Origin of the sequence: Sphingobium trunci, assembly GCF_022664535.1 — a bacterium.
Taxonomy (GTDB): domain Bacteria; phylum Pseudomonadota; class Alphaproteobacteria; order Sphingomonadales; family Sphingomonadaceae; genus Sphingobium.
Map to the genome: position 1 here is coordinate 1 of NZ_JAKUJY010000014.1, position 57,671 is coordinate 57,671.

General features: G+C 65.3%; 46 protein-coding genes (1 of these 46 running past the window's edge). 7 read left to right on the forward strand and 39 right to left on the reverse strand.

What is annotated here, in order from left to right:
* The 3 genes from MJ601_RS13120 to MJ601_RS13130 all read right to left on the reverse strand — a co-directional run.
* Positions 1-711 (reverse strand): sulfotransferase family protein (locus MJ601_RS13120; protein ID WP_242127112.1); only part of this gene is annotated, 711 nt, incomplete at its 3' end.
* Positions 712-791: 80 nt separating this feature from the next.
* The gene (locus tag MJ601_RS13125; protein WP_242127115.1) at positions 792-1,388 is read right to left on the reverse strand and encodes a TetR/AcrR family transcriptional regulator; all 597 of its coding nucleotides are present in this window, start codon (positions 1,386-1,388) and stop codon (positions 792-794) included.
* A gap of 90 nt (positions 1,389-1,478) precedes the next feature.
* Positions 1,479-2,747, reverse strand: coding sequence for a family 16 glycosylhydrolase (locus MJ601_RS13130; RefSeq protein WP_491572920.1), 1,269 nt, complete (start codon positions 2,745-2,747; stop codon positions 1,479-1,481).
* 583 nt (positions 2,748-3,330) lie between these two features.
* Between MJ601_RS13130 and MJ601_RS13135 the strand changes: the two genes are divergently transcribed.
* Together MJ601_RS13135 and MJ601_RS13140 are read left to right on the forward strand one after the other, a co-directional pair.
* Positions 3,331-4,644, forward strand: coding sequence for an MFS transporter (locus MJ601_RS13135; protein ID WP_242127118.1), 1,314 nt, complete (start codon positions 3,331-3,333; stop codon positions 4,642-4,644).
* Between the two features lie 58 nt (positions 4,645-4,702).
* Positions 4,703-5,716 (forward strand): LacI family DNA-binding transcriptional regulator, encoded by a 1,014-nt coding sequence (locus MJ601_RS13140; RefSeq protein WP_242127120.1) that lies wholly within the window; start codon positions 4,703-4,705, stop codon positions 5,714-5,716.
* Between the two features lie 110 nt (positions 5,717-5,826).
* Here the strand turns inward: MJ601_RS13140 and MJ601_RS13145 are convergent, their stop codons facing one another.
* The 11 genes from MJ601_RS13145 to MJ601_RS13195 form a co-directional block, all read right to left on the reverse strand.
* Positions 5,827-6,837, reverse strand: coding sequence for a family 8 glycosyl hydrolase (locus tag MJ601_RS13145; protein WP_242127122.1), 1,011 nt, complete (start codon positions 6,835-6,837; stop codon positions 5,827-5,829).
* Positions 6,827-7,306 carry a cellulose biosynthesis protein BcsD gene (gene bcsD, locus MJ601_RS13150; RefSeq protein ID WP_242127124.1) on the reverse strand — a complete coding sequence of 160 codons (480 nt, stop codon included), beginning with the start codon at positions 7,304-7,306 and terminating at the stop codon, positions 6,827-6,829. Before bcsD ends, MJ601_RS13145 begins: the two co-directional genes overlap by 11 nt.
* Positions 7,303-10,626, reverse strand: a complete 3,324-nt coding sequence (locus MJ601_RS13155) for a cellulose biosynthesis protein BcsC (protein ID WP_242127126.1) — start codon at positions 10,624-10,626, stop codon at positions 7,303-7,305. The genes bcsD and MJ601_RS13155 overlap by 4 nt, the downstream gene beginning before the upstream one ends.
* 2 nt (positions 10,627-10,628) lie before the next feature.
* A complete protein-coding gene (gene bcsA / locus MJ601_RS13160) occupies positions 10,629-14,957 on the reverse strand; it encodes a UDP-forming cellulose synthase catalytic subunit (protein WP_242127128.1) in 4,329 nt (1,442 codons plus the stop codon).
* On the reverse strand, positions 14,957-15,694 hold the full coding sequence (locus MJ601_RS13165) for a cellulose synthase operon protein YhjQ/BcsQ (RefSeq protein WP_242127130.1): 738 nt from the start codon (positions 15,692-15,694) through the stop codon (positions 14,957-14,959). Before MJ601_RS13165 ends, bcsA begins: the two co-directional genes overlap by 1 nt.
* Complete coding sequence (locus MJ601_RS13170; RefSeq protein ID WP_242127133.1) at positions 15,694-16,023, reverse strand: hypothetical protein; 330 nt, start codon at positions 16,021-16,023, stop codon at positions 15,694-15,696. Before MJ601_RS13170 ends, MJ601_RS13165 begins: the two co-directional genes overlap by 1 nt.
* A 395-nt stretch (positions 16,024-16,418) precedes the next feature.
* Positions 16,419-17,270: an SDR family NAD(P)-dependent oxidoreductase gene (locus MJ601_RS13175; protein WP_242127135.1), complete on the reverse strand. Its 852-nt coding sequence runs from the start codon at positions 17,268-17,270 to the stop codon at positions 16,419-16,421.
* Positions 17,271-18,011 (reverse strand): dienelactone hydrolase family protein, encoded by a 741-nt coding sequence (locus MJ601_RS13180; RefSeq protein WP_242127137.1) that lies wholly within the window; start codon positions 18,009-18,011, stop codon positions 17,271-17,273.
* Between the two features lie 36 nt (positions 18,012-18,047).
* Positions 18,048-19,559 (reverse strand): class I adenylate-forming enzyme family protein, encoded by a 1,512-nt coding sequence (locus MJ601_RS13185; RefSeq protein ID WP_242127139.1) that lies wholly within the window; start codon positions 19,557-19,559, stop codon positions 18,048-18,050.
* Positions 19,560-19,572: 13 nt separating this feature from the next.
* Complete coding sequence (locus MJ601_RS13190; protein WP_242127303.1) at positions 19,573-21,861, reverse strand: acyl-CoA dehydrogenase family protein; 2,289 nt, start codon at positions 21,859-21,861, stop codon at positions 19,573-19,575.
* A gap of 169 nt (positions 21,862-22,030) precedes the next feature.
* Positions 22,031-24,541 (reverse strand): TonB-dependent receptor, encoded by a 2,511-nt coding sequence (locus MJ601_RS13195; protein ID WP_242127141.1) that lies wholly within the window; start codon positions 24,539-24,541, stop codon positions 22,031-22,033.
* Between the two features lie 317 nt (positions 24,542-24,858).
* Between MJ601_RS13195 and MJ601_RS13200 the strand changes: the two genes are divergently transcribed.
* Entirely contained in the window at positions 24,859-26,091 is a 1,233-nt protein-coding gene (locus tag MJ601_RS13200) for a cytochrome P450 (RefSeq protein ID WP_242127143.1), read from the forward strand.
* 31 nt (positions 26,092-26,122) lie between these two features.
* On the opposite strand, the gene MJ601_RS13205 is transcribed toward MJ601_RS13200, so the two are convergent.
* From MJ601_RS13205 to MJ601_RS13220, 4 genes are all read right to left on the reverse strand, one after another.
* Complete coding sequence (locus MJ601_RS13205; protein WP_242127145.1) at positions 26,123-26,986, reverse strand: SDR family oxidoreductase; 864 nt, start codon at positions 26,984-26,986, stop codon at positions 26,123-26,125.
* 133 nt (positions 26,987-27,119) lie between these two features.
* Positions 27,120-27,899 carry an enoyl-CoA hydratase/isomerase family protein gene (locus tag MJ601_RS13210; protein ID WP_242127147.1) on the reverse strand — a complete coding sequence of 260 codons (780 nt, stop codon included), beginning with the start codon at positions 27,897-27,899 and terminating at the stop codon, positions 27,120-27,122.
* Between the two features lie 18 nt (positions 27,900-27,917).
* Positions 27,918-28,802 (reverse strand): acyl-CoA dehydrogenase family protein, encoded by an 885-nt coding sequence (locus MJ601_RS13215; protein WP_242127149.1) that lies wholly within the window; start codon positions 28,800-28,802, stop codon positions 27,918-27,920.
* A gap of 4 nt (positions 28,803-28,806) precedes the next feature.
* A complete protein-coding gene (locus tag MJ601_RS13220) occupies positions 28,807-29,958 on the reverse strand; it encodes an acyl-CoA dehydrogenase family protein (protein WP_242127151.1) in 1,152 nt (383 codons plus the stop codon).
* A gap of 337 nt (positions 29,959-30,295) precedes the next feature.
* Between MJ601_RS13220 and MJ601_RS13225 the strand changes: the two genes are divergently transcribed.
* Positions 30,296-31,468 (forward strand): thiolase family protein, encoded by a 1,173-nt coding sequence (locus MJ601_RS13225; RefSeq protein ID WP_242127154.1) that lies wholly within the window; start codon positions 30,296-30,298, stop codon positions 31,466-31,468.
* A gap of 134 nt (positions 31,469-31,602) precedes the next feature.
* Here the strand turns inward: MJ601_RS13225 and MJ601_RS13230 are convergent, their stop codons facing one another.
* The 14 genes from MJ601_RS13230 to MJ601_RS13295 form a co-directional block, all read right to left on the reverse strand.
* Positions 31,603-32,604, reverse strand: a complete 1,002-nt coding sequence (locus MJ601_RS13230; protein WP_242127156.1) for a hypothetical protein — start codon at positions 32,602-32,604, stop codon at positions 31,603-31,605.
* Positions 32,601-33,476 carry an SDR family NAD(P)-dependent oxidoreductase gene (locus tag MJ601_RS13235; protein WP_242127159.1) on the reverse strand — a complete coding sequence of 292 codons (876 nt, stop codon included), beginning with the start codon at positions 33,474-33,476 and terminating at the stop codon, positions 32,601-32,603. Before MJ601_RS13235 ends, MJ601_RS13230 begins: the two co-directional genes overlap by 4 nt.
* A gap of 206 nt (positions 33,477-33,682) precedes the next feature.
* Positions 33,683-34,627, reverse strand: a complete 945-nt coding sequence (locus MJ601_RS13240) for an alpha/beta fold hydrolase (protein ID WP_242127161.1) — start codon at positions 34,625-34,627, stop codon at positions 33,683-33,685.
* A gap of 12 nt (positions 34,628-34,639) precedes the next feature.
* Positions 34,640-35,902: an FAS1-like dehydratase domain-containing protein gene (locus MJ601_RS13245; RefSeq protein WP_242127163.1), complete on the reverse strand. Its 1,263-nt coding sequence runs from the start codon at positions 35,900-35,902 to the stop codon at positions 34,640-34,642.
* Positions 35,903-35,988: 86 nt separating this feature from the next.
* On the reverse strand, positions 35,989-36,948 hold the full coding sequence (locus tag MJ601_RS13250; RefSeq protein ID WP_242127165.1) for a LysR family transcriptional regulator: 960 nt from the start codon (positions 36,946-36,948) through the stop codon (positions 35,989-35,991).
* Positions 36,949-37,097: 149 nt separating this feature from the next.
* Positions 37,098-37,901 carry a 2-keto-4-pentenoate hydratase gene (locus MJ601_RS13255; protein ID WP_242127168.1) on the reverse strand — a complete coding sequence of 268 codons (804 nt, stop codon included), beginning with the start codon at positions 37,899-37,901 and terminating at the stop codon, positions 37,098-37,100.
* Complete coding sequence (locus tag MJ601_RS13260) at positions 37,894-38,388, reverse strand: flavin reductase family protein (protein WP_242127170.1); 495 nt, start codon at positions 38,386-38,388, stop codon at positions 37,894-37,896. Before MJ601_RS13260 ends, MJ601_RS13255 begins: the two co-directional genes overlap by 8 nt.
* Positions 38,389-38,392: 4 nt before the next feature.
* Positions 38,393-39,133: an SDR family NAD(P)-dependent oxidoreductase gene (locus MJ601_RS13265; RefSeq protein ID WP_242127171.1), complete on the reverse strand. Its 741-nt coding sequence runs from the start codon at positions 39,131-39,133 to the stop codon at positions 38,393-38,395.
* Positions 39,130-39,651: an aromatic-ring-hydroxylating dioxygenase subunit beta gene (locus MJ601_RS13270; RefSeq protein ID WP_242127173.1), complete on the reverse strand. Its 522-nt coding sequence runs from the start codon at positions 39,649-39,651 to the stop codon at positions 39,130-39,132. Before MJ601_RS13270 ends, MJ601_RS13265 begins: the two co-directional genes overlap by 4 nt.
* Entirely contained in the window at positions 39,648-40,904 is a 1,257-nt protein-coding gene (locus tag MJ601_RS13275; RefSeq protein WP_242127175.1) for an aromatic ring-hydroxylating oxygenase subunit alpha, read from the reverse strand. The genes MJ601_RS13270 and MJ601_RS13275 overlap by 4 nt, the downstream gene beginning before the upstream one ends.
* A complete protein-coding gene (locus MJ601_RS13280; RefSeq protein WP_242127178.1) occupies positions 40,901-41,437 on the reverse strand; it encodes a nuclear transport factor 2 family protein in 537 nt (178 codons plus the stop codon). Before MJ601_RS13280 ends, MJ601_RS13275 begins: the two co-directional genes overlap by 4 nt.
* Positions 41,434-41,796, reverse strand: a complete 363-nt coding sequence (locus MJ601_RS13285) for a hypothetical protein (RefSeq protein ID WP_242127179.1) — start codon at positions 41,794-41,796, stop codon at positions 41,434-41,436. The genes MJ601_RS13280 and MJ601_RS13285 overlap by 4 nt, the downstream gene beginning before the upstream one ends.
* Positions 41,797-41,817: 21 nt before the next feature.
* Entirely contained in the window at positions 41,818-42,984 is a 1,167-nt protein-coding gene (locus MJ601_RS13290) for an acyl-CoA dehydrogenase family protein (protein WP_242127182.1), read from the reverse strand.
* Complete coding sequence (locus tag MJ601_RS13295) at positions 42,984-44,123, reverse strand: amidase (RefSeq protein WP_242127184.1); 1,140 nt, start codon at positions 44,121-44,123, stop codon at positions 42,984-42,986. The genes MJ601_RS13290 and MJ601_RS13295 overlap by 1 nt, the downstream gene beginning before the upstream one ends.
* A gap of 172 nt (positions 44,124-44,295) precedes the next feature.
* On the opposite strand from MJ601_RS13295, the gene MJ601_RS13300 reads away from it, so the two are divergent.
* A complete protein-coding gene (locus MJ601_RS13300) occupies positions 44,296-44,766 on the forward strand; it encodes a MarR family winged helix-turn-helix transcriptional regulator (RefSeq protein WP_242127186.1) in 471 nt (156 codons plus the stop codon).
* A gap of 110 nt (positions 44,767-44,876) precedes the next feature.
* On the opposite strand, the gene MJ601_RS13305 is transcribed toward MJ601_RS13300, so the two are convergent.
* The 4 genes from MJ601_RS13305 to MJ601_RS13320 form a co-directional block, all read right to left on the reverse strand.
* Positions 44,877-47,006 carry a TonB-dependent receptor gene (locus tag MJ601_RS13305; protein ID WP_242127188.1) on the reverse strand — a complete coding sequence of 710 codons (2,130 nt, stop codon included), beginning with the start codon at positions 47,004-47,006 and terminating at the stop codon, positions 44,877-44,879.
* A gap of 150 nt (positions 47,007-47,156) precedes the next feature.
* On the reverse strand, positions 47,157-49,580 hold the full coding sequence (locus tag MJ601_RS13310) for a penicillin acylase family protein (protein ID WP_242127189.1): 2,424 nt from the start codon (positions 49,578-49,580) through the stop codon (positions 47,157-47,159).
* A gap of 25 nt (positions 49,581-49,605) precedes the next feature.
* Positions 49,606-50,913, reverse strand: coding sequence for a spinster family MFS transporter (locus MJ601_RS13315; protein ID WP_242127191.1), 1,308 nt, complete (start codon positions 50,911-50,913; stop codon positions 49,606-49,608).
* A complete protein-coding gene (locus MJ601_RS13320) occupies positions 50,910-51,824 on the reverse strand; it encodes a sugar phosphate isomerase/epimerase family protein (RefSeq protein ID WP_242127193.1) in 915 nt (304 codons plus the stop codon). The genes MJ601_RS13315 and MJ601_RS13320 overlap by 4 nt, the downstream gene beginning before the upstream one ends.
* Positions 51,825-51,916: 92 nt before the next feature.
* Here MJ601_RS13320 and MJ601_RS13325 point away from each other — a divergent pair, with 92 nt between their 5' ends.
* Positions 51,917-52,078 (forward strand): hypothetical protein, encoded by a 162-nt coding sequence (locus MJ601_RS13325; RefSeq protein WP_242127195.1) that lies wholly within the window; start codon positions 51,917-51,919, stop codon positions 52,076-52,078.
* A 112-nt stretch (positions 52,079-52,190) separates the two neighbouring features.
* Complete coding sequence (locus MJ601_RS13330) at positions 52,191-54,914, forward strand: beta-glucosidase family protein (protein ID WP_242127197.1); 2,724 nt, start codon at positions 52,191-52,193, stop codon at positions 54,912-54,914.
* A gap of 127 nt (positions 54,915-55,041) precedes the next feature.
* Here MJ601_RS13330 and MJ601_RS13335 read toward each other — a convergent pair whose 3' ends face one another.
* The 3 genes in view from MJ601_RS13335 to MJ601_RS13345 are tightly spaced (at most 41 nt apart) and all read right to left on the reverse strand, a layout consistent with a single transcriptional unit that may run on beyond the window.
* On the reverse strand, positions 55,042-55,788 hold the full coding sequence (locus MJ601_RS13335) for an SDR family NAD(P)-dependent oxidoreductase (RefSeq protein ID WP_242127199.1): 747 nt from the start codon (positions 55,786-55,788) through the stop codon (positions 55,042-55,044).
* A 41-nt stretch (positions 55,789-55,829) separates the two neighbouring features.
* Positions 55,830-57,548 carry an acyl-CoA dehydrogenase family protein gene (locus MJ601_RS13340; RefSeq protein WP_242127201.1) on the reverse strand — a complete coding sequence of 573 codons (1,719 nt, stop codon included), beginning with the start codon at positions 57,546-57,548 and terminating at the stop codon, positions 55,830-55,832.
* Positions 57,545-57,671, reverse strand: the end of a protein-coding gene (locus tag MJ601_RS13345) for an SDR family NAD(P)-dependent oxidoreductase (protein WP_242127203.1). It continues 671 nt past the right edge of the window; only the last 127 of its 798 coding nucleotides appear in the window; the start codon falls outside the window, past its right edge; it ends in the stop codon at positions 57,545-57,547. Before MJ601_RS13345 ends, MJ601_RS13340 begins: the two co-directional genes overlap by 4 nt.

Below are 57,671 nucleotides of genomic sequence, written 5' to 3' on the forward strand. Positions count from 1 at the left end.
CGCCGCATCGGGATAGGCGTGGATCAGCGCGGCGATATGGAACATGTGCGGCGGCGCCTTGAGCACCCAGCGCTCGCCCGTGGTGAAGGCCTGGAGATGCTGGAGCATGTGCCGGTGCAGCGCATAATAAGGCTGCGCATCGGCGTGCACGAACCAGTCCAGATAGGATCGCACATTCCAGCTCGCATCGAAATTGGGGCTGAAGAAACCCAGGTTCAAAATGGCGTTGCATTCGTCCGGCAATTTCGCGCCGACCAGATGCATGATCCTGAAATCCTCCGGCAGTCCGGCCTGCGCGGCATCGGTCGCGGCGATGCGCGGATCGCTCTCGAACGTCTCCTGCCTTGGCGGCGGAGACACCTGCCCCAGTTGCCAGGCGAGCGGGCTGCGCGAGGCGGGGTCCTGCGCCAGCAGCGCGTGCAGGAAGGTCGTGCCCGACCGCGGCATGCCGATCACGATCAGGGGGCGCTCGATCCGCTGCGCCGCGATCTCCGGATAGGTCCGGCGGTCGGCATAGAGACACAAACGCTGTTCGAGCAGGCCGGTCAGCCTCTGCGCGGCGGCCGTGCGCGCCTGCTGCGGCAGGTCGCGATCCGCGTTGATCGACTCGACCAGCCGGTCCAGCCCCTCCAGGAAGGAGGAATCCCCGAATGTGTCGAGTCCGGTGCGGCTTACGGCCTCCTCGACGATCCTCTCCCGCCCGATCCCCATGGTCCTTCCTCTCCCGCCTCTTTGGGCTTTCGGGCGAGCCTAGGGGTAGTTGACCGATCAGTCAAGAAGCCTTGGAGCTTTCAGGCGGCGCTGGATGAAACATGGTCCAGCATCCGGTGCACCGTCGGTTTCAGCGCCGATATGGGGTCCAGGCTGTTGCCCAGACGGGCCTCGATCATCAGCCCGCTGACGATATGGCCGATCGTGTCCGCCAGCCAGCCGGTGGCATCGACAGGCCCTTTCCTCTCCGCCAGCGCAGCCCTCAGCAGGTCCTGCATCAGCGCGCGCGCCTCGGACCTGTGGACATTGGCCGTGGCCGCCGCCTCGGGCACGTTGATGTCGATCGCCATGTGGAAATGGCCGGGCACGAAGCCCATCTCTTCGGTGAGGCGACGCTGGCTGTCGAGAAACCAGTCGAGATAGGCGTCCAGCCGGTCGGCCCCGCTGCCCGGCTGCGCGACGATGGCCTTGAGTTCCGCGCCATCCTTTTGCCACACGACATCGATCGCCCGCATCAGCAGTTCCGCCTTCGACCGGAAGGCGTGGTAGAAGCTGCCCTTGTTCGCCGCCGCCGCCTCGCAAATGGCATCGACCGAAACGGCATTATAGCCATGGCGCCAGATGAGGGGGATGGCGGCATATATCAGCCGCTGCGATGTCGGGACCCTGGCACTCATGATCGGGGACTTGGGCAAAATCGCGCGCGCTGTCGAGTCCTTTGCCGTTCAGGGCCGGGCCGGAACGGCCCTTCCCCGCAACCGGCCGCATCAGTTGGAATAGACCTTGATGTCCTTGACGATCATGTCGCCCGAACCGTCGGCATAGGCGCCGGTCGTCTTCACGGCGACATCCATGATCGGATACCAGCGGAATCCGGCGAAGGGATTGACCGCCTGATAGGTTTCCCGGCCGTCTATGAACCAGGTGATATAGTCCGGCTGGATATCCACCGCGAAACTGTGAAATCCCTTGGTGAAGCCGCCGATGCCATAAACCTCGTCGGTGTTCATGAATATGCCCTGCTGGAAGGTTCGGGTGATATTGGCGCCGCCGTGCAGCGTATTGGCGGTATAGCGGTCGAAATCCCACCAGCTTTCATAGCCGAACCCCTCATATATGTCGATTTCGGGTGGCCACCCGGCCGTGGAGATGAGCCAGAATGCAGGCCAGGAACCCCGCCGGTCGGGCATCTTTGCGGTGAATTCATACTGGCCATAGCCGATCTGGACCGGCCTTGTATTGTGACCGCTCAGGACGACCGAACCATAATCATAGGCGACCCCATCCCATTCGAGCGGTTGCCTGAGCTTCTGGCTGTGCATGACCAGTCCCTGGTCCGTATAGCGCAGGGGCGCCTCGATCCCGGCGTCGCGGTAAACCCAGCCATCCAGATAGATGCCGGTTTCCTGGTTGCCCGGTTGCGAGCGCCCGTTCGGCAGCTTGGTCGACCAGGCCTTGTCATGGCCCGCATCCGACCATTTCAGCGTATCCCGGCTCATCCTCCACTGCAGCGTGCCGCCCGGCGTGAAGGTGCGCGGCTCCCTGCCTTGCGTTTGCGCGGGCGTCGGCTCCTTCTGGAAATCGCACTGCACATAGGCGCGGTCGGTTCCCATCCTGCCGCCCCAGGGTGCCTCGACGAAGCGGACGATGAAGTCCGCCTGCGGGATGCCAAGGATGATCGGCACCTCGACCGTCTTGGTGAGCGGATCGCCGGGGCGGAAGATGAGGGACTTGTAGATCGGCTGGTAATTGACCCCCGCGACCCCTCTCACCAGTCCGTTCCCGTCCTCGGTCATCACCCTGGCGATAACGGTGTTCGGCGTCGGCCGGTCGAGCGAGACCGGGACATAGGCCATGGTGGCGCCGGGCCGATAGGTGGCCGGCCCGATCGAGGCGGTCGCCTGTTCCGGATATCGGGTGCCGTTCGCAAAGTCGAAGTCCGCAAAATCCCCCATGCCCGCGGATGACAGGGATGCAGCCGTGGCCGTCTCGGCGGCGAGCCGCTGCGCCGACGCGCTTTCTATCGCCGGGCGCATATAGTCCGACATGCTCGACCCGGCGTCCGGAACCTGCCCGCCTGTCGCCGCCCCCGGCGCGGACGTTTCGGAACGGGAGGGCTGCAGGAAACTCGCCCTGGAGGTCAAACCCCAGGCGCTGACGCACAGCATCGACAGGCACAGGAACAAAGCGCCCGGAAACGAGCGCGGAAAAAATGGCTTCTTCATGATACGACCCCTGTTGTTGTGTTTACGACATGACTGCTTGGCCGGTTCCTCCTTTCCGGAATGGAGATATCCGCCGCCTGCATCGTCCCCGGCTGCGGATCGAGAGCTATCTTCCTGTAAGAACAATGATTTTTCCATGTCATGGAAATGGACCATGCTCTCGCTTCATCCGCTTGCCCGCACGATTGGCCGCGATGTGCCAAGGCTCGGCACGGACTTTTCCGGGGCGGTTCCCTGCGTATATGGAACAGCAACAAGGCCGTCGCCGGACGGCCAAGCCGCCATTCCGAAGAAGAGGATGTAGGCAAACGATTGCAATCGCATTCATCTCCTGTATGCTGCCAGCGCCGGCAGGTCATCGGATCGCCCGCGACAATGGAGAGGCAGCAAATTGATGCGTGATCGAGTCGAACGGCCCACCATGCCCCTGTCCCGCATCGTCGAAATGAATCTCGGCTTTCTGGGCATCCAATTCTCCTTTGGCCTGCAACAGGCCAATATGGGGCCGATCTACCGCTATCTGGGCGCGGACGAGGCGCATCTGCCGCTGCTCTGGCTGGCCGGGCCGGTCACCGGCCTGCTGGTCCAGCCCATCGTGGGAGCCTTGAGCGACCGTACCGTCAGCCGCTGGGGGCGGCGCACCCCCTATTTCCTGATCGGCGCCCTGCTGTGCAGCCTGGGGCTTCTGCTCATGCCCTACAGCCCGGCGCTGTGGTTCGCGGCCAGCCTGCTCTGGATGCTCGACGCGGCGAACAACATCACCATGGAACCCTATCGCGCCTATGTCAGCGACCGGCTGGATGAAAGCCAGCGATCGCTCGGCTTCCTGACGCAGAGCGCCTTTACCGGCCTCGCGCAGACGCTTTCCTATCTCGCGCCCTCGCTGCTGGTCTGGTGGGGTTTCGACGCCGATCTGGTCGATGCGAACGGCATTCCCGACGTCACCCGCATCGCCTTTCTGATCGGCGCGGTCATTTCCCTCGCGACCATCCTCTGGTCGGTGCTGCGCGTGCCGGAACTGCCGCTGCCGCCCGAGGAGGTCAGCCGTATGCGGGCCGAGCGGCTGTCCTTCGGCACGGCGCTGCGCGATTTCGCGGCGGCGGTGCGGGAAATGCCCGCCGCCATGCGGCAACTGGCGCTGTCCATGCTGCTGCAATGGTTCGCCATGTTCGCCTATTGGCAGTTCATCAGCTTCGCGCTGGCCCGTGCCATCTTCGATACCGCCGATCCGGCGAGCAGCGGCTTTCGCCAGGCGGTGCTGCTGACCGGCCAGGCAGGCGCGCTCTACAATGCCGTCGCCTGCCTGGCCGCCTTCGCCATGGTGCCCTTGAGCCGCCGGGTGGGACCGCACCGGCTGCACGCCGCCGCCGTCGCGCTCTCGGGCGCGGCGATGCTGGCCATTCCCGGCACGGCCGATCGCGTCCATCTGTTCCTGCTGATGACCGGCATCGGCATCGGCTGGGCCAGCATGATGGGCAATCCCTATGTGATGCTGGCCAACGCCATCCCGCCGGAACGGACTGGCGTCTACATGGGCATCTTCAACATGTTCATCGTCGTGCCGATGCTGCTGGAAACGCTGATCGTGCCGGTCATCTACCGCCCGCTGCTGGGCGGCGACCCGCGCAACATCCTGCTGTTGAGCGGCGTCATGATGATCGCCGCTGGCGCCGCGACGCTGATCGTGCGGGCGCCGCGCCCAAGCTGAAGCGCCGGAGGCGGAAAACCGGTTCCCACTTTTCCGCGCGATGCTCTAGATAACAGGCATGACGGATCATCATGACGAACCAGTCCGCAGCATCACCGACCTCGCCCGGATAGCGGGCGTATCGGTTTCCACCGTGTCGCGCGCCCTGACATCCAAGGGCGCGCTCAACAAGGATACGCGCCGCCGCATCCAGGAACTGGCGGCCAGACATGGTTTCCAGCTCAATGTCGCGGCGCAGAATCTCCGGCTGGGGCGCACCGGCGCGATCGCGGTGCTGCTGCCGCTCGGGCATGAGCGCGGCCAGCATCTCTCCGATCCCTTCTTCATGGCGATGCTGGGCTTCCTGGCCGACGAACTGACCGAGCGCGGCTACGACCTGCTGTTGTCGCGCGTGCTGCCCAATGGGGAGGACTGGCTGGACAGCTTCATCCGCGCGGGGCGCGTCGACGGCGTCATCATCATCGGCCAGTCCGACCAGAGCGCGGTGCTGGACCGCACCGCCAGCCATTATCGTCCGCTGGTCATCTGGGGCGCCCACGCCCCGCACAACCGCTATCTGACCGTGGGCACCGACAATGTGGCGGGCGGCGTGCTGGCGGCGCGGCATCTGCTGGATCGCGGGCGGACCAGGCTCGCCTTCTTCGGCAATATCGCGGTGCCGGAATTCGCCGCCCGCTATGAAGGCTTCCTGTCCGGCCTGCCCGCCGAGGCGCGGAACCGGGTCGAACTGGTCCACGCGCATGTGACGCCGGAGGCGAGCCATCGCGTCGCGGCCGACTATTTCGCGGCGGGCCACCGCCCGGACGGCGTGTTCGCGGCGTCGGACGTGACCGCCATGAGCATCATCGCCGCCGCCGCCGAACAGCAGATCCGCGTTCCCGACCAGCTTTCCGTGGTGGGTTTCGACGATGTGCCGCTGGCCCGGCTGTCCAATCCGCCGCTCACCACCGTCCGCCAGGATATCCGGCGCGGCGCGGCGCTGCTGGTCGAGCTGCTGTGCCGGAGGCTGGCGGGCGAGGAAGTGGAGTCGGTCCAGATCGCGCCGGAAATGGTGACGCGGGAATCGAGCTGACGGAAAACCCCGTTCATTGCGCGGAATGGACGGTGCTGGGACAGTTCCGACCGGATCGAAGGGATCTTGCTGCAGAGAAGGCGGAGGATTCAGCGAGTCGCGGTTCAGAGTCAGATTCTGATGCTGCCCATCATGGCCAGGGTCGCGGAATAATAGTCGTTGTCGCCACTGTTCGCAGGCTGTGGCTGGCCCAGCAGCCAGGCCGCGATGACCGACCCGCCATAGGACAGCGGATAGGGCGCCGTCTCATTGGTCACGACATTGACCCAGGCCGGCAGCGGCTTGCCCGCGCGGCCCAGCGCCGACCAGTAGCGAGCGATCGCGTCGCACTGGGCGCGCCGCCCGCTCATCAGGCAATAGAGCGGAATCCTGATGCCCTCGAACCCGAACAGGGGATCGCGGCCTTCCGCCGGTTCGACGATCTTCTCGCCCTTGATGTCGAGCCAGTCGGCAGGCAGGGCGGCCGGGCCGAAACGGGCGGCTTTCAGCATGGCCAGCCCGTCGGCACTCAGCGGCGTCCAGATTTGCGGCTCCAGCCTGGCGAAGGCATCGATCGCTGGCCAGACATAATAGGACGGGTTCACCACGACCCTGTCATTCTTCACGAAGCCCTCAAGACCGGGCAGCAGCAGCGTGAAGCCGTGGCGCTTCAGGATCAGCCTTTGCTCGACCGCGGCGCGGATCGCGGCCGACCGCCGCAGATAGTCCGCCTTGCCCCACCGGCGCCCCGCCAGCAGCAGCGCCCAGGCGATCAGCAGGTCGCCGTCGGTGGCGTTGTTGGGGTCGGCAACGGGATTGGCTTCGCCAGGAACGAAGCGCCAGCTGTGAAGGGCGACATCCTTGCGCAGCAGGGTATCGCGGGTCCAGCGCGCCATGGTTTCGAAAGCCGCGCCGTCATTGGCGGCCACCGCCAGCACCATGCCATAGCCCTGGCCTTCGCTATGGCTGACGCCCTTGTTGCCGGTATCGACGATCCGGCCCTCCGGCAGGAGGAACCTGCGCTTGTAATCCAGCCAGCGGGCCATATCGAACATCGGCCTCTCCGGCGCCTTCGCGCGAGCGCAACCCGTGGTCAGTGCATAGGCAAGGGCGGTCAGAACCGAGCGGCGTTCAAATTCCATGACGCAATTCGACGCATCCGTCCGCTTGCCGATGGATGCTGGTGCGAAGCCGCGCGCCGCTGCCCGCCTGCCGGAACCAGCCATCATAGGCGCCCTGCAATATCAAGGGCCCGGCCACGGCCCACAGCCCCTGCTGGTCGCCCTCCAGCGTCACGGGCAGGCCCTGGTGGAAAATATCGATGCCCTCATCGTCCATTTCGAACTGCACATGGCCCCAATGGAAGGCATGCCAGACTTGATTGGCATGCCGGGTCAGCCTCTCCAGATCGCGGGCGCCGTCGATGGGATGGGTGACGGCGAGCCGCTGGCCCACCGACAGGAAGAAACCCTGCATCTGTTCGGCCGACGCGGCGGAGGCGATTTCCGCCAGCAGCAGGCTGGTGAAGCGCGCCGGCGCCTCGCCACCATGCCCGATGAAGGCGCCTTCTCCCTCTTCCGCTATGGGGAATGATTTGACGAACAGCATCATTTGTCTCCGAGGGTCTGTCTGAGGCCGATCAGCGACCGGAATTCCTTATATTGACCGAAAGTATTGATATTCAGTTCCCCGCCCAGCCGCGTGTTCGGGCTGATCTGGTAGAAAAGGGAGCCGCCTGCCTGAAGGCCGAAACCGGTCTTGCTGAGGCTGTCATAGCGCGCGCGCACATCGCTGTTCACCGATTTCAGATAGTCGAGCACGCCCTGTGCGCCCGGCTCGGTCGGATAGACCGCCTCCCCCTGCTGGTCATAGCTTTGATAGCCCGGCGCCACGCTGGCCTGGACCGTGAGCGGCCCGTCACTCGATGCATAGCGGATCGGGAAGTTCACGCTCAGGAAGCTTTGCGGGCTGAAATAGCCGCCATGGCCGTAGGTGAAGTAATTCTGGTTGTTGTCGTAATTCTGGTAATTGACGTTGAAGCCCACCGTCACGCTGGAACGGGCATTCTGCCAGGCACGAAGATAGCCGCCTGCATTGATTTCGACGCTCTGATTGTCGCGGACCGCCGTGCCGTCATAATGATGGTAGGAACCGTCGGCATAAACGCCATTGCCGTTCCTGTCATAGGATAGCGACAGGCCGCCGCCGCTCTTCATCACCGCGCCCCAGAATGCGCCGCTGCGCGGATCGTCCGTCCCCGCATAGGCGACGATGCTGTCGGTAACGGGCTTGCGTTCCGCCCAGATGCGGGCAGTCGCATGGGCCGAAAGCCGCGGGGTCAGCTCGATCTTTCCGGTCATATGCTCCTTGGGGAAGCCAAGCGGCGTGACACCCGCCTCCAGCGTGAGCAGCTTGCTCACATAGCTGGCGGTGATGGCGACGCCGCTCTCATGCTGGGTGTCGGCATTGGTCAGTTGGGCAGGCTGCTGGTCGACGATGGCCTGCGCCTCCGGCGTGGCGTTGGTGCCGAAACGGGCCAGGCCCGATCCGGTGGGCCGTCCCGAATCCAGCACGACGGCCGTGGCCTTCGCACCCACCCGGCCGCCCGCGAAGGGCGCCGAAAGCTGGGCGCTGCCGGTCATTTCGCGCAACTGGCTGAGGCCGGTCTCCCCCGACCGCGCGCGATAGCCGGTATCGACATCGACACGCGGCCCGCTTTCATTGGCGCTGCCCTGCAATTGCCGGTCGATATCGGCCAGCACCGGATCGGCCGGAATCGCGGCTGTCCCCTCGCTCCCGGCATAGCCATAGGGTGCCGCCGTGAATGCGCCGGGGCCTGTCATCGCCGCAGGCGCATAAGACGCGGCATTTGCCGGCGAACCGGGCAGTTCCCCGGTCTGCGGCGCGAATTCCATCGCCGCCGCGATGGCCGAACCGCTGCCGCTCAGGGCGAAGGGATTGACCGGCTGCGGCGCCGCCGTCGAACGGAAGGGGTTGGCGGACCGGGGCGCAGCCGCGAAGGGATTGCCGTTGGCCAGGGGCGCGCCCGGCGCCATTCCGGTTTCCTGCATGTAGAGCGTCCGCGCCGTCCTGAAATAGCGCGCCGCCTCGCCGTCGTCGCCATGCGCCTGCGCCATGCGCCCCGCCGCCATATAGACGCGATAGTCAGCCGGATGCACCTGGATCGCCTGCCTCGCGGTCGCGCGGGCGGTGTCGAAATCCCCCGCCGCCGCGGCCGTATCGATCAGCCCCACCATCGCGTCGCGGTCCTGGGGTTTTTGCGCCAGCACCATGCGGAACGTCTGTGCCGCCTGCGGATTGAGGCCGCCCGATTGGTAGAGCCGGGCCAGAGCGGAAAGAATTTCCTCATTCCCCGGCGCCTCGTTCCATGAGGCCTGCAGCAGGTCGAAAGCCGGCGCATATTGCCCCGCCTGCCGCATCCGCTCCGCCTGCGAGGCGGCCAGCGTGGCCTTGAGATTGCCGAGCGCGCGCTGGCCCGACAGGGAAGGACCGGCAAGAGCCGACGCTTTCTGCACGGCGCCCGTCGCCAGCCCGTCCTGGCCGGTCGCCGCGAGCACGCGGACGGCATTGTCATAGGCGCCCGGCCCACTGGCGGGCGCGTCCAGCGCCTGCATCGCCAGTTGCGACGCGCCGCGCGCATCGCCCAGATCCAGCATCGCCTGCGACAGGGCACCCAGCCGGTCGGCCGGCAGTCCCCGGGTTTCCGACGCCTGCCGCAACATGGCAAGGCCCTGCCCCTGCGCGCCGCGCGCGACGCTGGCCTTCGCCTGGGCGATGGTGGCCGACACGTTCAGGCCGGCAACGAAGCTGCGCATTTCGGCCGTGCGCTGCCCTTCGGGAATACGCGCGGCCACCGCCTGCGCATCGCCCGTGCGGCCCGCCTGGTCGAGGATCAGCGCGGCGGCATAAAGCGGCTCCGTCTTGTCGGAATAGGCAAGCTGGCGGACCAGCGCATCCTGCTCCGCGCTGCGCCCCTGCTGCCGCAGCAACGCCGCGAGGTCATAGGCGATCCAGGGATCGTCCGGGGAGCTGCCCATGGCCGCGCGCAGCAGCCGTTCGGCGCGCGCCGAGTCACCGGCGTCCAGTGCCGCCCGCGCCTCGTTGCGGGTCGCGCTCGCCTGCGCCGACTGGGCAGCGGCTCCCCCGCCGCCCAGTTGGCGGTAGAGATCGGCCGCCTCATTATAGCGGCCCTGTCGCTCATAGACGCTGGCCAGCATCGACACCGCCGGCCCCTTGTCGCGGAAACCGGACTGGACGAGCGCCGAACCCAGGCGCTCGGCCTCCGCCAGATCGCCCTTGTCCCGCGCCACCCGGGCCGCATCGAGATCGGCGTAGAAGCGCGCCGACGCCAGCGCCTGCGCCCATTTGTCCGCCGGTCCAGCGCGTGAGGCTCTGGCCAGCAGGTCGCGGGCCTGCGCGAATTCGGACTTGCGCAGCTTGACGATGCCCAGGCCCCCTAAAGCGTCGGAGTCGTTGGCATTGGCGCTCAGCGCGGTGCGGAACCGGGCCGTGGCGGTGTCGAGCTGCCCCGCCTCCAGCGCGCGAAAGCCTGCGGCGCGGGCGTCGCCCCCCCGGTCGGTACGGGCGGGCCGGGCTGCCCGCGCGGCGGGCGCGGTTGCCGGTTGCGCCACCGGCGCCGCCGGACCGGCGGTCCTGGGGGCGGTCTGTTGCGGCCTGGGCGATGCGGCGGGCGCGCTTCCGGCAAGGCCGCGCCTGGCCTCCGCATTGCCGGGATCGATCGCCAGCACGCGATTATAGGCCTGCCGCGCCAGATCGCCACGCCCCTTGGATTGCCAGTATCGCGCCTGCTTCAACAGGGGCGCCACCCCGGCCACCTCGCCATGGGCGGCCATGGGTGCCAGCGCCAGGGCGAGCAGCGGCAGCCGAAGGCTGTTCAACATCTTCTTCATGGTCATTTCACCGCTTCCAAGCGCTTGGCCTCCTGCCGCTTGAACAGCAGATAGACAGGCGCGGAGATGAGGAAGGCCGCCAGCAGGCCGCCCAGTGCGATCAGGATGGGCCGCTGGCTCATCCAGTAGGCGATCTTCATCCAGAACGGCAGGGAACCGACCCAATAGCCGTTGCCCACGGCAAAGCTGGTCATCCCCTCGCCGTCGACGACGGAAAGATCGCCCTGGACCTCCGCGTTGATCTTGGTGTCGTTGAGCCCGTTGACCATGGCGGGCAGCGTCTCCGGATCGCTGGCCAGCAGGGCGACGACGCTGCGGCCCGCCGCGAAGGGCGATTCAAAGCCGACGATCCCGCTGAAACTGTCGGAACCGGCAAAGAAGCCGTCGACGGTGCCGCGATCGCTGCGGTCATAGGGGGAAAACAGGTCGAACAGCCGCTCGACCGGGGTGCGCTCCGTCACGCGCAGGCGGCCGTCCTGATAGAAGACCGGCGCGCCGGAAAAGAGCGCTTCGGACTGGGCCATGCGTGCCGGCCCGATGACCAGAATATCCTTCCCCTCCATCTGGTACTGGTTGACCGATCGGGTCACGCTCACCCGGATCGCCGGCGCTCCGGTCGCATCGCCGAACCGTCCCATGACGTTGAGGAAGGTCTCGACCACGGCGGGCGAGGCGTCGGCCGGAAGCAACACGACCGTTTCGGCCATGTCGGGACGCACCGTGAACGGATAGCCGCCGCCCGCGAAGGTCGCGAGGTCCGGCATGTGCAGCGCATGATAGGCGTGGCTGAGGTCGATCGAGCTTTCCGGAAGTATGGCGACGCGGACATTGTCCGGCAGCATCCCTTCGCAACGCTGCTTCGACTGCACCAGCAGATTATAGTCGAAGACGAGCGAATTCTGCCCGAACAGGTCATAGCGGGGCAAGATGATGTCGGCATTCGACGTATAGGCTGTCGGCCTGTCCCCGCCGAACCACTTGTCCCACCAATGTTCGCCGGTGAGCGGCAGCGTGGTCAGATACTGGCCGTTCATCGACAGGTCGAGCCGCGACTTCTGCTTGTCGAGCCATGGCGCCGAGGGATAGCGGTAGCGCAGGTCGAGCTGGGCGCCCTGGCGCGGCCAGAAGAAGAGGTCGGGCGCCACGTGGAAAGCGGCGCTGAGCGGCCCCGGCGGCAAGCCGATGCCCTGCAGGGAATAGCGGGGGGCGATCTCGCCCAGCCGCACCGGGCGATCGGTCCGCAGCCAGCGCGGCGCCGAATAGCGCGGATAGGATGGCAGGCGCACGCCGTCGAGCGATGCGCTGGAACCACCCAGCAGACCCCGGCCGACGGCCAGTGCCGCCGCCGCCTGCTTCATCTGCTTTTCGTCATTGCCGCTGACGATCAGCAGTTGCCCATTGTGGTCCGCGGGATTGGTGACGATGGTGGCGGCGGGACCGGACGCGGGGACGGTGATACCGGCGATCCGGCGGCCCGGCGTCGTGAACAGCACGGCGTTGCCGGTCGGGATCTGCCCATAGCTCGGCCGGAAGGAATAGCCGCGATAGCTGGCCATGCCGCCGAACCAGGATGCCGTGCTGGCGGCCGCCTCCAGCTCGCCATTGGTCGGCTTGCCGGCAAATATGAAGGGCAGCTTCAGCGCGACATTGTCGTTCCGGTCGAAGAAGGGCGCGGGAAGCCGCGCCAGGTCGGGCCGCAGCGGCAGGGTCTGGGTCGTCAGGTTCAGGACGGATCGCGTATTGCTGACATTGGCCCAGAGCGAACTGTGGAACGGGTCTTCGCAGTCCCGCGTGTAATGGCCGATGAAGCGCAGGTTCAGCGAATTGTCGCCCGGCAGGAACAGCGCCGGATTGATCGGGATGGTCGCGGTCTGTCCGGTGCCGTCCGAAGGGCGCAGCGGCAGCGTGCTCACCACTTCGCCGTTCAGCAGAACCACGATCTGGCTGAGGTCGCCCAGCAGCGAGGGCGAGAAGTTGAAGGACAGCGTCAGCGAGGCGGCGGTCACGACCTGGTTGCTGCGCAGGCCGAAGGGTATGCCATATTCGCCCCGCGTGCCCGCCAGACGGATCGGGTTCTTGACCTGCAGGTCCTTGAGCGACAACCGCTGCGGCGCGCCTGCGGCGGCGGGCGCGGGCGCCACGGCGGCGGGCGCATTGACGGGAACGACGGGCGCGGCATTGGTGGAGGTGGAGGCCAGCGCCCCCGCGGCGGCGGCGGCGGCCACGGCGCGCATCGCCTTCCGCCGGCGGCGCGGCAGCCGCCAGATGTCGATGATGGTTTCGATGTCCACGCTGAAAATATCCTTGATCGATCGAAGGCCGGGCACGGGTGCCAGCGGTTCTTCCGGTTGCCATGCGTCGGCACGCCCCATGACCGCGCGCACCAGATGGCGGGCGCGTTTCATGCCGATCGGCTGGAAGCGAAGCTTGGCCCGCCCCCCGTCCATGCGCACCGTGTCCACGGGAATGGTGAGCGTTTCGTCGCCCATCGGCAGCGACACGTCCGTGACCGACCGGCCCTGCAGCGTGAAGCCCTCGGGCAATTCGGCGGCCAGCCCGCCAAGCGATATGTCGATGGTCGTGCCGTCGACGACATAGCCATCCTCGAAATAGAGCGTGACCGGCATCCGCACCGCGATGCGGATATTTTCCCGGACCTGACGCCGCTCGCGCGCCACCGATATGGCGGAAATGAGGATGAGCAGGCTGAAGACCGCCCACGCCGTGTTGAGCAGCAGGGTGTCGAACTGCACGTCGAACAGATGGGGGTAGAGCAGCTTTGCAAAGCCGAAGACCACGCCGAAGCACAGCAGGGCGGCCGTGATCAGATGCGGCCGCACCGTTCTTGAATCGAAATAGGTCTGGTCGAGCAGGCTGCCCTTGTCGGTCACGTTGAACTTGCCCTTGCGCGGGCGGAACAGCGTGAACACCGTCGGCTTCACCAGATGGAAGGCCAGCAGCGTCTCATAGATCTCACCCCAGAAGGGACGGCGGTCACCGGCCTGGATGCGCTCGCTCGACACGGTCGAGATGAAAAGATGCGGCAGCGCATAGGCGAAGATCAGCGCCGCCGATGCGTGGATGATATTCTGTCCGGCGATCAGATAGGCGAGCGGCGATGTCAGGAACACGATGCGCGGCAGGGGAAACTGGAAATGCAGCATCGCGTTCAGGTAGCAAAGGCGTTGGTGCCAGTTGAGACCCGGCCCGAACAGCGGATTGTCGATCCGCAATATCTGGGTCATGCCGCGCGCCCACCGGATGCGCTGGCCGACATGCAGGACGAGGCGTTCGGTCGCCAGACCGGCCGAGAGGCGGATGCCGATATAGGCGGTGTTCCAGCCCATGCGCTGCAGCTTGAGCGCCGTATGGGCGTCCTCGGTCACCGTTTCCCCGGCAAAGCCGTTGGTCTGTTCCAGCGCCGAACGGCGGATGATGGCGCATGACCCGCAGAAGAAGGTCGCGTTCCACAGGTCGTTGCCCTTCTGCACCGCCCCGTAGAACAGGTCGCCTTCGCCGGGCAGTTCCTTGACATTGCCCAGGTTGCGCTGGACCGGATCGGGTGAATAGAAATGGTGCGGGGTCTGCAGCATGGCGAGCCGCGCATCCTTCTGGAACCAGCCCGCCGTCATCTGCAGAAAGGCGCGGGTCGGCACATGGTCGCAGTCGAAAATGGCGATCAGCTCGCCATCCGTCTTCTTCATCGCCGCGTTCAGATTGCCGGCCTTCGCATGCAGATTGTCCGCACGCGTCAGATATCCGCATCCGGCCTGCCGTGCGAACGCCCTGAATTCGGGCCGCCGCCCGTCGTCCAATATATAGACGTGGAACCGGTCCTTCGGATAATCCATGTCCATGGCCGCGAAGACCGTATTCTGGACGATCGTCAGGCTCTCATTATAGGTCGGAATATAGACGTCGATGACGGGCCAGCTTTCCGGATCGCCCTCAATCTCGACGACCGGCCGGTCGAGCGGCCAGCTCGTCTGCAACAGGCCGAGCACCAGGATGACCCAGGCGTAGAGTTCCGCCAGATAGAGGCCCGAACCCAGCAATGCGGCAGGCAGGCTGTCGAATTCCAGCGTATGGGTCGTGCGCCAGAAAAGATAACGGGTCGACACCAGCAAGGACAGCATGCCGATGGCGATCGTCGCGCGCCGGTTCCGGGATCGGTTGAACAGCAGCACCCCGGCCATGGTGGTCAGCGCGAACAGCCACTGGGAACCGAGGTCGAGCGGCACCGTGACGACGACCACGACGACGGCGGCCACGAAGAGGGCCACCGCGATCCGCAGAAGGGCTCGCGGCGCCAGAAATGAAGGAAGCGGCATTACACGTCTCCCGGAACCGTGACGTTTGCCTCTCCCACGGCCTGGGTCAGGCCGATGCGCTCCTCGACGGCTGACGCGAAGAAACGCAGGTCCTGCAGCGCCGCGCTCGTCGGTGCGTTCTTGGCGATCGGTTCGAACCGGGCGAGCGCCTCGTTGATCGCCTCGTCGCGGCGGACGGTGGCGATCAGCTGGTCGCCGAACAGGTCACGCACGAAGCTGTGGCTGTGACGCGACAGTTTCTGCCGGTCGTCCAGCTGGTTGAGCACGAAGACCGTGCGGTCGAGCTGCATTGCGGGCGCGGTCTCGCTCAGGCGGTTCAGCGTGGCGAGCGACGCGGCGGTCGGCAGCAGGGCGCAGATGTGCAGCGCGCACCGCGGCGTCAGCAGGTCGAGCAGCGGCCGGTCTTCCGAAGCGACATCGACGATCCATATGTGCGCAGGATCGAACAGCCGGTCGAGCTGCCGTTCGGCTTCGCGCAGAAAGGCCTGGGACCGGAAGTGATGATGCGCCTGCAGGAGCTTGACGCCGAAGGCGACCAGCGCCTCGCCTTCCACGCCATCCAGTTCCGGCACCGGCTGGGACGGCATGAAACCGAAATGCATCTTGAGCGCATTCTGGAAGGTGCAGTCGAGGGCGTTGACCTCATATCCCCGACCGGCCAGATGGAGGGCGAGTTGCGCTGCCAGAAAGGTGGAGCCGGTCCCGCCCTTGGGCGACTGAAACAGGATCACCGCCATCAGTCCAGCTCCGAAAAGCGGCTGAAAAATTCCTGCAGATCAACCGGCTTCTTCTCGGAACCCCTGACCGGGGCCATGCCGTAGCTGCCGAAGATCGGATTCGGGGGCGATGCGGGCTCCTGCGGTTTCGACGGTGCGGCAGCCGCCTTGATCGGTGGGATTCCCCTGGACGACTGCGGGGCAGCATCATCGCCGACGACACTCTGATCGCCCAGAACGGCGGCAAATATCGGCCATAATTCGGTCTCGGAGAACGAATCCTCGAACTCGCGATAGGCGAAGTCCGCACGATTCAGTTTCTCGAGAAGCTTACGAGCGTCTCGACGCATTGACCCCCCTCAAGGCTTAGGCAGAAATTACATTAGGTTTATATCCATTTTACTATAACTTTGTTAATAGAAAGCCAGCCCAAAAATGCGCCAGGCCGTCCCACATGACCCAAATCAAGACTCCATTGCCGGCGAGGGGAAGGATGCGAGCGGGCAAGGGCAGTAGTTCGCGGAAGCATGCGGCAGGATTGCCTGTTATTTCGGCGGTTTCTTTTCACCCATTGACCCATCCCATTTCCCTGCATGCCTTTTGCGATGCTTTGATCTGAGTTAATGGACGAAACGCCAAGAAATGAGCCGGCGCAGGTCCTTCGCGGCGCAGCTTTTACCTGCGCCGGGATTTGGCCCATCCATGTGCAATGAGACGCAACGGGCCCCCGCCAGGGACCGGCCGGTCAGGCGTGATCCGCGCCCGGCCCCAGATCGATGCCGAGCGCCTTCCGGTTCCGTTCCGATGCGGCGCGCGAAGGGCCCAGATCATAGGGCGGCGCCTCTATCGCCCCGCCGTCCACGACCAGCGTCGTGCCGGTCACATGGCCCGACAGCTCCGACGCGTAGAACAGGATCACATTGGCGACGTCTTCAGGCGTGCCGAGGCGGCCGAGCGGGATGCGGGCGATTTCGGCCTGCACATGGTCCACGCCCATGCGCGCGGCCGTGCGCGGCGTGACGGTCAGGCCCGGCGCCACGGCATTGATGCGGATACCATATCCACCCAGTTCCACCGACAGGCTGCGGACGAGGTGGATCAGCGCCGCCTTGGCCGCGCCATAGGCGGAGCGGAACGGCATCGCCCCGATCCCGCCGGCCGACGCCATGCCGACGATCGTTCCCGGCATCTTGCGCCGGATGAAGCTGCGTGCCGCGGCCTGGCACAGGAAATAGAAATAGCGCAGGTTGCGGTCCTGGTCCCGGTCCCATTCCGCCTCGGTCACCTCGATCACGCTGCCGAATTTCGCCGCGCCCACGATGGTGACCAGAATGTCGAAGCCACCCAGCCCGGCGATGCTCTGCTCGATCAGCCGCTCGCCCGCGCCGCTCTCCAGAATGTCCGCCTGCAACGCGACGGCGCGCCCGCCCGCCTCGTGCAATTGGGCAACGACGGCTTGCGCTCGCTCCAGTTCCAGATCGGCGACGGCGACGGCGCATCCCGCCAGCGACAGGCGATGCGCGGTGGCAGCGCCAATGCCCTGCCCGCCACCGACGACCAGGGCGACCTTGCCCGACAGGCCGAACAGATCGATCATTCAGCCCGCTGCCGCCTTCGCGCCCAGTCTCTCCCGGAACAGCGCGACCGACCTGGCATAGGCGCGTTCGGCCGCCGGTTCGTGATAATCGTCATTGCCCGGCACGCCATAGCCATGGGTGCTGCCGGGAAGCTGCTCCATCTCGTAATCGATCCGGTTCTCGTCGAGCGCCGTCCGCAACCGCTCGATCGCGCTGGGGCTGAGATAGGGGTCCGTTTCAGGCAGGCCGAAATAGATGCGCGCACTGATCCGGTCTAGGTGACGATGCGGCGAATTTTCCGCACGCGTCGCCATGAAGCCCGGATGGAGCGAGGCCACCGCCGCGATCCGATCCGGCAATGCCTGGGCGGCGGTCACCGCCAGCCTGCCACCCATGCAATAGCCGATGATGCCTGCCGGTCCCTTCGGCGCCGCCGGATCGCCCGCCGCCGCGTCGAGGCAGGCCGCCACGTCCTGCGCGCAGCGCTCCGGCGTGATGACCGCGTTCAGCTCCGCCATCCTGTCGAGATCGGTGATATTCTCGATCTGCCCCTGCCCCGCGCTACGATAGAAGAGGTTGGGCATCACCACGTAGAAGCCGTCGCGCGCATAGCGGCGCGCCTGGTCGTAGAGCGCGGGCCGCATCCCCATGCCGTCCATCAACAGGACAAGGGTCGCGACCGGCCGTTCCGGCGTGGCGACGAAAGCCGGCATTTCCCCATCGGGCGTCCCGATGCTGATCCGTTCCTCGCGCAGCGTCATTTCCTTTTCCTCTCCTGCCTGTGCCTGTCCGGCCTGTCAGAATGCATATTTTTCCGCGAACATGGTACGCAATGCGGGCCTGCTGATCTTCAATGAATTGGTCCGCGGCATTTCATCGACATATTCATAGCCGGTCGGAACGAAATAGGCAGGCATCCGCGCGCGCCCGAACGCCTCCAGTTCCTCCGGGGTCGGGGCGGGCCTGCCGGGGAAAGGCTCGATGATCGCGATCGGCACCTCGCCCAGCCGCTTGTCCTTGATGCCCAGCACCGCGACCTCGCGCACGCCTTCATGCTGGCGCAGCACGTCCGCCACCTCCTCCGGCAGCACCTTGAAGCCGCCGCGGTTGATCGCCTCGTCGGCACGGCCGTGCAGATAGAGGAAGCCGTCCTCGTCGATCGACGCCAGGTCGGTCGTCGCGACCCAGTCGGGACCATGGCGGTCGGTCTTGAGCCAGAGAATGCCCTTCTCGCGCGGGGGCAAGGGCGTTTCGGAACCGCGCTCCGTCACTTTCGCCTGCATGTCGGGGCGCAGGCGCCCGACCGACCCCATCTTGCTGTCGCCGAAGGTCCGCCGGTCGGCCAGCGACCAGCTTGCAATGCCGCCCATGAATTCGGACGCGCCATAGTCGATCAGGATGGGCACGCCATATTTCGCCTCGAACGCCCTTTGCGTCTCCACCGGCAGCGGCGCGGAGCCGGTGCGCAGCGCGATCAGCGAGGACAGGTCCTCGGGCGGGATGTCCGCCTCCATGACCATGGAGATCATGGCGGGCATCAGGCTCAACAGCTTGGGACGGAAACGCTTGACCGACCGGTGCCAGCCTTCGACCGTGAAGCGGTCGTGCAGGATGATCGGCCGCCCCTGATAGAGCGCCGTCACCGTGTTCCACAGCCCCGCCGAATGGGCGAAGGTGCTGAAGATCAGCGTGCCGGAGCGCTTGAGCGAAGGCCCTTCGTCCGGCTTCGCGCCGGGTTCGGAACTGTTCGAATAGCCGAGCGCCTTCATGAAGGTCTTGCGGTCGACCAGGAAGCGCTTGGGATCGCCCGTGGTGCCGCTGCTGATCCGTTCCAGCACCGTGTCGGGCGGATTATTGCCGAACGGACCGGGACCGGCACGATCGAGGCCGTCGACGATCCTGACCGGATCGGCATCGCCGATATGCAGCGACAAGGCGATGGCGCCGATCCTGCGTGCGACGGCGATGGCGGCTTCGGTCCAGTCCTGCGGCGCGGCGAGGATCGCGGGCCGGTTGAACTTTTCCAGGTCGGACGCATATTTTTCCTGCGCGACATGCGGATTGATCGGCGTGATGCAGTTCCCGGCCATCAGCAGGCCCAGTGCCCCCGCCACCATGGCGGGATGGTTGCGCGCCACCCAGGACACGGCCTGCCCCGGCTCCACGCCGCCCGCGCGCAGCGCCTTGCCGACCCCTTCGGCCACCGCCGACAGCTCGCCCCAGCTATAGCCCCGCTCCTCGTACCACAAGGCGGTCGCGGCCGGATCGATCGCGGCGACGGCCCGGAAATGCTGTTCGATATCCGTCATTTCCGTCTCTCCCTTATTCCGCCGCGGCGGCCGTCACGGCGCCGCTGGCCCGGTCATCGTCCGCCCACAGGTCGCGGGGCATGCCCAGCACCCGTTCGGCCAGCTTGTTGCGGTGAATCTCGCTGGTTCCCCCGCCGATGGTGGAGGCCCGCGTCGAGAGATAGGCCCTGGTCCACTTGCTTTCGACCAGACCGGCGGCGCCCTGGACATCGATCATCAGTTCGAACAAGGCCCGCTCCGTTTCCTGCCCGACCAGCTTGGAGATGGAGGTTTCCGCGCCCGGATTGTCCCCGCTCGCAAAGCGGGCGACGTTGCGCAGGCCGTGCAGGCGAACGATCTGCGTCGACACCCATGCCTTTGCCAGCCGGTCGCGCAGCGCCGGGTCCGGCCCCCATTGGCCCTCATGCTTCAGCAGCGTCCGGGCGATCCGTTCGACGGTCCCGGCCTGCGCCGCCTGCGAACCCAGGAAATTGGTCAGATGCTCGCCGACCATGGTGGTGCGGTTGACGTTCCACCCGTCGTTCATCCGTCCGACGATATTGGTCAGCGGAACCCGCACATCGTCCAGGAACACCTCGTTGAAATGGAAATCGCCATTGTTGCGGCGGATCGGGCGAACCTCCACCCCCGGCGCGTTCATCGGGATCAGCACGACGCTGATGCCCTCATGCTTGGGCCGCGACGGATCGGTGCGGATCAGCGCATACATCCAGTCGGCGATCTGCGCCTGGCTGGTCCAGATCTTGTGCCCGTTGATGACCAGTTCATCGCCGTCGATCACGCCGCGCGTGGCGAGCGAGGCCAGGTCCGATCCCGCGCCCCGTTCCGAAAATCCCCCGGCCCACAATATGTCCGACCGGCGCGTCGGCTCCAGCAGCTTGCGCTGCTCTTCCGATCCGTGCGCGATCAGCGTCGGGCCGACCAGCATCAGGCCGCGATTGCCCGGCAGGGGCGGCAGGCCGCGCCGCGCCATCTCGGCATAATAGAGCACCTGCTGGGTGAAGCTCGCTTCCCTGCCCCCGGCCCATTTCGCCCAGTGCAGCGCGGTCCATCCCGCTTCGGCCAGTTCCGCCTGCCAGGCGCGGCGCGCGTCCATCCCGCTGCGGCGCAGTTCCGCGAGCCGCTCGGCGGGGACATGGGCGTCCAGCCACTGCCGGAAATCGGCGATGAACGCCTCATCCTCCTCGGACGGCACGAAGCCCAGATCGGGGGCATTCTCCTCCGCCCGGTCCTGCGTGGGGTCCTGCGCGGCCCTGGGCGCGGCCAGTCCCGCCAGAAACTGATCGCCCAGATGGCGGACATGGGCGTCGGGCGTTCCCAGGCTGATTTCGACCTGCTTGGCGCGCCGCATCAACAGGTGAAGATCATGCTCCCATGTGCAGCCGATCGCGCCGTGCATCTGCACCGCTTCCGCCGTGACGAAACGGGCGGCGCGGCCCGCCTCCGCCTTGGCGAGGCGCGCGGCGATCTCGTCCGGCAGCCCGTCCTTCACCGATCGCAGCGCACCCCAGAGCGCCGAGCGCGCCCCTTCCAGCGCGAGGAGGCAATCGGCCATCTTCTGCTTGAGCGCCTGGAAGCGGCCGATGGGCTGGCCGAACTGGTGCCGCTGCAGCGCATAGTCGCAGGTCAGGTCGAGCGCCGTCTGCGCGGCGCCCAGCGCCTCGGCGGCGATCAGCACATAGGCGAGCGACACCACCCCGTCTGCGGGCGCCTGCGAAACGGGCAGCGCAGGCGCGGACTCAAGCGTCAGGCGCGCCTGCGGACGCGTGAAGTCCAGCCCCGGCTGCACCGTCCGCGTGACGCCGGGACCGGCCAGGTCGACCAGCCACCAGCGGCCTTCGCCATGCAGCAGCACCGCATCCAGCAGCCCGCCTTCGAACAGGTCGCCCACCTCGCCGCTGATCCTGCCGTCCGCGACCTGCAATGCGGGAAGCCCCGACCGGGTGGAAAGGCCCGCCCCGACGATCCGGCTGCCGGACAGGATATCCGCGGCCGCCCGCTCCGCGGCCGACCCCTCGCCCGATGCCACTATATGCGATGCCAGCGCGGTGCTGACGACGGGTACGGGCGCGACCGCTCCGCCCAGCGTCTCGGCAATGGCGCAATCCTCGGCCAGCCCCAGGCCAAGCCCCTGCCAGCGTTCGGGCAGGCTGACGCCGACCAGTCCCAGCTCCGCCAGTTGCGTCCAGAGCGGGCGATGCAGCGGCACGGCATCGTCGGCCGCGCGGCGCGCGGCGCTCCTGTCGGGCACGAGCCGCCGCAGCGTGTCCACAATTTCCTGCTGAACCGAGACCGACATCATCACCTGCACGCTTATATTATCTTGCCCTGCGACGGATCGCACGGATGGCCCGGCGCTGCAAAAGTGCAATCGGCAGAGGATTGATGTCTGATCGTCCTTAAAATGGCTTCCGGAACGGAATAAGGGCTGCGGCACAGCCGCAGCCCTCATCCCCCCCTAGCCCGAAGCCTCAGAAACGATAGCGCGCTTCGACGAAATACATGCGCGGCGGGCCGTAAGCCACGGAGTCGACGCCGAACTGCCAGATGCCCGTGCCGCCGACCCGATAGAGTTTGTTGGTGACGTTGGTGGCATTGAGCGACAGGTCGAACCGGTCGGCGATGTTGTTGAACTCCAGCCGCATGTCGAAGGTCGTGTAGCCCGGCGCGATATTCGCCCCTTGCGCGACCGAATTCAGCGGCACGCCGCCGTTGAACAGCACCGCACCGATCGCCGGCAGTACGAAGCTGGAGTCGTTCAGATAGAATTTGCTCTGATAGGTCATGGACGGAATGAAGGCGATTTCCGCGCCGTCATTCAGCGTGTGGTGGAAACGGCCCTGGATGTTCAGCTTGTGACGGCTGTTCTGGCCCGGAATATTCCCCGCCATGTAATTATTGTCCACCTGCAGGTTGAGCGCCCGATAGGCCGCAAGCTGCGAAGGCGTCAGGATGAAGGGCGCGATCGCATTGGCGGCGGCGACCGACACGTCCTGGAACTTCAGATATTTGGCGTCGACGAAGGTATAGTTGCCCGACAGGCGGAACCAGTCGGTCAGGTTCAGCACCATGTCGGTGTCGAAGCCGCGATAGCGGGTCTTTCCGGCATTCTGGATGGTGGTGACCAGCGCCCCGCCCGAAAGGTCGAGATAGGACCGCTGCGCCCCCTTATAATTATCCCAGAAGCCTTCGATGTTGAAGGTAGACCGCCGTCCGCCGATCAGGAAGGCAGCCTTCATGCCGGCATAGAAGTCATCGACATTTTCCGGCCCGAAGTCGGCCAGCGTGCCGCCACGGCCGTTGAAGCCGCCGCGCTTGTACCCGTGGCGATAGCCGCCATAGAGCAGAACGTCGTCGGTGACCTTGTAGTCGACGCCGCCATTATAGCTCCAGCCCTTGAACTTGCGCGATCCGTTCAGGACCTGGCAGGTGGCGCCCGTCGGGAGCAGTGATGCGACGCAATTCTCGCCCGATGCATCGAGCGGCGCCACCGCCAGGAACCGGGGCGCATTGTTCACCAGGACCGAACGGTCGGAGATATCGTCCCAGGTATGCCGCGCCGCGGCCGTGAAGGACAGTTGATCGTTCGCCTTGAAGGTGAAGGAACTGAAGAGCGACTTGCTGCTGTAGCGCGACTGGCGATATTGATGGTCGAAACCGCCCGTGTCGAAGGTCAGCGTCGGGACGTTGATCTTGTCGTTGGCGCCGGGCTGGCGGGTGTTGTCGATATTGCCGCCGACAATATATTCGACCGGTCCGACATTGCCCTGCAACTGCAATTCTTCGTAGAATTGGCGGTTCTTCAGGGGCCGCCCCGGCCGAACCAGGTTGATTGCCGGGAAAGGCGAACCGTCGACGTCGGCCGGATTATTACCATAGCCCTCGGCCGAGATATAGCTCACGATATTCTTGAGGCGCAGATTGTCCGTCGCCTCCCAGGTCGTGGTGTTGATCGCCGCCCAGGTGCTGGAACGGGGACGGGTCAGGTCCGTATCGACATCGGCAATGCGCGGATTGTCGGGCAGCAGCGTCGGGAAATAGGCGCCGATCGCTCCGGCGAGCTGCGTCCCTGTCCGCAATTGATGGAGCTGGGAGCTCGCCCTGTTGCGGTCGCCATGCCAGGTGAGGATCGTCGTATTCTCGATCGAATCGCTCAGGTTGAGCCGCAGCGTGCCGCGAAATTCCAGCACATCCTGATTATAGATGTCCGTTCGCGGGAGAAGGACGGTGCCGGGCCCGGAAAATTGCCCGGTGAGGAAATTGAAGGTCGCGCCGTTGGTAAAGGAAGCGGCCGAATCCACGCGTCCGGCAACAGTTTCCACATAGCCCTTGCGATGCCAGGCAAATCCGGCAAGCCGCAAGGCACCAATGTCTCCAAGCGGAAGATTGAGTGCTGCTTCCAGCTGGGCATTGTCATAAGTGCCGAGCTGCCCGCGAACATAGCCCTCGAACTTGTCGCTGGGCGTCTGGGGCACGAACAGGACTGCACCACCGGTCGTATTGCGCCCGAACAACGTGCCCTGCGGTCCTTTCAGGACCTGGACCGACGCCAGGTCGAAATATTGGGGCGGCAGGGTCGGCATCTGGAACGGAGGGCTGAGCGGAACGTCCGCGAAATAGGTCTCCACGCTTCCCGTCGCGGCGCCGAAGAACTGGCCGCGGCCGCGAATGGCGAAGGATGGTAGCGCGCCGTTGCCGGAATCCGCGCTGGTGACAAGGCCGGGAACCGACTTGGAAAGGTCGAACGCGCTGGAGACGGCCCGCTCGTTCAGCATGTCCTGGGAAAAGGCGGTGATGGCCACCGGCACATTCTGCAGGCTTTCCGACACGCGGCGCGCGGTGACGATGATGTCACTGGTCGAACCGAAATCTTGATTGGCTTGGCTCTCCTGCGGAGCCTCTGACTGTGCCAGCGCCGGAGTGGCAAGGCAGGTCATGATCGCCGCGCACGACGACAGGAAACGGGTTCTGTCAAAAGACATTCATTCCTCCCCTATAAAGTAATTTAGTCTTTTATTGAAACGAACCAACTCGATATGCCTGACTGGCCCGGCCGGTGGAGCTTTGCTCTCGGTGAGGACGGGCTTTCCGCTGGTCAACCTCCTTCCTATTGTGTTGAAACGCTATCATATTAACTGACGAGTGCAAATATCGCCATGCAATCATGCGGGGCAATTATGCGGTTTCTCAAAAATTGATGCGAATTCCCCCTCAAAGGGATAGTAAGGGAGATTGTAGGGTGGTCCATAATGAACCATCCTCGCCGACGATAAGCCTATAAGAGAGGACGACGAGGCAGATGGCGACATCCGCACCTGAACGCACCAGACCGGCGCAGGCGGCGCCGGACCACGTACCCCCGCATCTGATCCGTTCCTTCAACATCTACGGACCGGAACTGGAGGAATGCCCCTTCACCTTCGTGGCGAAGGCGCATGAGGGGCCCGACGTCTTCTGGGCGCCCGATGCGCGCCTCACCCGCGACGGCACCTGGATCGTCACGCGGGCGCAGGACATCCGCTTCGTCATGTCGAACCCGCAAATCTTCTCCTCCAAGGGGCAATCGGGCTTTTCGCAACTGATCGGCGAAAATTGGGACATGCTGCCGCTGGAGATCGATCCGCCGCTGCACACGGCGTTCCGGCAGATCCTCAATCCCATCCTCTATCCCCGCGTGGTGGCGCGGATGCTGGAGGGGGTCATCCAGCGCGCCAACGCCCTGATCGACGATGTGGCGGACAAGGATGGCTGCGAATTCATGTCGGCCTTCGGCACGCCCTTCCCGATCTCCATCTTCATGCAGCTCATGGGCCTGCCGGAACAGTGGATGCCGGTCTTCCTGATCTGGGAAGAGGATCTGCTGCGCGGATCGACCATGGCGCGGCGGGTGGCGGCGGCGAAGTCCATCCGCCTCTATCTCGACACGCTCGCCGCCGAACGGCGCGCCAATCCCAGGGACGACCTCGCCTCGCTGGTCGTCACCTCGAAGATCGAGGGCAGGCCATGGACCGACGATGAAATCATCGGCGCGCTCTACCTCTTCTTCGTCGGCGGGCTGGACACGGTGGCCTCGTCGCTCGGCTGGTTCTTCGAATATCTCGCCACCCATCCCGAACAGCAGCAATGGCTGCGCGAAAATCCCTCCGAAATCCCGCACGCGGTCGAGGAACTGATCCGGCGCTTTTCGGTCGTCACCTCCAGCCGGCAATGCACGCAGGATATCGAACTGGGCGGCGTGACGATGAAGAAGGGCGACTGGGTGTCCATCACCCATGCGCTCGGCAGCCTCGATCCCCGCGAATTCGACAATCCGATGGAGGTCGATTTCCAGCGCAAGGGCATCCGCCATTTCGGCTTCGCCTTCGGGCCGCATTTCTGCATCGGGTCGCATCTGGCCCGCCGCGAACTGGCGGTCGCGCTGGAACTCTGGCTGTCGCGCATCCCGCAATGGCGGATCAGGGAAGGCAGCACCGTCAAGCGCCATGGCAGCGGCGTCTTCGGCATCTCCCATCTGGAACTGGCCTGGGATTAGGGCATGGGGGGCGGCATCGCCCCCCACCCCTTCATTTCCTTTCGGGCAGCCAGTTCCGCACCGGCTCGAACTTCGGCATGCGCAGCGTCCGCCTCAGCCAGTTCGCCCCGTCCAGCACGAAGGTGTGGCCCGAGCAGAAGGCCGCATAATCGGAGCAGAGATAGGTCGCCGCCCAACCCAGCTCATGCACCTGCCCGGTGCGCAGCGCGGGCTGATGATCCTCGACATCCTCATCCCCCGCCAGCCGGACATGCGGCCTGCGATCGTCATGCAGATAGAGGCCGGGCGCGATGCAGTTGACGCGAATGTCGTGCGGCCCCCATTCGACCGCGAAGCTCTGCGTCAGATTGGTGATCGCGGCCTTGGCGGCGGCCGAAGGCGCGGTGCCGGGGCCGCCCGTCCAGGCATAGGTCGCGCCGATGTTCAGGATCGCCCCGCCCCGCCCGTCGGCGATCCGGCGCCGCGCGAATTCGGTGGACATCAGGAAGGTGCCGTCGAGCACGATGCCGGTGATGGCGCGGAACCCGTTGAAGCTGATATCCTCCGCCGCCGCGGGGAAATTGCCCGCCGCATTGTTGACCAGGATGGTGACGGGCCCGAACGCCGCCTCCGCCGCGTCGAAGGCGGCCTTGACCTGATCGGGATGGCGCACGTCGCATTCCACGCCGATCGCCTGCCCGCCGGCGGCGACCACGGCATCGATGCCGCTCTGGCGCCGCTCCGCGTCGCGCCCCAATATGACGACGCGCGCGCCGCACCGGCCGAATTCGATCGCGATCCCCTTGCCGATCCCCGATCCGCCGCCGGTGACGATCACCACATCGTCGGCAAATGTGCCTTCCGGCAACATGCGCGTGCCCACCGGAGGGGCATCGCGGGTTCCTTTATAATCCATCCTCTCATTTCCTCTCTTGGCTGCAGCGCATATCTCGCGGCGGTGTCCGTTTCCTCATCGTCATCCGGGTCCGGCCCGGCATCCCGCTTTTCCTCGATCATTGCACGCAAGGAAGCGGAGGGCGAACGCGTCCCTAGCGCCCCTTATAATCGGGCTTGCGCTTCTCGCGCAGCGCGGCGCGGGCTTCCTGATAATCCTCCGACCAGAAGAGCGCGGTCTGGGTCAGCAACTCCATGCCGATCCCCTCGCGCACCCGTCCGTTCCAGAGGTGGTTGGCAAGCTGCTTGCCCATCGCCAGCGCGATCGGCGGCCGGGACGCGATGTCGCGGGCGACGGCAAAGGCTTCCTCGTCCAGCGCGTCGCGCGGCACGACGATATCCACCATGCCCCATCGGTCCGCGGTCGCCGCATCCACCATCCGGCCGGTCAGCATCATCAGCTTGGTGCGCGAAGGCCCGATCAGCATCGACAGGAACTGGCTGGCCCCGGTATCGGGCAGGATGCCATATCGGATTTCCGGGATCGCCATCTGCGCATCGTCGGCGGCGACGCGGATATCGGCCGCCAGCGCCAGTTCGAACCCGCCGCCGATCGCATAGCCGTTGATCGCCGCGACGACGGGCTTGGGATGGTCGATGGTCTGGAGGTTGCGCTGCTGATGGCGCAGCACGAAATGATAGTCGCTTTCCTGCTTCGCACGATGCCCCAGCATCGTCGTGTCCCGCCCGGTGCAGAAGGCGCGCCCTTCCGCCCGGATCAGGATCGCGCGGCTGTCGGGATCGTCCAGCGCCCGGTCGAACTGGTGATGCAGTTGCTCGTGCATCTCGTCATTGATGGCGTTCAGCTTGTCCGGCCGGTTCAGCGTGAGGATGCCGACCCCCTCCCGCACCGCATATTGAATGAGTTCGGCCATATCGTCCTTCTCCTGTTCTTATTGCAGCAGGGCTTCTCTCCCCGCCTTGGCGACGAAGCCTAGCAGATGCGCGCGCTTGAGGCATAGATGGGGATAGGCCTCGTCCGTCATGCCGATGCCGCCATGGATCTGGATATTGGCGCGGCTGTTCTCCAGCGCCGCCTGATCCGCCAGCCGCTTCGCCGCCGCGATGTGCATGTCCGCGCTGGCGTCGTCCGCATCCAGGGCGCTGGCCGCATAATAAAGTTGCGAACGCGCCACCGATGCGCGCACCGCCATGTCCGCGCAGATATGCTTGATCGACTGGAACCAGCCGATCGGCCGGTCGAACTGCTCGCGGGTGCAGGCATAGGCGGCGCCCATGTCGCGCGCGGCATCGGCGCAACCCACCGCATAGGCGGCCGCCAGCAGGCGCAGATGGGCCGCCGCGCGGCCGTCCTGCACCGGTTGCGGCGCGGCCGCGCCGGGCAGCAGCGCGAGCGGGCTGGACAGGTCGAGGCCGGGCGCCGCGTCCAGCGCATCCGGCAGGCCGTACAGCAGCGCGCGCCCGTCCGCCACGCCCAGCGCCACCGACGCCCCATCGGGATCGGCAACGCGCACCGCCTGGAGCGAGGCGATCGCCAGCGCGGCCTTGCCCTCCGTCCCGGTCCAGCGCCGGTACACGGCCGTCGACAGCGCCGCCACCGGTGCCAGGAACCGTCCCAGCTCGGCGAAGATCAGTGCCTCCGTGCCATGATCCAGCCCCATGGCCGGGCCGGTCATGTCCAGCCAGCCCATCTCGCCCATCTGCCGCCATGTCCCTGCGGGCCGCGCCCGGCACTGCTCCAGCGGCATATTGTCGCTGCACCAGTCGGCGGTCGCGCCCTGCAGCGCCAGTTGATCTTCGTTCGGGGTCAGGTCCATGGGCTTATCTCGATTTGGGCAGGCCGAGCAGGCGCTCGCCGATGATGTCGCGCTGGATCTGGGCGGAGCCGCCCGCAATGGTCACGGCGAAGCCCAGCAGATAGTCGGTGATGAAATCGTCGTCGCCATAACGGAAATCGAGCACCGTCTCTCCGGCAAGCGCGATGGCGAGACGCTCGATGCGCTGGCGCAGGTCCGACGAGAACAGCCGGATGACCGACGCCTCCGGCCCCGGCTGGCCGGTCCGCGCCACTTCGGAAATGTTGCGGTAGGTCATGGCGCGCAGGGCGAACACTTCCGCCCGCAGCTGCGCGATCTGCTCGGCAATGTCGGCCTCGCCCAGGCGGCCGCTCGCGCGGGCGCTGTCCAGCAGTTCCTCGATATCCTGCGACAGTTTCACCTGCTCGCCGATGAAGCCGGTGCCGCGCTCGAAGCTGAGCGTCGACATCGCCACCTTCCAGCCATTGCCGAGGCCGCCAACGACATTGGCCAGCGGAATGCGCACGTCGTCGTAGAAGACCTGCGCGAATTCGGTCTGGCCGGAAATCTTCTGGATCGGCCGGACGGTGATGCCGGGCGAGCGCATGTCGCAGATGACCCAGCTCAACCCCTTGTGCCGCTGCGACCCTTCCTCGGTGCGCAGGACCAGTTCCTGCCAGTCGGCGACCTGGGCATAGCTGGTCCAGATCTTGGAGCCATTGACGACCAGCTCGTCGCCCTCGATCCGCGCCTTGGTCTTGATGCCCGCCAGATCGGACCCCGCGCCCGGCTCGGAAAAGCCCTGGCACCAGATCGACTCGCCCTTCAGGATGCGCGGCAGATGCCAGGCCTTCTGCTCCTCGCTGGCATTCAGGATCAGCGTGGGTCCGCCATGGTTGATGCCGACGAAATTGGAACCGATCCAGGGCGCATGGGCGCGGGCATATTCCTCCAGCCAGATGACCTGCCGAACGATCGGCAGGCCGCGCCCGCCATATTCGGACGGCCAGTTGATCCCGGCCCATCCGGCATCGAACAGCCGGCGCTGCCACGCCCGGTCGAAATCGACGGCATCCACCGCATTGAGCGGACGCTTTTCCCTGGGGATATTGTCCTCGAGCCAGTCGCGACATTCCTCCCGGAATCGCTGGTCTTCGTCGGAAAACTGGAATCGCATCTCTGACATCCTCATCGCCGGACCCACGGGGCACGGCCAGCATCTGTTTGCGAATCTTGTTGCATCCCGGGCGGCCGGCTGACCAGAGCGCGAAGGCCGGAAATTGATGTTATTGCCAGGCGATTACTGACGAAATGACATAAAAGTCCCGGCGCCCGCAAATCCCGGCCCAGCCCCAGTCCAGTGATCGCAAGGACAAATCCCGCTTCGGCACCGACCGGCAACCCTTCCGACAACCGGAATCAGTTCGCCGGATCGATCATGGAGATTGATCTGCCCGCCACCGCCCGGCTACTCTGCGGCGACAGCATGACTTTTCAGGAGCGGATCGGGTAATATGACAAATGCGGTGATCATCAGCGCCGTCAGAACGGCGGTAGGCACGGCGAGAAAAGGAACCCTTGCCAATACACGCGCCGAAATACTGGCCGCGACCGTCGTCAAGGCGGCGGTGGAAAGGGCGCATGTCCCGTCCGAGGAGATTGACGACGTCATCCTCGCCGAATCCATGTATGGCGGCGGCGCTCTGGCCCGGCATGCGGCGGTCGAGCTGGGCATCCTCCAGGCAGGCGGCATGGCGGTGAACCGGCATTGCGCGGGCAGCCTGTCGTCGGTCGGCATCGCGGCGGGATCAATCGTGGCGGGCATGGAGCGGGTGGTCGTGGCGGGCGGCGTCACCTCCGCCTCCACCAACCCGGCCATGCGCTGGCGCATTCCGGGCACCGAGGAATATGAGGATTTCTGGATGCCGCCGACGCATCCCGACACGCCCGAAGCGCCCAACCGGGACATGTCGATCACCGTCGGCTGGAACACGGCGCAGGCGGTCGGCCTGACGCGCGAGGAGATGGACCGCTGGGCGCTCCGTTCGCACCAGCGCGCCGTCGCCGCGATCGACGAAGGCCGTTTCAAGGACGAGATCGTGCCGGTCCAGGCCCTGCAGATGGACGGCAGCAGCGTGACCTTCGAGGTGGACGAACATCCCCGCCGCGACAGTTCGCTGGAAAAGCTGGCCAGCCTGAAGGTCCTCCATCCGGAAATCGAGGGCTTCTCCATCACGGCGGGCAATTCCAGCGGCGTCAACGACGCGGGATCGGCCCTGACCCTCGCCAGCGAGGATTATGCGAAGGCGAATGGCCTGTCGCCGATCGCGCGCGTGCTCGGCTGGACCGCGAAGGGCGTCGATCCCCGCTATACCGGCCTAGCTGCGACCGAGGCGATCCAGAAGCTGCTCGCCCGCACGAACCGCAGGGCGTCCGACATCGCGCTCTGGGAAATCAACGAAGCCTTCGCGTCGGTGCCGATGGCGGCCTGCCGGAAGCTGGAGATCAGCGAGGATATCGTCAATATTTCGGGCAGCGGCTGCTCGATCGGCCATCCGATCTCGGCCTCGGGCGGTCGCATGCTGGCGACGCTCATCAACGATCTGCGCCGCAGGGGCGGCGGGCTGGGCATCGCCGCGATGTGCGCGGGCGGCGGCCAGGGCGGCGCCGTGCTGATCGAAGTCTGACAGGGGGGAGGCGCTGGCCTGCCGAAACAGGCCAGCGCATCGAGAACGCTTTCAGGCGTTGCCCGTTTCGAAAGCGCTTTAGATCAGAGCATGAGGGCGCTCCGCATCCTATGATGCTGGGCGCCCTTTCCTGTTCAGGCCGCCTGCCCGCGCCGGGCGTCCTCGAAATAGCGAAGGCCCGGATTGGGATATTCCGCCAGCAGCTTCGCCCGGAACTCCCGGTCGTTCAGCGGATCGGCCGGAATCCTGAGGCTTGAACCGCGCGCTTTCAGATCTTCCCCGAACACCTGCCACACAATGTCATAGTTCAGGTCGTCGCTATGATCGTCATAGATGTCGGCCGCCTTCTGGTCCTTGAAGGTAAAGGCCTTCCAGACGAGCGAGGCGCGCACCGTTTCGGGCTGCCATTCGAAGCGGACGCCGGTGTCGTCGATCACCTGCCACTGACGGCCGTCCGGATGCCGATGCAGTTTCGCCTCGGCGCCGAAGGTGCCGGGCAGGATATGGTCCTCCGCCTTGCCGATCGCCATCGGCCGATGGAACATGAACTCATTGTCGGTGACGAGGCCATAATTCCAGAAGGGCGGCAGCGCCTGTTCGGAGGGAGCCTCCGGCCCATTGGGCCAGAATTCGAAACCGCCAATGCTGCCACGGTAGAACAGGATCAGCCCGGTCGTCGACGGCACCGCCCAGGGAATGAAGAGCTGCGAATTATGGATCACCACATGCAGCCAGAAGGGCCATTTGGTATCGTCGATCCCGCGATAGGGCGATGTGTCGAGATGGGGACGCCCGGCGATCATCGGACCGGACAGGTTCCAGAACATGCCGTAAGGGCGGATCACCGTGGCATCGAACGCCTCCTTGGCGGCATCGATCAGCTTCCGGTTCTGGAGATAATTCTCCGCGCCTGGAACCTGCACCACCCCGTCGGTGATCCAATGTTCGCGGAACCAGGGCTCGGCACCCCCCGCCTTCTCATAGCCGCCCTTGCCGTAGATCAGGTTGAAGGGCGCCCGGTTGAACAGGAAGTTCAGCAATCCATCCGGATCGTCGAACACATCGTTGACACGCACCACCTTGGCCATGATCTTGTCGGTGCGCATGGCGGTCACGGTCGAGGCACTGCTGGTCATCCTGACATCTCCTGAGTATCGGTTATATTTTCGAGATCGACATCGAGCAGCGCCCCCAGTTTTCGGCGGGTTCGCTTGCGCGATGAACGAAGATCGTAAAGCGGCGCGGCCGTCGATCCGCCGTCGACCGCCAGGGTCGATCCGGTGATGTGCCGCGCCATGTCGGAAGCGAGGAAGGTCACCGCCATCGCCACATCTTTCGGCGAGGCGAGCCGCCCCATCGGTATCTTCTCGATTTCGGCCCGAAAGGCTTCGGCATCCATATATCCGACCGTGCCGGAGGTCATGGTCGCGCCCGGCGCGACCGCATTCACGCGAATGCCGAAATCGCCCAGTTCGACCGCGACGCTCTTCACCAGATGGATCAACCCCGCCTTCGCCGCGCCATAGCCAGCCCGGTAGGGCATGGACCGCAGCGCGCCACCGGTCGTGGTGGCAATGATGGCGCCGCCCTGCTTGCGCGCGACCCACAATCTGCTGACGGCCTGGGCATAGGCGACGAAGTAACGCAGGTTGATCGACTGGTCGTGATCCCAATCGTCCATGCTCATTTCAAGGAAACTGTAGAGTTTCGACGCGCCGACGATCGTCACCAATATATCGACCGGACCAAGCGCCGCCTCCGCCGCGGCGATCACGCCAGTCACGGCCCCGCTGTCGAGAACATCAGCCTCGATGCCTATGGCCCTCCGGCCGCGATCGCGCACGACGGCGGCGACAGCCTCGGCAGCGGCGCCATCCCTGTCGACCAGCGCCAGATCACACCCCGCATCGGCCAGGGCCAGCGCACTGGCCTCACCCAGCCCCCGGCCCCCGCCGACGACCAGCGCCACCTTGCCGCCAAGGCCCAGCATGTCGACGGCGCCGCTCATGACGCGCAACCTGCCAATCGCTTGCACCCGATTGAAAACGCCAGGGTACAGGAACGCTCGGATTTCATCGCCATCCTCTTCCATGGGCTCGGCGCGCGCCGATCCGCTTTTCCTTGATGATCGGCATAGAACAGACCGCCGCGCATTCCATGGGGGACATCGGCGCCATTTATGTCGAAACCGCCTTGGCCAGGATCAGCACCCATTCATGTCACCACGCGCCGGAAATGACGGGCGGCCAGGGCTCGGATGGTCGTGACCAGCGCGAGCGGCTGATCGGCCATCACATGGTGGCCGCAATCGAGTATCTTGATGAAGGCGGTGCCCGGCGGCGCGATCGACCGGGTATAGGCGATGTCATCGTCACTCACCAGCGCCGACCGGTCGCCGGTCACGAAGGCCAGCGGGCAAGTGGCGCCGGAAATCCATTCGGGCACCCTGGGGATATGATCGCGGATGAGCTTGTTCCGGTGGTCCAGATCATGCGCCCAGCTCCATCTGTCGGGACCGATCTGCGACACCGCATGATAGGCCAGATGCCAGCGCAGCGACGGATCGGCGCTCTGATCCGAAAAGGCCAGCCTGAAGCGGGATTGGGCCGCCTCTCTCAAGGGGAATACCGGCCGTTCCGCTGGCAGGAACGACCTGTCCGCGCTGAAGGATGAGCGAGGCCGCAGCGGCGTGGCGTCGATCGACATGACGCCCGACAGACGCTCGCCCAATTGCCACGCCGCGCGAAAGGCGGCCATGGCGCCGAAGGAATGGGCCACGATCAGGGGCGGCTGCCCGGCGTCGAACAGGCCCGCGGCTTCGGCCCCGGCGACGGCTTCCTCAAGATAGCCGTCGACGCTGTAGCTGTCCCGCCAGTCCGAACGTCCCATGCCGGACCAGGAAATCGCCGCAACCCGCCAGTCAGCCGCGAAGAAGGGCGCGATGAAGCTCCACCAGTCGGCATTGGCGGCGCTGCCATGCAGGAACAGCAGCCCCGGCCTGCCCCGTTGCCCCCATGTCAGCAGTTCGATCGAGGCTCCGGCAACGCTTATCTCGGACCGTTCGGGCTCGTTCGCCAGCGCTTCCCCGAACCAGGGCGGCGCGCCGGGCAATGGGGAGGAGGACGGGTCCATCTGCATGCCGTCATATCCCTCCCGCATCATCCTGTCCTTTCAGCGGCGCAATCCGCGCGTCAGCATCTCCGCGCCCCGCTTCAGCAGTTCGGGACCAGGCGTCGGCAGCACGACCGGTCCATGCTCGCGCGAGGGCAGAATGATGGTCGCGCTGCCCGCCGTGGTCTGTTCGCCATTCTGGTTTTCAGCGCGCAGGGCCAGCTTCACGAACGGGCGGCCGTCCTCTATGCCTTTCTCGACCACTTCGCCCTTGCAGACCTGCAGATCGCCCAGGAAATTGAACCGGCGCAGTTCGACGCTGTAGCGCCAGAGCCAGGCATCGTCCCCCATCCAGTTGGTCGCCAGATGGATCAGCCAGGCGAAGCGCAGGATCGCATAGTCATAGCCGGTCGGCAGGCCCAGATCCTGTGCCCGGCTTTCGTCCCAATGGACGCGCTGCGCCACCTGGGGCACGCCCCAGCGGTCATTGGTGTAGAAGGCGGGCATCCGGCGGCGCGCCTTCCATCCATAGCGCAGCGGCCCGATATCATAGCCGTCCGCCATGCCGGTCGCGATATGGCGCGAGATCAGGTCCACCATCGTCAGCGGCCCCTTGGCGATGGGCGTCAGTTCCTGACCCGGCTCGACATCCTCCCACCAGCGCGGTTCGGCGCCGCGGATGACCTCCGCCGCGTAGATTTCATCGATGCGCGCTATGTCGTCGGGCGTGTAGCTGTGCCGTTCGACATTCTTGTATTTGCCCGCCTCCTTCGATCCCCGGCGCTCGGCATTGACGGCGGAGGTTTCGCGCATCGCGATGGGCAGGCCCGCCCGGTCCACGAACAGCGAGCGATAGCTGTCGATCACGCTGCGGCCGCCGGAGAAGCTCGACACCTTCTCCTCGATCGCCGAGGTGATATATTCCTCATAGGCGACGTCGCCGGGGAATACAGGACGGAAGAAGGTCCAGTCCGTGCCAGCCAGATATTTGCCCACGCCGCGGAACAGCCCCTTGAAGAGCGGCTTCACCTCAGGCGAATATTCGGTGGTTTCGTTGATGCCCATGGTCTGGACATAGAGCGGATGGGCGATCAGGCCGCGCCAGCGCGTACCGCGCGCATAGTCGGGATCGTGCCAGAGGGGATTGTCGTCGCCCGCCAGCCCGAACGCGAAGTGGCGCATCGTGTCGGCGGTGGCCTCCATGTTGAAGGTCGGCGTGTGCCGCTTCTGCGGAATGCCGATCTGCTTGCGCGCCCGCTCGATGTCCGCGTCGGTGATCTTGCCGTCGATATCCAGCGACTTTTGCGGTTCCACGTCTGCCATCCAAAGATCCTTTCCTTGGGGAAAGCTCTAATTCCCCCGGCCGATGGCTGACCAAGGGCGTTAGCCCGGCCATTCATGTGCTATCGTCATAACTGCACCTGCCCGGCCGCATCGTCATATTCCAGCCCCTCCTGCGGGGCGGGCTGGCCGATGCCATGTTCGATGGTGATCTGCCGCGCCAGATTCCAGAAATGATCCAGCAGGCCGCGCTCCGTTTCGCGATGCCGGCACAGGGCGTAGCGGACCGGGGAAAAGGCATCCGACAGCGGGACGACGGAAAAATCGGGGCCGGGCAGCGCCTCGCTGTAGGGATAGCCGATGCTGACCAGCGCCAGCCTTTCCGTGCGGGCGTAGAAGGGCAGCGCCACGCTGCCTTCCGACACTACATGGGTTTCGGCACCGGCGTCGGTGAAGGGCGCATAGATGGTGGAATGGATCTTCGGATTGAGCTTGGGATCAGTCACCGCGATCTTCAGACCGGCCACCTGGTCGGGGGTGATACTGTCCATACTGGCCAGCGGATGTTCGGACGGCACGAAAAGCACCGGCCTGCTTTCATGGATCGTCAGATATTCGAATTCGGCGCAATCGAAGGGTTCGGGCAGGATCGCGGCGTCGATCAGATGGCTGCGCAGCTTGGAGATCAGACGCGGCGTATAATGGTTCGAAATGATCAGGTTCGCGCGCGGATAGCGTTTGGAAAAACTCTCGAACAGGCTGTTCTTCACTGGAATCCAGAAAGAGGACGGCTGGACCCCGACCAGCAGTTCCGCCTCATGATCGTGGCGCAGCATCCGCATGGTCTGCTTGCAGCGGTCCACCACCTCGGCCAGTTCATGCGCCTGGGGCAGCAGCCGCTTGCCCTCCGGCGTCAGCTTGACGCTGCGGGTGGTGCGAACGAACAGTTGCAGGCCAAGCTGGTTTTCCAACTGCTGTATCTGCCGCGAAAGCCAGGGCTGATCCACTCTCAGTCGCCGGGCGGCCTTGCTGAACGACAGTTCCTCGGCGACGATAGCGAACCTTACAAGTCTCTCCAAATCGGACATCCCATCCTATCCCCTGTGTCGTTTGTCAGTCAGGCCGGACATACCGCCTGTATCGACTTCCTCGCCAGCAATCTTGCGGAAGCTATCCGGACGGAGGGACAGTGTCCATGGACCGCTTGGGGGTTTTGCAACTTCAAGGGGTTAGTCGGTCAGGTCCGGCCAATGGGCACCGTCAGGCAGGCGATCCGGCCGAAGGCGCCGAAATCCGCGGTGCAGCGTTGCCCCACCCGGACCCGGTGCATTCCGGTCACCGCGCCCGTCGAGACGAACTGCCCGGCTGTGAGCGGAAAGCCAAGCCTGGCGCACTGGTCAAGGGCAAAGGCGAATGCAGCCAGCGGTCCTCCCGGCAGGTCGGCGGCCGACGCGCTGCGCACCGGAATGCCGTCGATGCTGGTGGAGCAGGTCATGGCGCGCGGGTCGTCAAGCGCAGCGAGTGGAATGTCCGGGCCGAAGATCTGGCCGTTATTGTTGCCGAAATCGGCGATGGAGGCCAATGAATCGAGGTCCGGCATGGCCGCGAGCGGACTGCCGGCGACCTCCACGCCGATCCGGACAGTGCCGATTAGGCGGCGCGCGCGGCCGGTGTCGAAGCCTGCATCCTGCAATGGCTGATCCGCATGCGCGACCATGACATATTCGGCTTCGAACGCTGCCGACCCACCGACGAAAACCGGGAAATCGGCCTCCTTGCCCTTGTCCAGCCGCGCCACCGAAGCGGCGAATACCGGCCCGACGAAACGGTCCAAGCCGAACCGGGCGGCCAGCGCCGGGCTGAGGCGCCGGACCTTCCACCCGGCGATCGCGTCGGGCCAAAGGGCGATGGCGGCGCGCTGGATCGCATAGGCATCGTCGAGGTTGGAGGGCAGCAATCCTGGAAAGCTCGCCAAGCCGTGCCCATTCTGGCGGGCGGCCACGAAGCGGGCTGCGATCCCGGCCGCCGGCATGTCAGGCAACCGCCCGCATCGGCAGCGCGTGATATCGGCGATCGAAATAGACCAGTCCCGGCTCGTCTCCACCCAACAGCAAATGTTCGACTTCGCACAGGAATATGCTGTGGCTGCCCATCTCCGTCGTCGAATGCACGGTGCAGCCAAAAGCCGCCAACGCACCGGTCAGTGCCGGGACGCCATGGTCCAGCATGGTCCAGTCCGCCATGGCGAAGCGCGTTTCCATGTCGAGCGTCCTGTTCGCGAAGATGGAAGACAGCGCTTCCTGCGTGCCGGACAGCACATTCACGGTCAGGCGGCCATTATCCTTCAGCATGGCGTGCATCCGCGCAGAACGGTTCACGCACAGCAGCAGCGAGGCCGGGCTGTCGCTGACGCTGCATACGGCCGATACGGTCATGCCGTGGCGGCCCGCCGGACCGTCGGTGACGATGATGTTCACCGCCGCACCCAGCCGCGCCATGGCGGCGCGAAAATCCTGCGTATTGATCATGGTCCTACCGCATCAGCAGGCCGCCATTGATGTCCCAGACGGCACCATTGGCGAAGGCGGCCTCGGGCGAGGCCAGATGGACGGCGGTCGAGGCCACGAAATCGGGCGACCCCAGATGCTGGACGGGAATGCCGGCGACGATGCCCTCCAGCCTGTCCACCGGCACCAGCGCACGCACCGACGGCAGATCGAGCGGCCCCGGCGCGATCGCGTTTACGGTGATCCCGAACGGGGCAAGGTCGCGCGCGAACACCTTGGTCAGGGTGATGATGCCGCCCTTGGACGCCGCATAGTGCGCGCCCGTCGCCGTCCCGCCATTCTGCCCCGCGAGCGAGGCGATGTTGACGATGCGGCCATGGCCCTGATCCTTGAAGGTACGGCCCAAGACCTGGCAGCCGATGAAGGTGCCGCGCAGATTGACGGCCAGCACCTTGTCGAACTCGTCCGGGCTGATCTCCAGCACCGGGCGGACGATGGTGACGACGGCGTTGTTGACCAGCGCCTCCACCGATCCCCATGCCTCCACCAGGCGGTCGCGCGCCGCCTCGAACGCGGCCTGATCGCGCACGTCGAGCGTCAGGCCGAGCGCCGTCCCGCCGCTCGCGTCCAGTTCCTGCGCCAGCGCCTGCGCGGCAGCGCCGTCGATGTCGGAAACGCCGACATGATAGCCCGCCGCATGGAAGGCGCGGGCGATCGCAGCGCCCAACCCCTGCGAGGCGCCCGTGATCAGGACAGACCGCCTCACAGCAGATATCCGATGCCGAACTGGAAATCGTCGGCATTGATGAGGGTCACGACCTTCTCGTCGATGCGCAGCGAGCCATTCCCGGCCCGGACGATGCGATACCGCATGTCGGCGGGCAGGAAGCGCATATGCTCATATTTATACTCGGCCAGCATCTGCGCACCGCGCAGGGTGATCGATGTCTCATCCCGTGCCTCGACGACGAAGCGCGACACGGTGCGAACGGTGCGGGCGGGGGGCGCCGAGGACATGGAAAAGCCCGACAGCAGCCGCTTCACCCGCGCCTGGCGCATCTCCTGGTCGTCATAGACGATGTTGAGCGCGTCGGCATAATCGGCGTCGCGATCGACCGGGATGATATATTTGCCCGTTTCGGTCCAAAGCTTCAGCCATGGCTTGTAATCCAGCCGGTCGAGCATGTCCGCCTCCGCCCAGATGAAGGCAACGGCTTCCTCGAAAGTCGGTGCTTCGGTCTGCAAGTCCGTCACGACGCTTTTCTCCTCAAGGGCGATGCTCATGCGCTCATCATCCTCTTCCACATCTGATAGGCGGCGCGCATGCCGGTTTCGGCACTGACGTCGCCGGCATTATGGCCCGCCTCGGCCACGCCGTCGGGCGCATCGACGCCGCGGTTGAGCATGATCCAGAGGTCGTCGCCCGCCCGCGCGCCACGCTGGACCCGTTCCCAGCCCTCGGCATCGTCGGGGGTGCCGAAACCCATCGGTCCCTGGAAATGCTCGTGCAGCCGCAAGCGTGCCCGGTTGCCCGCCACCGGACCGCCGTCCATGCCGATCGCGACATGCGTGATCTCCGTCTCGTCCACCGTTACCGGGCGCAGGACGCGGAAGAAGGCCATCGAGCAGGCGACATTGGGAAAGAGGTTGAGGTTGAAGCCCGAACCGCCGACCGCGCGGACGATCCTGCGAACCTGATCGTCGGGATAGCCCTCGTCGGCCAGTTCCTCCGCAAGGGCCGCGAAGCGATCGGGGATCGGGGCGTCCAGATTCTCTTCAAGGTCGATGAGATCGGGGATCATCACCATGACGCTGTGGCCATTGCCCAGATCCTCGACCCAGCCGCCCTGCCCCAGCACATCGAAGACATTTTCCGTCTCGGCGTCGAGACTGTCGAGGAAGGTCTTGTGGACGATCGGGAAATGATAGGCGTCGGTGGTGTTTTCGAGCTGAATCTTCCAGTTGCCGGGGAAGCGGAACCTGTGTTCGCCCAGCGTCTTGACCCCGAAACCGGCGCCCTGCTTCATGAACAGGTCGATCCATTTCCTCGCCGGGCCGAGAAAGTCGGCCAGCGGCTCGATATCCTGCTTGAAGGTCGCGAAGATCAGCCCGTGATATTCTTCCGTCCGCAGCGAGATCAGCGGAAATTCCGACGTGTCGAACGCCTCGTCATACCCCTTGGCATGGGGCACCTTGCGCAGCCTGCCGTCCACATCATAGCTCCAGCCATGATAGGGGCAGACGAAGACGCTGGCCTTGCCCTTCTTCTTTTCGCAGACGCTCGCCGCACGGTGGCGGCAACGGTTGAGGAGGACATGGACCTTGCCCTCTCTGTCGCGCGTCACGATCACCGGCTGGCGACCGACCCACGACGTCTTAAAGCTGTTTTTCGCGGGCACGTCGCTGGCGTGGGCGACCCAGACCCATGTGCTGTTGAAGATGCGGTCCATCTCCTCCTCGAAGATGGCGGGATCCTTGTAGAGCGCGGTGTGGACGCGGTCGTCCTTTACCAGCGCGGCGAAATCAGTGCTGTTCATGCGCCCTCCTCGGCGTCGTGATGGGGGACGGAAATGTCGGCCTCGTCATTCCAGGGGCCGACATCCCGGGAGAAGATATTTTCGGTCAGGAAACGCGACATGCGCCATGCGCCCTCCTCGAAAACACAGTCGATGCTGAGCGCCGCGCTGCGGAAATCGGAGCGGCCGTCGCGATAGGTCGACACCTGCAACATCATCCAGCGGCCAGTGGCATGGCCTGCGTCCAAGACATCGATCGTCTCGGACGAAAGATAATGGCCGTTCATGCGGAAATGCGGCGGGTCAGTGTAGCTGGCGAGCATCGCGACGATGGCCTCGCGCCCCTGATGCCGCCCGAACGCCTTGCGGTAGCGCCCCTTGCCTTCCCACACGGCATCGCGGGCAAACAGGCCACCCAGACTATCCATCGGCGTCGACGGGCCCAGCGCGTCGCACAGACGGAAATAGTCCATCACCACGCGCCGGACCGCGCCCTCCGCTTCCAGCAATGCAACCCGCCGGCTCAGGATCGCAAGGGCGCTCTCGCCGGTCATGCGGGGATGACCAGCTCCCGGCCGATCCGGGCCTCGACGCGCATATATTTCCAGAGGCGATGTTCGCCGACCTCGATGGTGCGGAACAGGTTGCAGGCAGCGACGGCGGTGGTGCGGTCAGGTACGTCCGCCAGGATGTAGAAAGTCCAGGGCCAGCCGTTGGGCGACGTGCCGACCATGGTTTCATCATCGTCCAGAGTGCCCAGCACGGTGACGCCCGGCAGGTCGCGAATGCCCTTCAGCATTGCGCCGGTGGCCGCCCACACCCTGCCGATCTCGGCGGCGGGCAGGTCGAAGAAATTCTGGAGCACCGCGCCGCAGAAGAGGACGCGCAGGGGTTTGGCGGCTGGTTCGGTCATGACATGCGATCCTCTTGTCGATCAGGGAAATCCGGGCGGGTTGTCGAGGCCGAGCAGCACCCGGCCGGCGCTGGCGAAGCTACCCTCGGACAGGAAGGCATGCTGCGCCACGACCATCGCATCATGGACATAGGCCGACAGCGGATGGTCATTGTAGATGCCGGTCGTGCCCGACAGCATGAAGGCGGTCTGGGCAACCTCGCAACCGGCGCGCGCGACATGGCTGGAGGCGAGGCGCAAAAGGCCCGTCTGCTTGAGCGACGCCGTATCGCCCGCGCATAGCGTGGCCCAGACATCGTCGGTCGCCTCGTAGAAGAAGGCGCGGGCCGAGCGCAGTTTCGCTTCCGCCTTGGCGATCTCGCTCTGGACATAGGCACGGTCGGCCAGCACGGGCGCACCGGTGATCGATGCGCGGCCGCCCGCCATTTGCGTAATCTCGTCCAGCGCGGCACGGGCGACGCCAACGCCAACGATCGCCAGCACCTGGGCGGCAAAGGCCATGGAGGGATAGCGGTAGAGCGGCGTGTCGAGGGTCGGCGCACCGCCCCGGATGAAAGTCCATGCCTCCGGCACGATCACGCCGTCGACCAGCAGATCGTGGCTGCCCGTGCCCTGAAGGCCGATCACGTCCCAATTGCGCTCGATCGTGACGGACGAGGCAGGCATGACCGCCATGCGGGGCAGGCCGCCCTTCTCGCCATCGACCTTGACGCCGACGCCGATGATGTCCGCGCCGGTCGCGCCGCTGCCGAACTTCCAGCGGCCCGAAACCTTGAGGCCTCCTTCGACCTTCTCCGCGGCCTGCGGCGGGAAGAGCGCACCGGCGAAGATGACATCCGGGCCATCGGCATAGACCTTCGCCAGGGTCTCCTGGGGGAGCGAGGCAAGATACATGGACGACACGCCGAAGCTTGCCACCCAGCCGATCGAACCATCCGCTTCCGACAGCCGTTCGATCAGCCGGAGGAAGGTGGCGGGCGACGTTTCCATGCCACCATGGCGGGTCGATACCAGCGCCCGATAGACACCCAGCCGCCGCAATTCTGCGACGATGTCTGCCGGCAACTGGCCCAGGGCCGCGATTTCCCGCCGGCGCGCCCGAAACGATGCAATCATCTCGTCGGGGACCGGCGCGATGCCGGAATCCTCTGGGGCGCTCGGCCCGGAAAGGGCACTCAACGCGTTCATCAGCATTTTTCCTTATGTTGTAAAAGCAGGTCGGATCCGGCGAAGAGCCGGGCGATGGCGCACAGCCGAGCATCATCCCCCCGGCGCGCCACCAGTTGAAGGGCGGCGGGGCGCCCCGACGGCGTCGTCAGCGGCAGTGAAATGGCGGGGTGGCCGCTGAGGTTGAAGGGCCGCACGAAGGCCGAGAGACGCAGGATCGCGGCGGCATCGCCCAGCGCATCGGCGCGCGGGGGGAAATCCGGCAGGGTGGGCAGCGCCAGCACGTCGAACCGCTCCAGCAAGGCATCGACCTGGGCGACGAACCGGGCCTTCACCTGCCCGGCCCATATCAGGCGATCCTGGCGCGCGACCATGGGAGCGCTCCGCAGTCTCTGCTCGACATCGGCGCCCAGCAATCCGCTGTCGACCAGATGCCCGTATGCCGCCAATGCCTCCGCCGCCATCTGAACGACCCCGGCCTGGAAGGCATCTTCCAGAAGAGGCAGGGCACAGGGTTGCACAGCATCGCCCCGCGGCGCCAGCGCGGCGGACAGCGCTCCCGCTATTTCGACATCGGCATCGACATGGACGGTTCCGATCGATGGCGAGGCCTGCTCGGCTGCCGGACCGAAGGCCGGGTCCATCTGCGCCATGGCCTGCTCGATCAGCGGCATGGACCGGGCAAAAAGCCCGACGCAATCCAGCACGCTGTCCGCGGGCGTCACACCGGCACGGCTGAGCCGTCCGAAACTCGGCTTGAAGCCGATGACGCCGCAACAGGCCGCGGGCATGCGCACCGAACCGCCGGTGTCGGTGCCGAGCGCCAGATCGACCAGCTCGGCCGCCACCGCCGCAGCCGAGCCGCTCGACGATCCACCGGGAATGAGTCCGGGATGAAGGGGGTTTTCGACATGGCCGGTCCAGTCGTTGAGGCCGGTCATGCCATAGGCCAGTTCATGCATGCCCGCCTTGGCGACGATCCGGTAGCCGCCGTCCACCAACGCCTGCACCACTTGCGCATGACGTCGTGCGGGCGGAGCATCGGCAAAGGCGCGCGAACCGCAACATGTCGGCGATCCGGCAATGTCGATGCAGTCCTTGACCGCTACGGCAGGCCCGTCGCCCGATACTTCATAGCTTTCGATCAGGATAGCAGACATCCCCGATTCCCCCGATGGCTGGTCCAGAAAAAGCTGGATCATATTACGTGAATAGTCAAGTAATTTTCATTCATTCTCTTGCTTGAATGCAATCCTGTCTCCCGTTAGGGCTTGGGGACAGGGCAAAATCCGGAGCAGCCGGGCGAGCAGCCCCCGCAAGCAGGGATCAATAATGGTTGAAGAGGTACAGGAACCCGAAGTCGCAGGCGCCGCCGCTCCCTTCAACATGGAGGAGTGGCCATTCTATTGGCTCACCCGCTTTACCGGCCGCTATCTGTTGCAGATGGAACTGGCGCTCAAGCCGCTTGGCCTGGATATCCCGCGCTGGCGTGTCTTGATGACGCTGCGCAATCGCGAGGCGATGAGCGTCAGCGAGATCGCCGATCACGCCATCGTCAAGCTGCCGACCATGACGAAGATCGTGAAGCGCATGCAGGCCGACAATCTGGTGGACTGCCGCCAGAGCGCCGCCGACGGCAGGGTGACGGAGGTGTCGTTGACGCCCGCGGGCGTCGTCGCCGGGCGCAAGGCCTGGGACGCGGCCAATCGCATCTACGAACGCGCGTTCGAGGATCTGTCCCGCAAGGACGTCTCGACGCTCAACAAATTGCTGCGCACCATCACCCGCAGCCTCGCCGGCTGACCGCCGCTCCTTTGGCGCAACCGTGACCTGGCCCGGCCGGGTTTTTGCGTGCAGGAAAAAGACCGCCGGCATATCCATGCCGGCGGTCCTGCCGCGACGATCGCCGCTGCTCAGAAATTATAGGTCAGCTTGGCGCCATAGGTACGCGGCGGCGCCATGCCGTAGCTGTAGGTGCCAAAGCGGGTGGATGCGACGGCGCTGGTGATGACGGTCACATTCTCCAGATTCCGGACGAAGCCCTGAAGGCTCCATTTCTTGTTTTCGGGCGTGAAGGTCACGACCAGATCGCTGCGCGTATAGCCGTCCTGCTTCTGATAGGCGAAATTCTCGATGCCGTAGAAGGATGAGCTTTCGATATGCGTCTGCGCGCGCGGGGTCAGCGTGCCGCCAAACAGCGGGAAGCTGTGTTCATAGCCCAGGTTGAACGACCAGCGCGGCGCCTGCGTCGCCCGGTTGCCCGAATAGTCGGTAAGGCAGCTACCGTTCGCAGCCACGCTGACGCACAATTGGGTATATTCCGAATGCAGGAAAACCGCGCTTCCATCGAACCGGTCCGCATCCGTGGGCTGGAAGACGGTTTCCGCTTCGATGCCCCAGATGCGCGACTTGCCCGCATTGAACACCGCTGACAGGCCGACGGTCTGGTCGCGCACCGAAACCTGCTGGTCCTTGTAATTGTAGAGGAAGGCGGACAGGTTCAGCTGGAGCCTGTTGTCCAGGAAGCGGTTCTTCAACCCTACTTCCCAGGCGGAAATGGTTTCCGGCGCATAAGGCAGGGTATTCTGTCCCGGCACGGTGTTGAACCCGCCCGCCTTATAGCCCGTATCGAACTTGGCATAGACCATGTTGCGTGGGCTGTAATCATAGATCAGCCCGGCATGATAGGTGGTCTTGTTGCTGGACGAACTGTCGTTTTGCGGCACGTTGCCGCTGCCGGTATTGCTGTAACCGGCACGACTTTTGAAGTCGTCGGAATAGCGGATGCCCAATTCCGCTTTCAGGCCGTCGATCAGTTCATAGCTCGCCTGACCGAAAGCGGCCTTCGATCTCGCCTTCACATCATAGGAGAAGATGAAGATGTTCGACGGCGGATTGGCGACTGCATAGCTCTGGAACAGGCTGAGAAGATTCTCCTGCTCGCGGAACAGATAGCCGCCGATCTGCCATTTGAAACGGCCATTGCCGTTCGACACCAGGCGGACTTCGTGCGACCAGTCATGCACCTTCTCGGTCGGCAGGAGATAGGCCGACTTGCTGGTCGTGCCATCCAGGTCGCGAAGCTGGGAATAGTCGGTATCGCGGAAGCCCCCCAGATAGACCAGGCTGGCAAAGCCCAGATCATATTCGCCATTCCACTGGATCGTGCGCAGCGTGGTGTCGATATACTGGTTGGGCAGGCTGTGCGGCGTACCTTCGCCATCGACGTCCGGGCGATAGCTGGTGTCGATCGCCGTGCCGTTGAAGCGCAGCGGCGTCCCCCACATGGTCGGACCGACGCCGCCAATCTTGGTCAGCTGGCCGGTCAGCAGGAACTTCAGGCGATCGGTCGGCTTCCACTGGACATGCAGGCGGACCGACTGGGAATCGGCGTCATCGCCTGCGCGGGCCGGTGCCTCGTTGGTCCGATAGCCGTCATGCTTGTTGGTGGTGAAGGCGGCGCGGACGGCCAGCCTGTCGGTGACCGGCAGGTTGATCATGCCTTCGGTCGTGATCTGGTCGTAATTGCCGACGCCGACGGCGACCTTGCCCTCAAATTCATCCTTGGGCTTGGCGGTGATGACGTTGATCGCGCCGCCTGTCGCGTTGCGGCCGTAGAGCGTCCCCTGCGGACCGCGCAGCACCTCGACCCGCTCCAGGTCGAACATGGAATCGCCGAACCCGAAGGGCTTCTGGATGTAGAAACCATCCTGCGCGATCGAAATCGCCGGATCGCCGATCTCATTGGTGTTCTGGCTCGATACGCCGCGCACCGCGATGATGACGTTGGCAGAATTCTTGGAAATGCCCACACCCGGCGCGATCGCCGCGATGTCCGTCAGCGTGGAGACGCCGTTTCTCTCCAGCGCCTTCTGGTCGAAGGCCGTGACGGCGATCGCGGTCTTCTGGACCGAGCTTTCCCGCTTTTCCGCCGTCACGACGATTTCGTCGATACCGCCGGACGGCTGTTCGGCGGCCTGAGCCATCACCGCATTGACATGAAAACCCGCCAGCACCGCCAGGCTGACACCGCTCAAACGCATGAACTGTTTCATCGCTAAAAACCCCTTCCGCTCTTCTTATAGGATCGAACGTTGATATTTTTTTATGTCATTATATCGTAATCTTCAACTATATTTATTGCATTGCAATAGGATTTTGCGCAATCGTGCCCTGTGTCCGGAAAGGCGCCGTCAGCGCCGGTAGGGATCGTCCAGAACTTCTGATTTTTCCATGGCTTGGCCGATTTCTTCGGGCGTGAAGAGCATCGGCTTATATTGGAAATCCCGGAACAGCCCGACCTGATCGCGGACATGCTCCCCCGTCTCTTCCGCCTGTCCCGGCGCGACCACGTTGCGCCCGACGACTCCGTCCGGACGCAGTTCCACAAGGTGATTCTGCGTGCCGCGTTCGGCGAGCGGCACGATCACAGGCTGCTTCGCGCCCTGCGGCACGGCATGGGCGTTGGCCGTTGCGAACTGGGTGAACAGGATCGGATCGGACCAGTGTGCCATATCGCCGCCCCGCTCCGCCGAAAGCTTCGCCAGAACCGCGCGCAGCACGTCCACCTGCACCTGTGCCGCGCTCCTGCCACCCAGATAGTCCGCCCTGACCGGCAGGGAGGCCGCCTGGCCCGCTAATATGCGCGCCAGCAATTTGGGTCCGCGCCCGATATCATAAGTGTCGCCGCGCTTGTAGCCCAGCATCTTCGCCAGGGATTTGCCCACCATCTCGGGGCTGAAGACCCGTTCCGTCATCGCCGTCAGCCAGGCATCATAGATGACGAGCGCCGGGCTGTCATAGCGACCGTCGCCATCGGCATCGATGCGGCGGCGGTCCCAGCCCGCCAGCATATCGCGCGCCTGCCGCAGTAGCGGATCGCCCGGCGCCTCCTTCCCGATCGCTGCGATCAGGCCGGGGATGAAGAAGCCCGCCGTCTGGCTCATCGTGCTGGCCACGCGATTAAGCTCTTCCATGTCGGCCAGGGAAACCCTGCCATGCGCCTGCATGAAATCCTGCAGCAATCTGGCGCGTTCGACCGAGCTCCAGCCGGTATCGGGGAAATACCATCCCTTGATCGGCTGCTGGTTCCAGTTGGTGAAGAAGCCGCGCGACGGGTTGAGACTGTAGGGTTGCTGGGAAGAGGGCAGGAACCCGCGCCAGTCGCGCGCGCCCGTGCCGTCAGTGGGAAGGCGGGGATCCTGATCGCCGCTGCGGATCGGGAAACGCCCCGGATAGACCATGCCGATATTGCCTTGCCGGTCGGCATACCACCAGTTGATGCTGATCGCAGACCGCAGCGCCGCCTTGCGGAATGCCGTGAAATCCTGCGCCAGCGTCGAATCGAACCAGGCCATTTCGGTGTCCAGCTCATGCCCTTCCCAGGCGCGGGCACGGGCATAGGCGCGATGATTCTTCGCATCGACCGTCAGCACCGGCCCATGGATGGTGCGATAGAAGGTGGCGGTGACGGGCGCGGCGCCCCTGACCCGGATCGTCTCGGTCCGCGCGGCCATCGCCTTCCACCGGCCCTTGTGGAAATAGCGGGTCGGATCGGCGGGATCGAGCCGCTCGACAAAAGTGTCGACGGCGTCGCCCCGGCCCACCGTGCTGGACCAGGCCGTGTTGCCATTATGGCCGAAGAAGATCGGGATGAAGCCGATCGGCGTCGCGCCGACCACGTCCATGCCGCCGCCATGCAGGCCAGCCTCGTACAGGAAGCCAGGCATGGTGAAGCCCATTTGCGGTCCGCCCATCAGCAGCGGATAGCCGGTCGCCGACTTGGCCCTGCCCACCACCCAGACATTGCTGCCGCCATGATCGTTGAGCGCCAGCGAGGCCATCTTCGCGCCCAGCATCGCGTCGGTCCTGCCGGTCCCCTCGGCCGCCGCGGCGATGCCGGGACCGGTCGCAGCCGCATGGGGTTGCCCGACCACGGACAGAGCGCGCAGGCTGCGGCCCTTCCAGTCGCCCGCCGCCAGCGAGGTGACGGCCGCAGGGTCTTCGTCCAGAGGAATGAGATCGTCGAAGATGGCCCGCGCCCGCGCCTCGCCAAATTGCGCCGTCAGCGCCTCGAGCAGTCCGGCATTGTCCAGTTCCTGCGTCTTGTCCGTGAAGCGGACCGCGACATTGCCGATGAAGATCTGGGCCAGGTCCTCGGCCGTCCAGGGCCTGGGGGTGAAGCCAAGCTCTGTAAACCGGGCCGGCAGCCTGCCCTTGGCGATCCAGGCGTTGAGGCCATCGGCATAGGCCGTGAACAAAGCCCTTTCGGAAGGCTTCAGCGCAGCAAGACGCGCGGTGACCTCCGCCCGGGTGTAGCCGCGCTGGCGCGTCTCGCGGTCGAAATCGACAAAGGACGGACCCAATATCTCGGCAACCTCGCCCCAGACCGACCGGCGCATCATCTCCAGCTGGAAGAGGCGATCTTGGCCAATGGCGTAGCCCAATCCATAATAAAGGGCGGGACGGCTCTGCGCATGGATATGAGGGACGCCATAATGATCCCGCTCTATCCGGATGCCGGATCCGGCCGGTTGGGCAGCGGCCTGTGCCGATACGCCCGCCAGCGCCGTGGCGGCGAACAGCATGCGGTAGGAACAACGAAACAGGGACGTCATGCGACCTCTATGATGGAATGGGCCATCAGGCGGTTTCCAGTTGGCGCCGGAAGGGCGCCAGACCACGGCTCAACACCAGCGCCGCCAGCAGCGCCGCCCCCACCGCGACGATGGCGAGAGAGCAGCCCGTTCCCTGCGGCCCGCCGAACCAGCGGTCGTTGGCAAGGCCGACCAGCGCGCTGCCGACCCCCATGCCGATCAGCGAATTGATGCCCAGGAAAAGCGCCGAGATGCGCGAGCGCATCGACGGCGGCGCGACGATCTGCATGACGGCGGTGGATGGCGGCATCGGGAAGGAGGCGAAGAAGAAGGCGATGGCAAGCAGGATCGTCGCCTGGCCGGCGCTGGCGGCCCACGGAAGCAGGGCGAGCGGCGGAACCGCGCCCAGCGCGCCGATGATGCCGGTGCGGAAGGGCGCGTCCCTACCGCCCGAACGCGTCAACCGGTCCATGATCGCGCCGCTCGCCAGCACGCCGCCGCCCGCCGCGAAGATCGCGACCCAGCCCAGACGCAGCCCGCTCTCGCCCGGCGTCAGCGCGAAAACGCGCATCAGATAGGCCGGGGACCAGGACAGCAGGGAGAACAGCGTCATCGCCGCCAGCGTATAGCCCGCCATATGGGGCAGGAAGATCGCCTTGTTGCGCGACAGGAAATGCATCACCTCCATGACCGAAGGAACGGCGCTCGCAGGCGCGGGCTGCCCGCCGCGAAGGCGCGGATCGCGGATCGTCGCCAGCATCACCAGCGCCAGCAGCAGGCCGGGCGCACCCACGATGATGAATGTCAGTTGCCAGGCGGCAAAGCGCAGGCCCAGCCAATATTGCGGACCACCCGCGCTCACCGCCCCGATCACCCAGCCGCCCAGCAGGAAGGCGATGCCCGCCCCCAGGAAGGAGCCGAGCGAATAGACCGCGACCGCCCGTCCCAGCCTTTCCTTCGGGAAAAGGTCGCTGATCAGCGAATAGGTGGCGGGCGAAAGCGCCGCCTCGCCCGCGCCGACGCATACCCTTGCCACGAAAAGCTGAAGGAAGCCGCGCGCAAAACCGCAGGCCACCGTCGCCAGGCTCCAGAAGGCGACACCGATGCCGATAATCAGCGGCCGGGATTTCCGGTCGGACAGGGCGGCGATCGGAATGCCCATGGTCGCATAGAAGATCGCGAAGGCAAAACCGTGCAGCAAGCCGAACTGGGTATCGGAAATGCCGAGGTCGGACTGGATCGGGCCGATCAGCAGCGCCATGATCTGCCGGTCGATGAAGGAGAATATATAGGCGACCATGCAGAGGATCACTGCGATCCATGCGCGCCGATGCGTCAGGTCCCGATCGGTCATTGCGGCAATTTTCGCAGATAGGCCATGCTGTCGCGGATCGCGCTCATCGGGTCGTCCGACCGGTCATATTCGACGAAGAAATGCCGCGCGCCGGCCTTGCGCGCGGCACCGATCAGCCGGGGCAGGTCCAGCCGCCCGGTACCGACCACGGCGAATTCGCCCGCGGCGTCGACATCCTTCACATGACAGCCGAAATAGCGGCCCGGATTATTCTCGAAATAGGGGATGGGATCCTGTCCCGCCTTCGTCACCCAGTAGAAATCCAGCTCCATCTTCACAAGGTCCGGGTCCGTCCCTTTCAGGATCAGGTCATAGATCATGTCCGATCCCAGACGCTGGAATTCGCGATGATGATTGTGGAAGGCAAAGGTCAGTCCGGCATCCCGGCACATCCGGCCGGCCTGATTGAAGATGCCGATATAGCGATCCAGGATCGCCCGGTCCGCCAGCATGCGCGGCATCAATATGGGCCAGGTCACATAATGCTGCCCCAGCAGCTTCGCCTTGCCGATCCCGTCCTCGACCAGCGCGAGCGCCTTTTCCGGCTGGAAGGCACGCTCGTAATTTTCGCGATTCTGCTCGGTGCTGATCTGCTTGCGGGTCCAGGCACCGAAGGAGGCATAAACCTCGTCGGACGCGATATGCTGCGATGGGGAGACCAGCCCGAAACGATCCAGTTGCGCGCGCAGCCACATCGGGTCGCGGCCGAAGCTGCCGACCGTTTCCACTTCCCTGTAGCCCAGCGCGGCAACCTGTCGCAGCGTGCCTTCGAAATCCTGCTCCAGCAGCGCGCCGACGGTGAAGAGCTGCAGGCCCCACACATGCCTGCGCGCGGCTCCGGCATCCGACGCCGTGGCATAGCCCGCGGCTGCCATGGCGATCGCCATGGCCAGAAAATCCCTGCGATCCATTCCGTTCCCCCTTCCCGCCTTTCCGGCGTCGACAGGACCAGCGGCGACTGCTGGTTTAGTTGAATATTCATTTATTATGAAATCATGTCAACGTGATTCCGCGCGACTGGCTGGTCTTTGAAAACGAGCCGCGTGGCGGTAAATTCGGCTGCGACAATGCCGTAAAAAGGGCAATAACGGACCAGGACGGAAAATCCGCAGCAGATATGGGAAAAGTTGAAATTTCCTACTCAAAGCCACCAAAGATTAATTGACATTTCAATTAAATTGGCTTTGCTGGGGCTATCAACGGAGGCAGAATTGAAGACAGAATCGCGCGGTGCCGCCAGAGGGCATTTCCGGATCCATCGCCACAGGGCGCAGGTCTTGCTCCACGCGAGCACCTTCATTCTGGCAGCCGTCGGAATCCATGCCCCGCTGCATGCCCAGACGATCACGCCGACCGCCGCGCCGCTTCCCGAAACCAGCGACGACCAGCGTGCCCGCGACCTCGTCGCGAAGATGACCCTGGACGAGAAGATCGACATGATCCGGGGGGCGCAGGAAGACGCGAAGACCGACCAGGCGGCCGCAGGCTATCTGAGGGGCGTTCCCCGCCTCGGCATTCCTTCCATGCGCTTTGCCGATGGTCCTCCCGGCATCCTGACCCGCGAACCGTCGGTCGCCCTGCCCGCGACCATGGCGCTGGCGGCGACCTTCAGCCGGGAGGATGCGGAACAGAATGGCGCGGTGGTCGGCCTTGAAGCCCGGCGGCTGGGCGTCGACGTGGCGCTGGAGCCGTTCGTCAACATCATGCGCGACCTCCATTTCGGTCGCGGCTGGAATACCTTTGGCGAAGACCCTTATCTGTCGGGCATCATGGGCGCCGCGCAGGTGCGCGGCATCCAGGGCCAGGGCGTGATGGCGCAGGCCAAACATTATCTCGGCTATGATCTGCGCGGTTACAAGACGATCATGGACGAGCAGACCCTGCACGAAGTCTATCTCGCGCCGTTCGAGGCCGTGATCGACGCGGGCGTCTCATCGCTGATGTGCGCCTACAACTACACCAACGGCCAATATGCCTGCGCCCATGAGGACCTGCTCGACACCACCCTGCGCAAGGAGCTGGGCTTCAAGGGGTTCGTCACGTCGGACTGGGGCGCGGTGCACAAGCCCACCGACATCAACACCGGCCTCGACATGGAAATGCCGGGCCTGATGCCCAAGGGCAGCCCCTGGCTGACCATCACCCGTTCCTATTTCGACAATGACACGGCGCCCGTCGAGCCGCTGAAAATGACGATGGACGTTTTGGGCCGCGTCTTTGGCCGCGCCGTGCCAGAAGAGGGCAAGGGCGAGCGCGCGCCGATCAAGTCGGTGATCTTCCGCGGCCAGTTTCCCGACGATCCCGATCCGAAGAACATGGCCTCCGCCCTCGCCGACGGATCGGTGCGGATGGCGGCGATCGACCAGGCAGCCTATCGGGTCGTGCATGAGATGAACCGCTTTGGCCTGCTGGACCGGGGCAACCACCAGCCGACAGGCGCGGCGGTCGATCCGCGCATCGCGGGCATCATCCGCAAGACGGCGTCCGACGCGGCCGTGCTGCTGAAGAATGAAGGCGCCGCCCTGCCCCTCAGCCAGGCCGATCTGGACGATCTGGCCCTGATCGGTCCCGGCGCCGGTCAGGTGGTGGCGCTCGGCATCAATGCCGAACATTCGCTTGGCCTGCCCGAAACGCAGAACAGCGTCGCCGCCCTGCTCCAGCGCGAGGCCGGCGGCCGCGCAGGCGCCCATATTGCCTATGCGGTCGCGAACGACATGACCGGTACACCGGTCCCCGCCGACCGCTTCAGCAGCGGCGGCGCGCCGGGCCTGGCCCGCTATGTCGAGGGCCGCAAGGTGGCGCAGGACAGCAGCCTCGACTTTACCGACAGCAATGGCCGTGCGCTGCCCGCGGGCGCGCAGCCAGGCTGGAAGGGCGAGATCGATATTCCGTCGGCGGGCACCTACGGCATCTATCTCCAGATGATGGGCACCCATGGCGAGCTGCTGATCGACGGTAAGCTGGTCGGCCGCTCCAGCGGCATGACCGGCGCCCGCCATGGCGATACGGTCCAGCCGGGGCAGGACGCGCTGCTCTCCACGACGGACAATCTCAACAATGTCCGCCGCGATGTCGAACTGACGGCGGGCAAACACAGTATCGAGGTGCTGACCAGCGAAGACACGTCGCACGCGCCGATCCAGATCCGCCTGAACTGGGTCACGCCGGAGCAGCGGCAGGCCAATTACCGCCATGCTGTCGAGACCGCTGCGAAGGCCAGGAAGGCCGTCATCTTCGCCTGGGCGCGACAAAGCCCGGTCTTCGGCCTGACGCCCGAACAGAACCGGCTGATCGAGGATGTGAGCGCCGCCAATCCCAATACCGTCGTGGTGCTGAACACCAGCTATCCCCTCGCCATGCCCTGGCTGGGCAAGGTGAAGGCCGTGCTCAACATGTGGTGGGGCGGCGACAAGGGCGGCGAGGCGACCGTCGATATCCTGACCGGCCGCGTGAGCCCGGCGGGCCGCCTGCCCTTCACCTGGGGCAAGGCGCTGGAGGATTATCCCGCCACCGACCCGCGCTATCCCGAACGCGGCGCCCGCGAAGACGGCGTCGTCACCTATTCCGAAGGACTGGATGTCGGTTATCGCTGGTTCGACCGGCAGGGCAAGGCGCCGCTCTATGGCTTTGGCCATGGCCTCAGCTACACCAGCTTCGCCTATTCGGGCCTCAGCGTGAAGCCTGCCGCCGACGGCGGCCTCGAGGTGCGGTTCACGATCGCCAACACCGGAAAGCGCCCCTCGGATGAGGTGGCGCAGGTCTATCTCGGCGCGCCCGCCAATGCCCCCAAGGGGATCGCCTTCCCGATGCGGGCGCTCGCCGGTTTCGATCGCATCCACCTGGAACCGGGGGAACGCAAGCCGGTGGCCATCCATGTCGCGCCGCGCAGCCTGCAATATTGGGATGAAAAGACCGGCAGCTGGACAAAGCCCAAGGGCGCGCGCCCAGTCTATGTGGGCGGTTCGTCGCGCGACCTGCCGTTGACCGCCCGGAGCCGGTAAGGCGCGAGCAGCGGCATGACAGGATGGCCGGGCAGCGATCGCGCCTCACATCATCGCGCATTTCCGGGAGAATATCGTCCTTTATGGCGCGGCGTCCGCCTCTTCTTCCCTGTCGAAAGGCCGTTCCTCACTCGACGCCGATACCGCCATCGAGCAGGTGGACGCTTCCGGTCATTCCACCGCTCGCAGCGCTCAACAGAAAGATCGTGGCATTCGCCACCTCCTCCGCCGTGACGAGGCGCTTGATCGGATGCCGCTGGGTGATCATTTCCCAGAAGGCGGGATCGGGCAACCCCGCCTCGGTCATGGGCGTGCGGATGAAGCTCGGGCAGACGGCGTTGCAGCGGACGCCGCGCACGCCGAAGTCGAGCGCGACCGACTTGGTCAGCCCGACGACGCCATGCTTGGCCGCGATATAGGCGGGAAGCGCCGGTTCGGCGAGAAGCCCCGCCATCGACGCCATGTTGACGATGGAACCGCCGCCTGCCGCGAGAATATGGGGAATTTGCGCCTTCAGGCTGTTATAGACACCCGTCAGGTTGACGGCGATGGTCGCGTCCCAAGTGGCAGGCGTGCATTCGACGATATCGCCCCATTCGCCTCCGATGCCGGCATTGTTGACCGCGCCGTCCAAGCGGCCGAAATCGGCGACCACCTCGGCACAGACCCGTTCCATGTCCACCAGCACCGCCACGTCGGCGGCATAGGCGCGGGCGCCCTCCACCTGCGCCGCCAGCGCCACGGCCGCCTCCCGGTTGCGGTCGACCACCGCCATGCGGGCGCCCAGCGCTCCGCCCTTGCGGACGATCGCCTCGCCCAGACCGGCCGCGCCGCCCGTCACCAGAATGACCTTGCCCTGCAGGTCGTCCACCATGCCCATTGTCCATTCCTCTCGCTTGAGCTTGTTTGTCCCGTCTATGCCAGCGTGGCGACAGCCTCCAGCCGGGCCGCACCGGCCAGCGCCTGTTCGGCATGCAGCCTCGCCCGCGCGCCCAGCCGGGCCAGTCCATATCCCGCCAGCGCCCGAAGGCGCCGCTCCACAGGGCCGTCGCCGGGCACGGCCAGCAGCCGTGCCGCCGACCATCCCAGCGCGGCGTCGGTCGCCAGCGCCAGAAAGGCGGTCGCCCCCGCTTCCGCCTCGCGCGGACGGGCGGTCATCAGCTTCAGCCGGTCGGCGGTGCGGATCAGCAAGGCCAGTATCACCTTCGCCTCGCCCGCCTCATGCCTTTCACCCATCTCCTCCAGCCTGCCGATCGCCTCGTCGAAATGGCCGACGAATATCCGCAGCCCTTCCCCGCCTTCCTTCCAGAGGCGGCGATGGAGCAGGTCGATCGCCTGCATCCCGGTCGTCCCCTCGAAAATCGGCAGGACCCTCGCATCGCGCAGCAATTGCTCGACCGGCCAGTCGGCAGTATAGCCCGCCCCGCCCAACAACTGCATCGCCGTGCTGGCGGTGTCGAACGCCAATTCGCCGCCCAGCGTCTTGACGATCGGCAGCAGCCATTGCGCCAGCGCCGCGCTCTCCCGGCCCCGCTCCGCATCGCCTTCGTGGCGGCCAAGATCGGTCTCGACGGCGGCGGCATAAATCAGCGCCCGCGCCATTTCGACGTCGGACTGCATGTCCAGCACCATGCGCTGCACATCGGCATGATCGATGATCGGGACGGGTTCCGGCCCGTTGCCGCCCTGGCGCCGGTCGCGGGCATAGGCCAGCGCAATGTCCGCCGCCGCGCCCGCCATCCCCAGCCCCATGGCGCCCACCGCCATGCGCATGTTCGCGATCATCACGAACATCTGTTGCAGCCCGCGTCCTTCTTCCCCCAGCAGAAAGCCCGTCGCACCCTCGAACCCCATGGCGCAGGTCGGCGAGCTGTGCAGGCCGAGCTTGCGCTCCAGCCCGCGCACGAAAACGCCGTTGGAGGCGCCGCCGATCTCGCTCGGCACGAGAAAGAGGCTGAGGCCCTTGGCGCCTTCGGTCCGGGCCAGCAGGCAATGGCCGATCCGCTCGGTCAGGTCGTGCGAACCGAAGGATATCCACTGTTTCTCGCCAGTGACCGACCATGTGCCATCATCGCGGGGCACGGCGAGGGTGCGCATCCGGCCTGCATCGGACCCGGCCCCGACCTCCGAAATGCAGATCGTCGCGCCCCATTCGCCGAACATGAGCCTGGGCAGCCATTGCGCCTTCAGATCGTCCGGCGCGAAGGCATCGATCAGCCGCGCGGCCGACCGGCTCGGCACCGGCAACATCCCGAAGGCCGCGCAGTGGCGATCGAAAATCTCCTGCGCGGCGATGGCGACCACCAACGGCAGCCCCTGTCCCCCATGCGCCACCGGCAGGTCGAGCGTCATCCAGCCAGCGCTGGCATAGCTCTGCCAAACGCCGCGATGCACCGGCGCCAGCCGCACGCAGCCATCCAGCAGGCGCGGCGGCATATGTTCGCCCGCCTGATTGACGCCTTCCAGCTGCTCCGCTGCGAAGGCGGCCGCTTCGCCCAATATCGCGGCGACGGTGTCCCCGCTGGCTTCCGCGAAGGAAGGCACGATCGACCGCAGCCGGTCCAGTCCCGGCAGCATCGCCAGTTGCGCCTCGATCGGCCCGATATCGGCCGCCGGGACCGGGGCACGGCTCATTCCACGAACGCCAGCGTGCCGACATCCACCGCCGCCGCGCCGCCATCGGCCACCAGCGTCGATCCGGTGATGAAGGAGGCATCCTCCGATGCGAGGAAGGCCACCGCGGCAGCGATCTCCTCC

Bases quoted from the DNA above. Each gene is read 5' to 3' on its own strand.
- MJ601_RS13175 (WP_242127135.1), bottom strand. From the start codon at position 17,270: ATGATCGATCTGTTCGGCCTGTCGGGCAAGGTCGCCCTGGTCGTCGGT.
- MJ601_RS13215 (WP_242127149.1), bottom strand. From the start codon at position 28,802: ATGGACCTGACCCCGAACGAAGATCAACTGGCGCTGCAGGGCGCGACC.
- MJ601_RS13145 (WP_242127122.1), bottom strand. From the start codon at position 6,837: ATGGAATTTGAACGCCGCTCGGTTCTGACCGCCCTTGCCTATGCACTG.
- MJ601_RS13320 (WP_242127193.1), bottom strand. From the start codon at position 51,824: ATGGATCGCAGGGATTTTCTGGCCATGGCGATCGCCATGGCAGCCGCG.
- MJ601_RS13260 (WP_242127170.1), bottom strand. From the start codon at position 38,388: ATGATCAATACGCAGGATTTTCGCGCCGCCATGGCGCGGCTGGGTGCG.
- MJ601_RS13270 (WP_242127173.1), bottom strand. From the start codon at position 39,651: ATGAGCATCGCCCTTGAGGAGAAAAGCGTCGTGACGGACTTGCAGACC.
- MJ601_RS13185 (WP_242127139.1), bottom strand. From the start codon at position 19,559: ATGACGGATATCGAACAGCATTTCCGGGCCGTCGCCGCGATCGATCCG.
- bcsD (WP_242127124.1), bottom strand. From the start codon at position 7,306: ATGATGCTGTTCGTCAAATCATTCCCCATAGCGGAAGAGGGAGAAGGC.
- MJ601_RS13135 (WP_242127118.1), top strand. From the start codon at position 3,331: ATGCGTGATCGAGTCGAACGGCCCACCATGCCCCTGTCCCGCATCGTC.
- MJ601_RS13170 (WP_242127133.1), bottom strand. From the start codon at position 16,023: ATGCGTCGAGACGCTCGTAAGCTTCTCGAGAAACTGAATCGTGCGGAC.
- MJ601_RS13235 (WP_242127159.1), bottom strand. From the start codon at position 33,476: ATGAGCGGCGCCGTCGACATGCTGGGCCTTGGCGGCAAGGTGGCGCTG.
- MJ601_RS13140 (WP_242127120.1), top strand. From the start codon at position 4,703: ATGACGGATCATCATGACGAACCAGTCCGCAGCATCACCGACCTCGCC.
- MJ601_RS13130 (WP_491572920.1), bottom strand. From the start codon at position 2,747: ATGCGCCCGGCGATAGAAAGCGCGTCGGCGCAGCGGCTCGCCGCCGAG.
- MJ601_RS13210 (WP_242127147.1), bottom strand. From the start codon at position 27,899: ATGGCCGAACTCATTCAATATGCGGTGCGGGAGGGGGTCGGCATCCTC.
- MJ601_RS13335 (WP_242127199.1), bottom strand. From the start codon at position 55,788: ATGGTGGACGACCTGCAGGGCAAGGTCATTCTGGTGACGGGCGGCGCG.
- MJ601_RS13190 (WP_242127303.1), bottom strand. From the start codon at position 21,861: ATGATGTCGGTCTCGGTTCAGCAGGAAATTGTGGACACGCTGCGGCGG.
- MJ601_RS13165 (WP_242127130.1), bottom strand. From the start codon at position 15,694: ATGGCGGTGATCCTGTTTCAGTCGCCCAAGGGCGGGACCGGCTCCACC.
- MJ601_RS13195 (WP_242127141.1), bottom strand. From the start codon at position 24,541: ATGTCTTTTGACAGAACCCGTTTCCTGTCGTCGTGCGCGGCGATCATG.
- MJ601_RS13125 (WP_242127115.1), bottom strand. From the start codon at position 1,388: ATGAGTGCCAGGGTCCCGACATCGCAGCGGCTGATATATGCCGCCATC.
- MJ601_RS13280 (WP_242127178.1), bottom strand. From the start codon at position 41,437: ATGACCGGCGAGAGCGCCCTTGCGATCCTGAGCCGGCGGGTTGCATTG.
- MJ601_RS13230 (WP_242127156.1), bottom strand. From the start codon at position 32,604: ATGACCAGCAGTGCCTCGACCGTGACCGCCATGCGCACCGACAAGATC.
- MJ601_RS13290 (WP_242127182.1), bottom strand. From the start codon at position 42,984: ATGAACGCGTTGAGTGCCCTTTCCGGGCCGAGCGCCCCAGAGGATTCC.
- MJ601_RS13200 (WP_242127143.1), top strand. From the start codon at position 24,859: ATGGCGACATCCGCACCTGAACGCACCAGACCGGCGCAGGCGGCGCCG.
- MJ601_RS13205 (WP_242127145.1), bottom strand. From the start codon at position 26,986: ATGGATTATAAAGGAACCCGCGATGCCCCTCCGGTGGGCACGCGCATG.
- MJ601_RS13300 (WP_242127186.1), top strand. From the start codon at position 44,296: ATGGTTGAAGAGGTACAGGAACCCGAAGTCGCAGGCGCCGCCGCTCCC.
- MJ601_RS13285 (WP_242127179.1), bottom strand. From the start codon at position 41,796: ATGACCGAACCAGCCGCCAAACCCCTGCGCGTCCTCTTCTGCGGCGCG.
- MJ601_RS13220 (WP_242127151.1), bottom strand. From the start codon at position 29,958: ATGCGATTCCAGTTTTCCGACGAAGACCAGCGATTCCGGGAGGAATGT.
- MJ601_RS13295 (WP_242127184.1), bottom strand. From the start codon at position 44,123: ATGTCTGCTATCCTGATCGAAAGCTATGAAGTATCGGGCGACGGGCCT.
- bcsA (WP_242127128.1), bottom strand. From the start codon at position 14,957: ATGCCGCTTCCTTCATTTCTGGCGCCGCGAGCCCTTCTGCGGATCGCG.
- MJ601_RS13250 (WP_242127165.1), bottom strand. From the start codon at position 36,948: ATGTCCGATTTGGAGAGACTTGTAAGGTTCGCTATCGTCGCCGAGGAA.
- MJ601_RS13155 (WP_242127126.1), bottom strand. From the start codon at position 10,626: ATGAAGAAGATGTTGAACAGCCTTCGGCTGCCGCTGCTCGCCCTGGCG.
- MJ601_RS13310 (WP_242127189.1), bottom strand. From the start codon at position 49,580: ATGACGTCCCTGTTTCGTTGTTCCTACCGCATGCTGTTCGCCGCCACG.
- MJ601_RS13225 (WP_242127154.1), top strand. From the start codon at position 30,296: ATGACAAATGCGGTGATCATCAGCGCCGTCAGAACGGCGGTAGGCACG.
- MJ601_RS13180 (WP_242127137.1), bottom strand. From the start codon at position 18,011: ATGACGCTGCGCGAGGAACGGATCAGCATCGGGACGCCCGATGGGGAA.
- MJ601_RS13275 (WP_242127175.1), bottom strand. From the start codon at position 40,904: ATGAACAGCACTGATTTCGCCGCGCTGGTAAAGGACGACCGCGTCCAC.
- MJ601_RS13340 (WP_242127201.1), bottom strand. From the start codon at position 57,548: ATGAGCCGTGCCCCGGTCCCGGCGGCCGATATCGGGCCGATCGAGGCG.
- MJ601_RS13240 (WP_242127161.1), bottom strand. From the start codon at position 34,627: ATGCGGGAGGGATATGACGGCATGCAGATGGACCCGTCCTCCTCCCCA.
- MJ601_RS13315 (WP_242127191.1), bottom strand. From the start codon at position 50,913: ATGACCGATCGGGACCTGACGCATCGGCGCGCATGGATCGCAGTGATC.
- MJ601_RS13305 (WP_242127188.1), bottom strand. From the start codon at position 47,006: ATGCGTTTGAGCGGTGTCAGCCTGGCGGTGCTGGCGGGTTTTCATGTC.
- MJ601_RS13245 (WP_242127163.1), bottom strand. From the start codon at position 35,902: ATGGCAGACGTGGAACCGCAAAAGTCGCTGGATATCGACGGCAAGATC.